This is a genomic window from Chryseobacterium luteum (genome assembly GCF_000737785.1).
Taxonomy (GTDB): domain Bacteria; phylum Bacteroidota; class Bacteroidia; order Flavobacteriales; family Weeksellaceae; genus Chryseobacterium; species Chryseobacterium luteum.
The window spans coordinates 1-57,671 of sequence record NZ_JPRO01000009.1; the positions used below are offsets into that span (position 1 = coordinate 1).

Genomic DNA, 57,671 nt, shown 5'->3' on the forward strand with positions numbered 1-57,671 from the left:
AGCTCAGCCAATAAATTAGCGTAGCTTTTTTGAGTATTAACGTCTAGAATTGGAATACTTTCGTATTGGTATACATCAAAAATTAAAGCGAATCCGGCAATACCATAAACTCTTCTTTTTTACGGACGGAAAGCGGAATGGCAGTCTTGTTTTTCATAACGATTGTATTTCCGCCTTCTGATTTGATGTAATAATCAAAATAAGAAAGGTTGATCCCCGCTACCGCACGAATCCTTTCGTGTGGTTTTTAGCATTATAAATCAAATATTCGAAAAACATCCAAAGATTAACAAAACCTCACCACAAAGTCTGTAAGCCCTTCCGAAGGACTGTATGTACTTCTCCAACCCCCTGGAGGGGGTTATGGAACGGGGTAAAGGGATATATGATGTAATAATGTGGTATCAAAACAATAGGATCAAAACAAAAAAACAGCATCTTTTAAAAGAAATTCCTGAATATTCCGTTTAATTCTTAAATTTGGCTCATGCGAAAGAATCTTTATCTCATCATTATATTATGTTCCCTTACCAGTTGTTATACGTACCAGGTAAAAAAGCAAGCGGATCCGGCGGCCGGCAATAAGCAAGAATCTAAAAAGAGTGCTGCTCCTGTTAATACTTCTGCGCAAATGAAAAGTACAACAGGTGAATCCAAAGGCCTGAACGTACAACCAACGCCTGTTCCTATCAATGTTCAGGAGACACTTGCCCCAAATAAAAAATTTAAAATTAATGTTGATGACAAGTCCTACAAAATAATAGTTGACAAGTGGGAAAGCGACAGCCTGGTTGCCCACCCGGTTAATAATCCTAAAAAAATTCTGAAATTCCATAAGAACCAGATCAATAGCGAGAAAATTGCGGAAAAACGCTTTTCACAGCCCATCGCTGATATTCTTACAGTTACAGCTTATGCTGCAATTGGTGTTGGAATCTATCTTCTTCTCCGCTAGTTTTTTAACCTTTTCTGGTAATTATAGAAAATATCAGAAGTTTTTATTTCGTAGTCTGCAAGTCTGTCATACTGGTCAACCGTAAATTCAATGTCTTTTTCTGAAGTCATAATCTTTTTTCCTTCTCAGAAAATTATTTGAATCGATACACTCAGGACTTTACAATTCCTCTGTTATAATATTTTCCAGCCATTGCCGGGCAAGAGTTTCTACATAATCCACAAATGTCGTTACGTGATTAATAGTATAAAATGTATATTCTGGCTGACCTTTTAAAACTTCAACATTTTCAAAACTATGATCAGGAGCAAAAAGTAAAACCTGTTTTGTGTCTGGGTCATAAAAGGTTTCATTTCCGTTCGCTTCCTCAGCGAAACAAATCAGGTCTTTTGTGTCCGTTTGTTTTACATTTTCATCTTTACAAACCTGGTCATATAAGTCAATCCAGTCACCCAAGCCTTTTGTGAGTAAGGATTGAGTGAAAATAAAATTCTGATTATCGGTCAGCATTTCAGCTTCCGTATCAAAATGGTGATAGGTTTCGGTTATCCCGCCCATTTCGTTTAAGAGCAGCTGATGTTCAGCTATGACATCAATTTCTGTTTGAATTTTTTCAGTCTTACACAACCAACCGCACTTTAAGCCATTCCTGTCAGTCCAGGTATACAGATAATAGTTTGATTTTTTATTTTTAGAGGTTGTTATATCAACACTCAAAATTGAAGTTGACTGTAGCAGTAGTTTATATAAAGCAGGGAATGTACTGATCAGTTCCGGACTAAAAGTTTTACTAATGATATGCCTGATTTCCACGCTATCATTTTGTCCTACAAACCAACTTACCTCCTGCTTAAAATTTTCAAAATCATTTTTTTCCATTGTTTCCTGATTTAAATTTAATGGGTTTCTGCTACAGGCAGTACACAATGAGGGCCTGACGTTGATTGAACAGATTTCACATAGCCTTCACCTGCATTTTGTCAAATAAATTTTGGTTTTTAACCGCTTAAATATACACTTTTATAAATTTATTTAAGATAGCCCATCAGCTGTTTGTATTGGAAAAAAGCTCTTGTTCGCGACCGTTGCAGATCTATTGATCAATCTTGAAGATATAAATATTGAAACTTATGTTGTACATTTAAAATATACAAATAATCAGTAGCGGATGGACAAAGACCTCAATATAAAATTCTATGATGAACTATCAGAGGATTACCATTTAATTTTCGACAGCTGGGAAGACGCCATTAAAAGACAGGCGCTAATTTTAAAAGGTATGATCACAGAATATGCTAAACCGGATGCATTAACTGTCCTTGACTGTGCCTGCGGCATCGGTACACAGGCAATCGGTCTTGCCTCTCTCGGCTATCAGGTGTGCGGCACAGACCTCAGCCCAAAAGCTATTGAGCGGGCAAAGGTGGAATCACGGAAAAGAGGCCTGTCTGTGTCTTTTAATGTTGCTGATTTCAGAACATTGGATCAGGATGTTCCCAGTGTATTTGATGTCGTGATAGCCTGTGACAATGCACTGCCTCATTTACTGGAAGAAAGTGATATGCTGCTGGCAGCCGAAAATATTTTAAAGAAAATGGATTCAGGAAGTCTTTTTATCGCCAGTATCAGGGATTATGATAAAGTCCTTGAAGAAAAACCGGAAAGTACGCAGCCGACAGTAAAAAACTCAGGAGGCCGAAGAACCATTTCGTTTCAGGTTTGGGACTGGATAAAAGAAGATATTTATGTCGTTAATCATTTTACAGTAAAAGGTAAGGACGAACAGTTTGATACTAATATGCGCAAAACGATGTATCGGGCATACCGCAGGCAAGATTTAGGCAGGATATTTGAAACTGCCGGATTTACAGAAATAAGATGGCTAATGCCTGAACAGTCCGGCTACTATCAGCCCATACTAACAGGCAAAAAGAGTTAGTTTATCCTGATTTTTTTACTTATCCGGGTTATTGAAAACAAATGTTCAATTAAATGTTCAATTAAAAGCTAACTTGGCATAAATTTTTATATTCCGTTTAACAGTACACCAACAACTTAGAAATAAAAATTAATATGCTGAATAAAAATTATCGCAGAGATCTTCTCAAAAAAATTAATCTTATTAAAAAAATTACTTTAGGAATCATGGGTTCCTGTATTATACTCATGATCATAGGGGTATGCATTTTATTTTATTATGCCCAAACCATGAATACGATGAACTTTACTATTTATTTAACTTCATTCGTGTTAGTTTTATTGATAGTTGCATTCTTCTTCACCATATTCTTTTTCAGAAGCTATGATAAAGTCATTAACGAGATGAATGGCGCAGATCTGGAAACATTGGAAAAACTTAGTGAATCGCGGTCATGGATAGAGCAATACCTTCCGTCCTTTATTATTTATTCCGGTAAAATCATAGTTTTTAAATTTTATCATCAGCCGGATTTATACTTTACCGACCTGACTGAAATTTCGATCCGGAACAATTATTTTACAAGAGGTAAACAAAACAAAATGGTGATATTCAAGAAATCAAAAGGGGGAAGCTATTTCTTCAGTATTGACAGTAATTATCTTCAGCAAAAACATCTTCTTGAAAAAGCGTTGGAATATAATCCCAAAATAATTATAAAAAACAGTTAGGACAATAACAACATTAAAATCAAATACTTAAAATATTCAGGCCTACTCTATTTTAAAACGGAACATTATATAAAAAACTGAGCAGCATTAAAAAAAACAGTGATGTTGTATTCAGCGGCAGGATCTTAGGGGCAAATCTTAACCATATCACTCCGGGTTACGAATTCAGTAACTTTTCTATTGAAACTGAATTCTATGCCATAGAACCTGTCACCCAATAAATGCAGTACAGTGAAATTGCCTTACTAATTTGAAAAGCCGGAATTACCTTACATTCCGGCTCATTTTCATTACTTTGACAGCATTCTGTCTTTAAACCCAATAATAATTCGCAATTATTTTACTTTATAAAAGGTAGAATTTCATTATATGGTTTTCCAACAATAATTCCATATAAGGAGATCAAAAATAAAACAACTAGAATGATTAAAAAAACGGGCTTATACCTGAATATCATCCCCTTCTTCCGGGTATACCTGTAGTTAATATATGTGCCTATTAAAAAAAGGCCAGTAAATAAGAGTATTAAATAATTTACCTGCATAAAATAAAGTTAAATTTAGTGATTCCGTATCGAATTTCATTCTGAAAAATCCGTTACATGCTGTTGACTTCCCTTCTGTATTATTTTACTTTGTCTATCCGTATTTCAACAGGATAAACCGATGATTGCTCAACCTCAAATGAAACCTCTACCTTGTCATTCGTTGTAAGCGGTTTGCCTTCATTATCATAAAATATGGTTTTATCAGATCCCCGTCCCGCATTTTCAGGAACAAAAACGCTGTTATGCCCGTTTTCTGCCCACGCCATTTTTACGGGAGTAATTGTTTCACCATCATCACCGGGTGCTTTATTTACATAGACTGTTTGAGGCCTGCCAATGTAAACCGTCATTCCTGCCGAATAATTCAAATAGCCTGTAATAGAAAAACGTTTTCCCTCATTCGCCTTTTCGTCATCCAAAATTTTTTGTACTGCTGCCTTTGACGATTCTATCGGCGTTCCTTTTTCACGGTTTCTACTACTTTCAAAAAATGAGCAGGAGGTGGCTGTGGATGCTATTCCTGCAACTGCTGCTGCGATAAACAATGTTTTACATGTCATAGTGAATTTATTTTTTGTTAATGTTTTGTTTTTTGGTGTTGTATCATGCTTACGGCCTCGCATTATTCTCTTCGTAGTCTATATGATAAATAATGCCTTTTTTTTGATGATATAAGAATAAGATTTTTTTTGAAATATAGTATAGTTATTTTCTATTTTTCTTTCTTTTTAATCTTTTGTTTAATTTTTTATTGTGATTTGATGATTTTAAGGAATTATCACATCCTTACAGAATAGACTTTGCTCATTAGGAGGCTGTTTAAATTTTAAAAATCTTCTTAAATGGCTAGAGGAATTGTTTCTTTAGTAATCATTTGACAGGATTATTTTTCCATCTTTCTGAGGTCAGTGAGAACCACATATCCGGCTGTTTCTTTACCTTTTGAATCAACATAATAAACGTAGACCCAGTTCCCAGCCTCTATCCTATCCATATTAAGAGTGACCTTATTTCCCTTAACTACGTATGAATTAAGTTTTGAAGCAGCATCCGGCTTTTTATGAAAGTAAGATCTGGGGACGGAAACTCTATAATCTCCCGCCGTAGCATTGGTAATTTTACTATACACTCCATTGAAATCTTCCGGTACATTATCCACCGCACAGTTTTCAAATGATGCACGTATCTTATCCTGTTCCAGAACAAGGGTTACCTTACATTCCGGGTCGTTTTCATCACTTTTTAAAGTACACTGGTTTCCAATTAATGTACCTTCACCATAATATAACCCTGTTCGGGCACTTGCGGTATTCCACCAGGCAAATATTTCTGCATCTATATGATTGCCCTTTTTCACAATAGATATATAACAGTAAGAACCGTTTTTGTTTTTGAGCTCATAGGTCCCATTTTGTGCAATTGCAATAGTACCGGCAAAAAACGTGAACCCCAAAATAGCTATGAGATTTAGCTTGTGAAGGAAATGCTTAGCTTTAAAATTCATAATTAATCTGATCAATCCGGTTTAAAATATTTTATTTCATTCAAGCACGTAATGCTGATCTTATTTTTTCAGTATATGCCGATGATGTTTCTAAATCCTGCTCAAAAACCACACTTCCATCTGTTTTCTGTGTAATGGTCAAAATATGGAATGTTTTTCTGAACATCGAAAATAAAGGCCGGTCTTTTATGGACAGAAATCGGTCGGTGATGGTAAAATCGTATTCTGACCGGGGAAATTCTTTTTTATGAATGCGTACATATCCGTCTGTTACAACACATTTATTTCTAAGGTAAGTGGCAATAAGCATAAGTGGCAAAACAACAAAACCCAAAAGGCTCCAGGCACCTATCCTTACAATGGAAGTTTTACCTAAAATAAGACCATAAACCAAATTATAAAACGAGCCGACAATGATAAACGGTGCAATTACCGAATAGAAAATCAACGTTGACTTTGATAAGTTGAATGTCTGTTTCATTGGTGGATATTTTCTTGTACCAATCTACTTAATTTTCACATCCTGTCAAAGGATATAAGACAATCATAATCTGTTTTTTTTACACTTTTCTTAAAAACTACATTTCCATTAATCTTTATTTGCTGTTTTGAAAAATTGTATCTAACTAATTATTTATTTAATTTTATCAAAAAAAGTTTAGAATAATGCAATGTGTTAAGCAAAAAGCGAGTTATAGTTATGCATAATTTTAAAAAGGCAATGATATGATTAAAAAATTTCACATCACGATACTGTTTTTTATGTTCATTCAATTATCGTTTGGGCAGAAAACATCAACCTTTCAGGACAGCATTGCTACTTATTTCGATGAAATAAAAACTGAGGCAAACAAGCATCAGCAACTATGGGAAAAAAATTTATACGAACCAATACTCTTAGTCAATCCTAATTCGAGGCAAATATTCGCCAACTTTCCCGACAGCGTTGGTATTCTCAAGCAAAACGGCAAAATTTATTCAGGAATTTTACCTGGCAAAATTAACATTGCGAACACAGCCGTCAACTGGAACGGCAGACGTTGGGCTATGATTATGTTTCCATTGCCGACCAATAAACAGGACAGAATAAATTTACTTGCCCACGAGTTATTTCACGTAAGCCAACCATCATTAGGTTTCAAACTATTCAACACCGAAAACAATCACCTGGACCAAAAGGATGGTAGAATTTATTTGCGTTTAGAACTGGAAGCATTAAAAAAGGCTCTTCAAACAAACAATAAAACTGAACAAAAAACGCATCTAACTAATGCCCTTGCTTTCAGGAAATATAGATATTCGCTTTATCCCGGAGCAGACACTTCCGAAAACTTATTAGAACTAAATGAAGGAATTGCTGAATACACAGGTTCAATAATAAGCGGAAGGAATAGAAAGCAATCTTCCGGACACTTTGTGCAAAGCATCAATTCTTTTTTGAGCAATCCTACATTTGTCCGTTCATTTGCCTACCAAACCATTCCTATCTACGGTTACCTGCTCGATAGTGCAAAAAAAGGATGGAACAGAGAAATAACGATTAAAACAAACCTGGCTGACTATTTTATAAAAGCATTTGATATAACACTACCTAATGATTTAAAGAAAAGTACTGACTTAATTGTAAATCAATACAACGGAAAAGCAATTATTTCAGAAGAAAAAACCAGAGAAGAAAAAACAAAAAAACTGATTGCTGGATACAAAAGTAAGTTTATTACCCAACCTCATTTTGAACTTGTATTTGAGCAGATGAATGTATCATTTGACCCAAGGAATATTGTGCCTATTGAAGACAAGGGAACAGTTTACCCCAATATTAGAGTTACCGATAAATGGGGAATACTTACGGTTGAGAACGGAGCATTAATGAGTTCTAAATGGGACAAAATTTCAGTAACCACTCCTTTGAAAATGGAGAATAAAAATATAAACGGAGAGGGATGGACACTGGAACTTAATGACGGCTACTCCGTGGCAAAAGACGAAACAACAGGAAACTACAAACTGACAAAGAAATAAAACGCACAACAGCGCCTTCCAAAAAATGGAAGGTTCAGTGCCGAATTCAACAGCAGTTCCTTAACTTTTGTGATTCCATTGAACTTAGCTACGAAAAATGCTCACCTTCAGCAATACCCAAACCGCAAACTATTTTTTTACTAACCTTATTAAATGAATATGAAATACATTATTATACTTCCGCTTTTATTACTTTTTGCCAATGCTTTTTCCCAGGAGAAACAAATTAAAAAAGAAAAATGGCACTGGAATAACAACAAAATAAATCAAGACACAATTGCGGGTTATTGTCAGGTGTTAAAAGTTGATAATGTCCTCTACATATCAGGTGCTGTAGCAACGGATATTACTTCTGAAGGAATTACATCAGTTTATAACGATTTAAAAGCTTCTTTAGCAAGTTTTGGAGCCACATTTGAAAATGTTGTGAAAGAAAATCTATATACGACCAATATTGATGAAATGAAAAAATTCAATTATGTGAGGAAGAAATTTTATAATAATGATTTTCCCGCAGCTACCTGGGTCCAAATACAAAGACTGTATATGCCAACAGCTAAGTTAGAGATTGAATTGGTAGCACATCTGCCAAAATAATGTACTAAATTACCTTTGTTAATTCAACTACAGAAGTATTAAAAACATTTTCAGCCTAATGAATTCAAACAGTATAGAAACGACCTCAACTATTCCCGGCCACTGTGTTTATTTTATTGATTGTATAAGTGTTTTCAAGTCCTTTTTCTTAGTATTTACGATGATCAGCTGACTTTTATCAGCCAATAAAATTTTGTACGTGAAATCCTGATCAGAATTAAACTTCCAATTCACCAGTTCTTTGAATTGTCTCCTGATCAGTTTGAGTTTTTCAATATTATTTTTCGATACGATGATTATTTTCGTCAATGGTGTTTTTTGCATTTTTTCAATATTTTTTTCCGTAATCGGAGTTTCATATTCTGCACTGGAACGGTAACTGAACAGCTGATTGATGGTATTGAAATCATTCTCGTTTTCGGAAATCACATACCGGTAGGTCATTATATTGTCAAGCTCATTGATCCAGTTCGGAAAGTTGGTTTCGTACAGCTTTATGTAACTGTCTATAAAATTTTTATCCATTGGTTTCTTTTCAGCAATATACTCTTTAACCAAAGGGTAGATTTTTCTTGCCATCAGATTGATATACTCATGGTAATACCAGTCATTATGATCTAATTTACCGGCTAATTTTTCATAGACATACCCATTTCCCAGTGTCGTAGCAAGAAGTTCATTCAAAAGCTGATAAGCATAATTACTGGATTTTGATTTATTTTCTTTGAAAGCCTGATCAATCTCCATTTTCATTTCAAGAGATTGTTCGTTATAAATGATATGAAAGATTTCATGCATCATCACGCTAAACAAATTTTTATAATCCTTTAAGTTGGTCTGTATGGCACTTACAAAATTATTGCAGAATGCCTGTGCGGTAAAATAATCCGAATCCGGCAGCGGATAGAATGCAATCTGAAATGGGACAGACTGATCCCAGCTTGAATTATAAAAAGATAAACCTGTTTGAAAATACTCTTCTATCTGGTGGTCATTGGCATACTCTGTAATGTCTATGACATGTTTTTCAAATTTTTCCCTGTTTGGATTATAGATTAATTCATTATAAATGGGAGTAAAATCTGAAATAAATGCTGCTAAATCATTCAATGTTTTGTTGGGAACTATCCCAATGGAGCGAAGCTTAAAATCATTCAGATTATCAGTCTCGATGAGATTTTTCTTTAAAATATCCCTCGCCTGCATGGGAACTTTTGATCCGTAGGGGAACTCCTCAAACTGATAGCTGTAATCAATGGCCAGCTTATCAAACTTTGCAATCTTATTTTTGTACTCTTCCGTATTATATTTTGACTTTTGAAATGAAGTTTTAAATACATTTTCCGGGTGATTTTCAGAGAGATTCTGAATAAAGACAAAAACAGCCAATTGTTCGGAATATTTAATTTTAAGGGTTGGCTTCTGCCCGGATACAAAAATTGTCAGGAGTAATAAAGGTAGTAAAAATAAAGATTTCATATTTTTTTTGTCTTTTAAATATCGATTAAGTTTTAATTCTCCTCAATCTTTTTTTCAAATTCCGTCTGATATATTGAATGTAACAGTTCCCGATACCGAAATCCCTTCTATCTTTAAAATTAATCATCAGTCAGGATATAATCACGTTCAGAGATCTTCATTCCTTTCTTTAATTTTGTCATCATATTCCTGAATGAGGATATTCGTAAAAGCTTGTTTGGATGGATGTTAAAATTGTGTGCTCTGCTTTCAGCTGTATGCTAAGAATCTGGTTACTTTTCAACGTTTTCTGGCACTAAAAGTATTAAAAAAAACGGGAATTCCAATATTATTTATGACAACTATCTATTTGAATATATCAAGGGTTTCAATTTCCCCGCAAATATTATTTATTATACCTTTAATCCTAATTGTAAAGACGCTTTGTAGGTTGGTACATTCAAGTATATAATCCCCTTTCTTATATAGATTCAGAAATAAACAATTCCAATTTTTTGTCCACATTAATTTATCAGGTCAAAATTTTTCAATACTTTTACGCAACGCTTTAGGGGTATTCTGAAAAGAATTGAGACAGTCCCTTTGAACCTGATACGGCTTACACCGGCGTAGGGAAAAGCAATATGCCATTATTCTGCTGATGGCTGTTGTTCCGGATTTATCCTAAAGCTTTTATTAATAAAATATCAGCATGGAAAATAATCTCTGGCAACATATACTTCGCGTAAGAAACACCTCTCCTCTCGTTCACAATATCACCAACTATGTGGTGATGAATAACACCGCTAATTCACTGTTGGCCATTGGTGCATCGCCCATAATGGCCCATGCCCAATCCGAAGTAGAAGATATGGTCAATATTTCGCATTCATTGGTCATCAACATCGGCACACTGGATGAATACTGGGAAGATGCCATGCTACTTGCTGCAAAGAAAGCCAATGAGCTGCAAAAGCCCTGGGTTCTGGATCCTGTGGGAGCAGGCGCAACCCCTTACCGTGATAAGGCCATAAGCAGTCTGCTGTCTTTAAATCCTACGGTGATCCGTGGTAATGCTTCTGAAATTATCGCCATTGCCAAAGCTAATAAGACCGTTACTAAAGGAGTTGACAGCACAGCGATGAGCAGTGAAGCCGTTGAGGCCGCAAAATCTCTTACAGAAATTCACAACTCGGTGATCTGTATTTCGGGTGAAACCGACATCGTCATCAGCAAAGATCAAATCATCTGTCTGAAAAATGGCCATCCTATGATGACAAAAGTTACCGGACTCGGCTGTACAGCCTCAGCTATTATTGGTGCGTTCCTCGGAGTGACCGAAAATAAGACTGAAGCAGTGGTTTCTGCCATGAGCCTTCTAAGCATTGCAGGAGAATTAGCCGCTGAGAAAAGTACCGGTCCCGGAAGCCTGCAGGTCAACATTATTGATAAGCTTTATAATATGACGCAAGACGAATTCTCTACCCATTTAAAACTGTCGGATCATGCCAGTTAATTCCTCATTTCCATACCCATTATATCTGGTTATTTCAGAAAAAGACTGTTTAGGGAAAGATTTTCTAAAGGTTGCGGAAAAATCAATTCTGGGAGGTGTAGATATTATTCAGCTGCGGGAAAAAGATGCTTCAACCGGAGAATTTCTTTATAAAGCTTTAAAATTAAAAGAGATAACCGACAAATATAATATTCCACTCATCATTAATGATCATTCTGAAGTCACTGTTGAAGCAGGATGCGCGGGAATTCACGTTGGAAACCATGATGCAGCTCCGTCTGTACTGAGAAGCCAACAGTATTTTAAAGATAAAATCATTGGGTATTCCATCGAATACCTCAACCAGCTGGAAAATGAAAACACAGAAGTATCAGATTATTTAGGCATCAGCCCTGTATTCAGTACGGATACTAAAAAAGATACAATCACTGAATGGGGATTGGATGGACTGTCCAGGATACGGTCTCTCACCACGAAACCACTGGTAGCCATCGGAAATGTCAATTTTTCAAATGCAGCGGCAATTATTAAGGCAGGAGCAGACACATTAGCTGTTGTATCTGCTATTTGTGGTGCGGAAAATCCCGAGAAAGCAGCATACGAACTCAAAAATGAAATACTGAAATGAAAAAATATACCTATCCGTCTGTAATGACTATTGCCGGTTTTGACGGCAGCGGCGGTGCCGGAATCCAGGCAGACATCAAGACATTTTCAGCACTGGGTTGCTATGCAACATCTGTACTTACCGCGCTTCCGGTGCAAAACACAATGGGTGTGCGAAAAATATATCCCATCCAGATGGAAGCTGTCTCTGATCAAATAGAAGCTGTGATGGATGATATTTTCCCACAGGCAATCAAAATTGGGATGGTGCATACCCCACAGCTGGTTGAAACCATCGTTACCACATTAAGCAAATATTCAAAAATTCCCATTGTTTTTGATCCCGTGATGGTTGCTACAAGCGGCCACCAGTTAATTGAAGAGGAAACCATTAATACCATTACCGAGAAATTATTTCCCATTGCCGACATTATAACACCCAACATGGATGAAGCTTCCATACTGGCCGGGATGGAAGTGAAAACCTTAGAAGATATGCGGGTGGCAGGAGAAAAAATATTAAAATCGGGATGTAAAAGTATACTGCTAAAAGGCGGGCATCAGGAATCGCCCACCGTCACTTCATTATTTTTTGACGAAAACGGCGAGCAGGCTTCTTTTGAAACTGAAAAATTTGCAACCAGCAATACCCACGGTTCCGGCTGTACGCTTTCCTCAGCCATCGCTGCTTACCTTGCGCGGGGTGAAGAATTATACGACGCAGTTGCATTGGCACAGCAATATGTATTTGAAGCCATCAAAAATGGAAAAGATGTCGTAACGGGAAAAGGAAACGGCCCGCTAAATCACTTTTTTAACCCACAAAAATTAATTAAAAATGAACTGGTCTGAATTCACCTGGAAACAAATTGAGGATAGATATCAGTCTATCATTAAAATGCCTTTTATTGCTGAATTGGCTGACGGAACCCTGCCTAAGGAAAAATTCCGGTTTTACATGGCTCAGGATTCTTTATATCTTGAACACTTCGGAAGAGCATTATCATTAATAGCTGCAAGAGCGCATGACATTAAGGATACACTGAACTACCTGAAGTATGCTGAAACTGCCATTATAGTTGAAAATGCACTTCATGAGTCCTATTTTAAAGATTTTGGCTTAACTGAGAAAGGGAATATGCAGCCTGCCTGTCATCATTACGTCCACTTTCTCAAGAGTACGGCGGCATTGGAAGCCTTAGAGATCGCAATGGCTGCAGTACTGCCCTGCTTCTGGATCTACAAAAAAGTGGGAGATCACATCTGTAATCATCTTCAGTCTCACAATAACCCATACCAAAAGTGGATTGATACTTACGGAGGAGATGACTTTGCAGAAGCTGTGCAACAGGCTATCAACATCTGCGACAGAGTAGCTTCCGAAACCACTGCTGCTATACGAGAGAGAATGACACAGGCATTCATAACCTCGTCCCGGATGGAATACTCTTTCTGGGAAGCGGCTTATCATTTAAAAAGCTGGGAGTAAAGCAATTGGTGACAATTTTTGATGAATATACAGACAAAGGGACATTTCCTTGCGTTATTTTAATCCATATCCCTAATTCAGATTATTAATAATATGTTATAAAAAGTGGATGACGGTTCTTATGCCTTAATAGTCATTTATAGAGTTCCTGGTAACTTCAGGCAAAAAAATGCTCCGGACTATAGCAGTTTACATTATCAACTTTCATAATCCGGGGCAGTTTTCATAGTAAGAACACATAAGTCCATAACTTAAGATAGCCCGTATCGAGTTTCCTTTAACTATTTTTGATTCTAAAACTGAGATGCAAAGTTAACTAGGGAAGCAAAAATCTCTCCTCATACATCTTATCAAAATAATTACTAAGCTTAACCATCCTTTCCCCGTCAAATGTATTAATATATTTAAGGAACATCACTTCAGTACTATGGCCTGTGGCCTCCATCAGTAAAGGCGTAGGTATCTTTCCATAAAAATTGGAGGCAAAACTCCGTCTGCCGATATGGCTTGATATGACTTCCCATTTTTCGGTTTTCAGCAGTTTCGTCCTGTGCCCCACACGCTTCCGTGCACTTACGGTTTCATTGAGGCCCGCAAGTCTGGCGATTTCCTTTATGCATGCATTGTATTGATGCACAGATACAAAATTGGGAAACTGATTGCTATTCTCTGTGATTATATTCTGAACAATCGGGTGCAGCGGTATCGTTATTTCCTTTTTTGTTTTCTGCTGCACAAAATTGAGGCATTTTTTGCTGTTTATATCTCTGAGTTTATCCGTTGTGAACTTCATGAAGTCTGACACCCTCTGCCCTGTATAGCAACTGATCATCAGCCAGTCCTTCGCATCCTGGAGGCGGCTGGGTACGTTGGTGTATTTTATCTTCAGGATTTCGGATTCGCTTAAAGTGATAATTTCCTTATTTTGACGCTCCCTGCGTACTTCAAGTTCCCTTACACTGGTGTGAATTCCCTTCCTTTCAGCAAAGTTTAATATCGTCTTTACAAAATGAATCGTTCTGTAAAGTGTATTTTCACTATAATCTTCTTCCTTTCCGAAAACCAGGAAATTTCTGATGAACTCCGAATTAATCTGTTTTATGTACAACCTTTCTACTGTGTGACCTTCGAATTTCTGGACCAGATTAAAAAATACTTTATACCTTTTGTAAGTGGACTCCGAAATCAGTTCTTTTTTTGTATGGATATACAGCTCCATAAAATAAAGCAAAGTCATTTCCGGACTGATGCTGTGATGTGACTGACAGATGTTTTTTACCGTCTGTACCAACAACCGTGAACTTATCGTTCTCTTTTTGCTGAGACACTCTCCGTAAAATTCTTTCAGTTCTATTTTCAGCTTATTAATTCTGTTGTTCAGTTCCTTGTGTTTTTTAATATAAATATTTTTAGGGCGCTGTTTCTCTATATCCCACTCTGATTCTGAAATTCGCAACGGCGTAGGGACAAGAAAGCTGTTATTATTTAATTCATCGGTAAACTCTAGATTGATTTTTCTTGTATTTCCACTGTTTGATAGAAAAAACTTGAACGTCATATATGATAATTTAAAGAATTAATTATCAGCGAATTTAGAAAAAAAAAACTAGTCCTACTTAGACCACTATTGAATTTAAACTACTGATTTCCAGTATATAGTTGACGTTTTTTTAACAATAATGCTTTATTAATTATAACTATACTTTTCATAATTAAAAAAAAAGAAAAAAAATTCAATTGCAATCTTTTAATTAACAATGGATTAAAATTTTTGTTGTAATCGATAATTAATTATCTTTGTTATAATAAACGTAGTCTAAGTAGGACTATGTTTTAACGAAACTACCTCAATTATAGCTTTAAAACGTATTAAATACTGACAAAATCCAGACCATGAAAAGACTTGTCCATTTATTTTTTATTACCTTATTGTGCGCAGGTGGGTATGTGTCATATCATACGATTAATTCCCTAAGTACAACTGCAGATTACCATGTGCAGTTCGCAGGTATTGCAGCTGAATACGATACCGGAAATCCCCCCGCTGATACCGACAGCACAGGCCCGGATACGGCAAAGACTGAGACAAACGATGGCAGCACCTCCATAACTTCCCCGCTTCCTCCTGATAAGGAAGTGTATGTTGCCAAGATCGATAATTTCGTCCCGGTCCGTTTCATTATTGCACTGGCGTTCATATTTTACTACGCCAAATCCAAAAAAGGTACAAAAGATTAAATATATAGACAGTATCCTAGTTCAGCCCGGAACTCTTGCTTGTCAATTCTTATACTGAAATAGTCAGCATTCCGTGAGCTTGATTTTTTATCTGGATTTACACCAAGCAGATAAGGAAATTACAGAAGACTTTAACACTAATCATAAATTATTCAAAGTACAGATGAAAATTGATTTTAAAGATTTACACATTGGAAGCCTTATAGAAACCCGCGTTACAGAAAAAGGCATCGATATAGACAGGATCTGCAGTTTTATGAAGCGCGATGAAGAAGATATAAAAAAAATGTACGCTTCCAAAAACCTGGACAGCGATATCATATTAAGATGGAGTAAACTTTTGGAATATGATTTCTTTCGCTTTTTTTCCCAGCATCTTATTTTATATGCTCCACCGTCAAATAGTAATTATAACAGAATAACGTCCACCTCCGCACTGCCTGAATTTCGTAAAAACCTCTATACGACAGAAGTGATAGACTTTATTCTGGACCTTCTGGCCAACAAGGAGAAAACAAAACTGGAGATCATGAAAGAATACAGGATACCCAAATCTACCCTTCACCGGTGGATCGAAAAATACAAAAAATAATGAATATGGTAAATAAAGATCAATCCAAGCAATTGGAAAATACAGGCCCCGATTACAAAAAAATTTATTCCGACATCATAGAGAGAGACTTTCCTGATAAAAAGGAAATGTGCAAAAATATACTCAGCAAAACCGTACTCTCTCAATTGGACGTCATAGAGATCAATACATTGATATTTGGCAATGCTTCAAGGGAAATATCCATAAGCAATCAGAAGCACCGCTCTTATAATAAGCAGACCATACTGCAGATTTTGGAATATCAGCAGAAAAACTGCCTGAACAATACCCAGCTGGCCCAACATTTCAGGTTGAGCAGGAATTCTGTAACGCACTGGAAAAAGAAATTCAAAGTCTGAGTCTGAAGATAAAAACCACGTTAAAATATGATCATTACGAATAAACATAAGGTTATAATAAAAATGAGAATTTTTCAAATCCTTATTGCTCTGATTTTTTGTATAATCGCAGCAGGCTTCGTTTTCAAATCAGCCATCCCGTATGACCTCAGATGGCCTTTATTGGGAATATTGATCGGAATCAGTGTATTGATACTGAAAAAAATGGCAGGTTTAAAAATATTCTATTTTGAAAATAGCGGATTTGTTTTTACTATCAAATATTACCATCCCGCAAAAAAAGGCATTATATTTCCTTTGATTGAATATCCTGTTGACACAGTAAGGACATTTAAGATTGAGCGGTCATTCTTTACCAATACCATTATTATCGATGTGAGCTCCAAAGAAAAATCCCGTCAGATCAGGATAAAAGTTGCTGACATCAATGATGGAGATTATTATAAAATGGCGAACTCTCTTAAATAACAGGTCAGCATTTTTACATTGATGATAAAAATCAAGGACAACTTTTACCGGTGATTTCATTCAATCAATGGTCGATTTTTCGGTTTAAAAACCTGTACTTAAGCTTTGAGGAAGGATTTTCAATCATAACCCGATACAGCAAACCTCCGGTAATGCATCCCGCCAGGCAGATCAAAAGGCTCACGTTGCCCGAAACTTCCATTCCAAGTTGCCCAAGAGCATATTGAATCATATGGATAATTCCTTTATGTGAAAGATAAATGGCATAGGAAAGTCCCGCAATCTGCGCCGTAACATAGGATTTCGACCTGAAAAGAAATGAAGATCCGGAAATAGATGACATCAGAATAATCCCATAACTTACCGCGACAAAAGTAAATCCAAAAATGGACGCTTCCTCAGAAACCTGGTCATTACAGATCCAAAATGAAATCCCAAGCAGAACGATTCCAAGAATGAAAAGTGTATTCCCATGATGATGAACTATATTTTTAAACCGCAGTGAATACTGCATTAAATAACTCACTGTAACCCCCACAGCCAGACCATCCAGGCGTGTATGCGTGGGATAATACATGTTCATATACCATACTTTCCAGAAATCTTCGGTATCCAGAACAGGAACAATAACGTCTTTCCATATGATCAATCTGGCTGTAAGAGAAAATACAATAAGAAAAGCAGCAAAAAAGGCTGTATATCTGAAGACTCTTGCTTTCACAGCAGCCAAAAGCATTAAAGGAAGAAAAAGATAAAACTGCTCCTCGATACATAAAGACCATGCATGCGAAAATGTTCCCCGGTTAATGACATCAAGTCCGTAATTTTGGGTAAAAGTAATAAACTTCCACAAAGAAGACAAAGCTTCTCTTTCCCTGAAAAACGGAAATAAAAAATACAGGGCCAAAGTGAAAAAGTACGGCGGAATGATCCTGAAAAAACGCTTGGTAAAAAATGTTTTTAAACTGATGCTTCCATTTTTTTCAATTTCTTTAAACAGCTGTCCTGATATTAAAAATCCGCTCAACACAAAGAAAAGATCTACTCCCGTCCATCCGAATTTCCCTATGGCATCAATCCAGCCAGGATGTTCAAACGCGCGGTAATGATACATTAAAACCAATAAAATGGCTAAAGCTCGTAAATGATCCAATCCGTAAAGTCTTTCAGAAGAATAATGATCTGCAGGCATCTTTTTTTCTGCAAATCTTGTAAAAAAGATCAGTCTTTTTGTGCGGTCATGACGGATAACCATAATCAGAATGTTAACGGTACAATCTGTTGTCTGAACAGGAAACAAAGCTTTCCGTCACGAATTGGCTTCTTTTTATCAAAAAATGACAGGCTGTACTTCAGGATTTTATATTTTTGAAGACTATGAAATTCGGACCGGAAAACAATCTCAAGCAGAATATCTATTTTCAGCTGCTCTTTTGGACGGCTTTATTTTTATTTGGAACTGCAAGAAATTACGGTGAATATGATGGAGAAATATCTTCGCAGATGATCATTTATAACTTCTGTCACTGGATATTTCAGATCGCGGGCGCCAATTTCATTTATTTCATTCTTATCCGGAATTTTTTTGACCGGAAAAATTATCTCAGATTTTCGCTGTATCTTATTTTCAGCCTGTATATCATTTCGGTGGCCAACAGGATATTCCTTGTATACCTTGCAGAACCTTTTTTCATCAGCCTTCCTAAAGACAGCTTCTACAGTATTTTTACAGATATGGGTTATCTTTGGAATCACTATACTTTTACAATCATCAGTGGGGCTTTTATTTTTATCTCGGTGATGTTTGTCATCCGGTATAAAGAGGAAAAAGAAAACACGGCAAAACTGCAGAAAGAAAAAGCCGAGCTTGAATTAAAGTCCCTGAAATCCCAGCTTAACCCCCACTTTCTGTTCAATACTTTGAACAATATTTATTCCCTTTCACTCAGCAATTCCGGGAAAACCTCCGAATCCATCAGCCGGCTCTCGGATATTTTGGATTACATCCTATACAAAGGTCCTGAAAATGAGGTTTCCCTATCTGAAGAACTCGCTGTAATTGATCATTATATCGCACTGGAAAGCCTAAGATACCGTGAAGGAAGATTGAAGATCGACAGAACAGCCGTCTTACATTCCCCCGCTTCCATTCCCCCGCTGCTTTACCTTACACTGGTGGAAAATGCTTTTAAACACGGGGCCGGAAAGACTTCGGGCCGGACCGGGATAAAAATTGATGTTTCCACAGATGAATCATATTCAGTGTTCAGGATTGAAAATACATTTGAAGATGATGAAAATAGTGATCCCGGAGGAATTGGGCTGAAAAATATAGACAGACAGCTCCGGCTTCGGTACCAGGATGATTTTATATTCAAAGTTTCAAAAGAAAACAATATTTTTAAAGTCGAAATAAAAACACCGACAACCTTATGATCAACTGTATCATTGTAGATGACGAACCTCTGGCAGCAGCTCTGCTGGAAAAACATATTTCCAGGATCGGGCATTTAAAACTGGCCGGAAAAGCTGAAAATGCAATGAATGCCTATCAACTTCTGCAGACAAAATCTGTAGACCTTATGTTCCTGGATATCCGGATGCCTCATTTAACCGGAATTGATTTTCTGAGGTCACTTCCACAGAAACCGCCGACTATTTTTACAACAGCCTACCGGGATTTTGCCATAGAAGGTTTTGAGCTCGAAGCCGTGGATTATCTTCTGAAGCCCATTACTTTTGAACGGTTTTTCAAATCTGTGGAGCGGGTTCTAAGAAACAGGACTGATTCAAAAAATGGGAAGACTTTATCATCATCAAAACGGAAGGAATGAACCGCAAGGTCTTCATTCAGGAAATTGTTTATTTTGAAAGCCGGGGAAATGATGTCAAAATGGTTTTAGCCAGCAGTGAAAGCATTATATCAAAGAGTACAATAACAGACGTGGAAGCCCTTCTGTCAGGGAAAAATTTTGTAAGGATCCACCGTTCATTTATAATCAACGCTCAATTTGTCACCGCTTTTAACAGCAATGAAGTCCTGTTGGGTATTCATCATATTCCTGTAGGCAGAAGCTATAAAAATGAGTTTAATGCTTTTGTAACAAGGATTTCCAAAGGCTCTGTGAATTGATTCGTTATTATCAAGCAAAAAATAAACTTTATCTCTCATAACCTTTAAAACTTAATTGGTTTATCTTTGAGTAAACTGAAAAGCAAATAACAGGCTTTTTGAAATTTATTTAATTGATAAACCTTAAAACATGAACAACACATTCATTATTCGTTTATTTTCAATCATATTATGCTGTTCGATTGGGACGCTATTTTTCTCCCAATCAAAAGCCTATACACCCGTTTCAAAGGAACTCTACGACACCATAATGAAGAAAGACAGCATTCTCTTTGGAGCAGCCAATTCAGGAAATATCGATAAACTGAAGACTTTCTTTACTGAGGATCTGGAGTTCTTCCATGACGTTGGCGGTCTGGCAAACTATCAGGAAACTGTTGACAATTTCAGCAGAGTTGCTAAAAATTACTCCTATACCCGAAGAGTTTTAGTTCCTGAATCTGTCGAAGTATATCCTATTAAAGATTATGGAGCTGTACAAACCGGGATACATCAATTTTGCCGACTGGAAAACGGCTCTCTGATCAATTGCGGAACATTTAAGTTTGTTCACGTCTGGAAAAAGACTCCTGATGGATGGAAAATTTCAAGAGTGGTGAGCTACGGACATTAATTGTATAGTCTGGAAATTTTTAATTCAAAAGATTTAGTGTCTGTGAATTAACACCTTACATCAATAAAAAAACATATTAAATCAACTTAACATGTTTGGACATTCAACAGATATACTCTGCAAAACATCTGCAAATAGATATTTTGCAAACCATACGACATGCAACGTTATGCATAATATCAGCAGGGCCTCCATTACAGATATTAAAAAAAAGTATTACTTTTGCCTGAAGTAATAAAATTGTTTGAAAACTTTTTATTAGTAATTTTAAGACACAAATTTATAAAACATTAAAATCCCTCCACATGAGAAAAATAATTCTACTCATTACATGCATGTTCGGCATTTCAGTTTTCTCGCAGATCAAAGTGCTAAAAAATGAAAGCTTGGTGGAAATTGGCAAAGATAATTCCGTAGGTTTATATAAAAAAGAGGACAAATTTACCATCAACTACCAGGATCTTAATACAAGTAACCTGAATACCATCAGGTCTTTTTCATTCCAGAATCTGGACAGCGACGTATCCGGTCTGTATCAACTGATCATGGACGGCTTTATATCTCCTCCGGACGAAAATATACTTCTGGAGCTTCCTAATGATATCATTGAACTTCATTACGAGAAAAATTACGGCCAGCCCACTGTACAGTTTATCCAGTATATCAATAAAAACCGCAAGTATGTTGGTAAATCACAGTTTTTAACCAGAAAACAAGTAGATAAAATATTTGGAAAAATGAACGGAAAAGCCGCGATGTATGAAAAGCCGGCTACCATGCACCAGATCAATGGTGCAAAATCTTCCTCAAATCAGGCATCCACTGCTGCCCCAGCCTCAAACAGCAGCAGTAAAAACAAGAAACCCAGAAAATAATCATATTATTTTTCAATATTACTGAACTCATTCATCCGGATGAGTTTTTTATTTTTTACTTTTGCAGAAAGACTTACTTATTATGCCGCTTCAGATAATCAATTTAACCAAAAAATTTGGCGAACAGACCGCACTAGACAACATCAATATTTCTATTGATAAAAATGAGATCATTGGTCTTTTGGGTCCGAACGGAGCCGGAAAATCCACACTGATGAAATCTATTGTCGGGGCACTGAAAATTGATCAGGGCGAAATCATCTTTAACGGAATGAATATCTCCGAAAACGAGATCGAAAGCAAGAAAAAAATAGGTTTTCTTCCCGAAAACAATCCGCTGTATCTGGAAATGTATGTCAGAGAATACCTCCAGTTTGTGGCCAATATCCATCAGATTTCCTCAGCCAGGGTAGATGAGGTGATCGGGCTGGTAGGAATTACTCCTGAGAAATCAAAAAAAATCGGACAGCTGTCTAAAGGATACAAACAGAGAGTCGGGCTGGCACAGGCCATTATTCACCAGCCGGATCTGCTGATCCTGGATGAGCCTACCAATGGGCTGGATCCTAACCAGATCATTGAGATAAGAAATGTAGTGAAAGAGATCGGGCAACAGAAAACAGTACTTCTGTCTACCCACATTATGCAGGAAGTGGAAGCACTTTGCTCACGGGTCATCCTGATCCACAAAGGAAACATTCTTCAGGACTGCCCTATCGATGAATTTAAAGGCAGATTCAACAGCCTGGAAGAAGCTTTTGCAAGTTACACGGCTGTTTCTTAATTATTCATGGAAATACACATCACTCACGGACAGGGCATTATCAAAGCTCTGTACGATGGTTTTGCCAGCTGCTTAATCATCAGGCGACCTGTGGCCGTCAACTGGCCGGACTCGCGTGGAAGTGTGGGTGAATACTATGCCGTGTCTGAACTTTCTGAACAGGAAAAAATAAGGTTGACTGACGACCTTAACCGCTCGCTCACCGACGGAACAGAAGCTGAAATCATAGCGGGCATTGAGGATTTTCTCAAGCTTTTTGAAAATGGTACCTACCAAGTCAATCTGGGTACAATATCGTCCGCCAATTCCAGTTTTTATATGAGCAGAACTCCACCTGCTGATCAAAATACGGATCAACAAAAATTTTCCGGCTGGTTCTACCCTTTTGATGATTTTAATTATCTGTATACGCTGGAAAGTAAAAGTATTGATCCTGCAAGAACAGAATTCTACATCGATCTTATCAGAAAAGGAGCCCGCCCTAAGCCGATCATATTTTACAGTCTTTACCATCTGGATCCGATGTTGAGCTCTGCTTTTGTATTAGACGGGCATCACAAAATTGAAGCTTATACCAGGCTGAAAATGGATATCCCAGCCGTTTTTATTGTAAAAGACAATAATGACTACAGTTCTGCCTCGGAAATCATGCACGGAGCCCACTATCTGCTTCAGGATATTGAGTTTGAACATCTTTTTCAGAACAATGACGAAAATCTGCAGCATATCAATTTCCTTAATGATAAAGTGCTGACCAATGCCCTGGATAAAATACTGAGAGAATCGGAAAGAATTGACATCCCGGTTATTGAAGTTCTGATCAGACATCATCAATCCGGACTGCCGGAAGACAGGATATGGCTCAACAAACGTCTTGAGTCTTTAGCAGAAAATGTACACCTCAGCTTTTTTAATTTCAGAAAAGGGCTGAACGTCTATTTCCCCAAATACATTGAAGATTATAAATCCAATACCTGGTTTCTGAAAACTCTCAGAAATACAATGGAACTGAATACATGGATCAATGAGACGGTTTTAAGATAAGCATCAAATGGCTTCATTTTTGATTGGGTTACAATCTAACCAATACTCTATACGACCATGATTAAAAAGATTTTATTAGGAGCCTTTTGTACGGCTCAGTTTTCTTTAGCCTACGCGATCGAAAAACCGGCTTTAATGCTGAATACCGTTCATGTTTCTAACGATATACAGCCTTTCCAGAAGGTCCCGAAAACAGTGATCATCAAAACGAAAAAATTCAAAATCAGGATCGATAAACAGCCTAACGGAAAATATCTTTACCAGTCATGGGCTGCCAATGCCAGAATCACTTCAAAGCCAAGTATGATCATCAGTGATGGTGAGCTGATCCCGGACGGTTCGGGAGGCAATTATTACTTCAACTTTGTCAATGAAGGTCACACTTATCAGGTATGGAGAAATTACCTTACCGATTCTGCTTCCAAAGCTCCTTACACTTTAACGGTAAATGACGAAAATGATCATGAAATTGTACGTCAGGATGCCTATGTAGTGAAGCAATAATATATTTCTGTAATTTATCCGAAGCTCAGCTAAATCGTATGGTTAAATAACTGTTCGCAGAATTCCTATGCCTATACGAGATCATCAATTTAAAAATATCATATCCTGATTGAAATATCGTAGTTTTACTACAAATTTTTAACTTTATAGACTATTTGTTTTTCAGGGGATAAAATATTTCTATATTTAATGAAATAATGGTAATGAAAAAAAATAGTTCGAATTCAGAAAAAATCTCGGAGAACGATATTGTGGGCATTAACCGTGTTGTAAAGCTTGATATCGTTATAGACGGCCACATTATCAAACATTTTAAACATTTCCGGTTGCTGCAGAGTGCACAGAAGCACCACGATTTTGAGCTGACTCTGGCCCATGATTCTGTGGGGAAAACTCAGAATCATAATCTTTCGGAGACTCAAAAGTTTTTAGGACAGCGTTTAACGGTAACATTCAGGTATAAGGATTCGGAAAATGAAAGCCCGGAGAGAAGTTTTGTAGGGATTATTACGAAGGTAGCCTTCAGCCAGGATAAGATGAGTCTCGGGAATATTATTTTGAAGGGTAAAAGCCCTACCATCCTGATGGATTCTGCTCCCCATACCCAAAGTTTCGGAGGAGACCAGTCCGTGAATACAGGAATCATTGCCGAACGCGTCATCAAAGAGACTTTGGGTTCCGGCAAATTTGACTTTAAAGTAGACAGCCGCAATAAAAGTTATATTAATTACAGTGCCCAGTATAACGAAACCCATTACAATTATCTGGCACGAATTGCTGAAGCGTATGGAGAACAGTTCTATTATGACGGATATGTTCTGCGGTTCGGAAGCCTTCCCCCGGCAGAAAAGCCTATACAGCTTATTTACGGAAGCAACGTAACCAATATACAGGTTGAAATGAATGCAGTGCATACCAAACCTCAGTTTTTTGGATATGACAGCGTCAATCATGCTAAGATGTTGAGTGCCTCTGCAAGTGTTAAGCATTTGGGAGAATTAGCTTCAAAAGCTTACCAGATGAATGACAATATCTTTACGAGCCAGTCTCTGACCCCCGCCCCCATCAATGCCAATATTTCAATAGATGTGGACGAATCCCAGAAAAGCGCAGCCGGAAATGCAGCAGTACAGGTATTGACTGTTTCCGGTGATACTACCGTTCCTTTTCTATACCCGGGATGTACTGCGGATATTCAGATGAGAAAGCCTGATACGAACGAAACATCACACTTTACAAAATTAATGATCACGGAGGCTTGCCATGAAGTGGATGCAAGAGGTTATTATACAGGTTCGTTTGAAGCCATAGCTGAAGGAACCGGCTTTATGCCAAAGCATGATTTTAAAATGCCCAATGCGGAACCTCAGATCGCCACAGTTGTTTCCAACACCGACCCTCTGAATCAGGGACGCGTACAGGTGCAGTTTGACTGGCAGCAGAACAATACCACCCACTTCATCCGTATGATGAGTCCCGATGCCGGAGGTACGGATCAGATCTCTCAGAACAGAGGATTTGTGGCGGTTCCCGAAGTTGGCGACCAGGTTATGGTTGGTTTTGAATACCATCATCCCGATTTTCCTTTCGCTATGGGAGGAATGTTTCATGGCAAAGTAGGTTTAGGCGGAGGAATAGACAATCATATTAAATCCATCCAGACCCGGAGCGGAAATAAAGTGATCTTCAATGACACGGAAGGAAGCATCTTTATTGAGGATCCGAGCGGCAATTCTTATTTTATGGATGGCAAAGGCAATATTACCGTAAGCGCACCAAAAAACATGATCTTCAATGCCGGAGAAAACATGATGATCAATGTGGGCCAGAACATGAGCACCACAGTAGGGGCCGACCAAAGCAATATAGTCGGCATGAACAAAACAGAATCGGTTACCATGAATGACACGCAAAGCGTAGGAGCTATGAAAATAACATCCGTTATTGGTGATGCAAGTATGATGATCACCGGAAAGCTGACAGAAATTATAGACGGGGATGTACACAGTGAGACGAAGAAAGAAAGAAATGAGGTAAGTGAAGGGAAAATCGTAACGCAAAGTACCGGAACCAATGAACAGCATTCCGATAAAACAGTAAAGAATAACAGCTCAGAGAAAAGTAATAATTTTTAAATCATTACACGATGAGCAGAACAAGGATTGTAAAAGGGAATATCACCAAAGTTATCGGGGGAGATTATAAAAGATACTCGAAAGACGAGATTGAAAACACCGGAAGCAAGGTTATTCAGATAGGGAAAGAAGGCGGAGTGATTTATGGGGATCCGGAAAAATTTGTTTCACAGATTATTGAAAGTGAATATAAGCTGGAAAGCACTTATGTTCATGACCATATTAAAGGGGTGGCATCAGAAATGATTTCAAAATTTAATGGAGACAACACGGGAATTATATACAAGCTCTATAAAGATATTGCTGACGGTAAAATTACAAATCCGCCTATTATTGTAGCTAAAAACGGAAAATCTTCCAACGCTTTTTATGATGAGGAGAGTAAGAGTATTCTTATCTGGGACGTGCTTCTGCTGGATATTGAAAAAAATAATGATAGAAAAATAAAATTAATCGGGGCACTTGCCAAAGCATATGGGGAATATATCAACACTATTTTAAAAGAAAGTGCAATCCCAAAAGATGATTTGGAAACCTATGATTATGATCTTTTTAAGTTTGATGCACCGGGAGAATCTACTGTAACAATTGCGAAACTGGAATCTCCTTTATACAAAGGGAATCTGGATATCAGCTTTCCAGAACAAGAGACCGAAACCCCGCCTCCTTCCGACAAACAGTATTTTGGAGAAAGAGAGAAAGAAAGAGGAGGTCCGAATGCCGGAAATTCTGATGAATATTATAATGAAGAGGCTGCCCCGGACAGCAGCCCAGAAGGGGGACCGGGAGACCCGCCGTTCAATATCGGGTTGAAATTCAGTTTTAGTTTGGGAGGTGGATTCTCAGCAAGTTTATACGCCGGAATTTCCAAACAAATTAAAATGAATAATTTCGGCATTATGCCAAGCTTTAACGCTGCTTTAACCTACTATGGATATGGAACTCCGGGCACTTCTCCGATGAGCCGGAATTTAGTTACATTAAGTGGAACGCCTGCGATTACATTAGGCTATAAAACAGGAAACGAGCTGAACATGAATCTGTTTAACAGTTTCTCAGGATCTGGTGTTAATAACCCTTACGAATATGCCTTTACTTTAGGATCAACCGGGATTTTAAGCTCTGGAAAAGTGACTCATAATTATGACAAAAACGGAATCAGAGTAAAAGATCAGTATAACTCACGGGATAGGACCAACCGGCATCAGATTTTAGGAGGAGCTTCTATAAAAATAGGTAATTTTATGATTTCTTCTTATAATGATATTTATAAGCCCCCTTTATTTTTTGGAATGGATTCCGACCAGTATTGGTCCGCAGGAGTAAATATGCAGGCTAAGATTACTGATAAGATCAATATGGCCTATGCTTTTGATTTATATTACGGAAAATCTAATAATGAGCAGCCTTATAATCATGATAAATTAATTGACGGACAGAATTATGACACCCAAACCCTGTTTGATGTATTACTAAACAGAGGGCAAGAAACATTTTCTTTTACAGATGCCAACGGAAACCTGAACAGGAAAACGCGGTTTGGATATGGCACTTTCTGGCCTTCCAATAATATGCACAATGCTATAGACTTCCCAAGTGAACCCAAAAAACCAAAAGAGCCTGTTGAAAGTAAATACAATGACCGTAAAAAGTATGATGAAGCCAGAATTAAATATGAAAAAGAGGTTGAGACCTATAATAGGGATATGGTAGATTATAAAATAAGTCTAAGGTTAAAGCCTAATTCTACTTTTCATCATCTATTTGTAACCTACAAGGAAGGGTCCAGAAAACCTGATTTTGAAAGACTGAAGAAATATCTGGAAGCAGATATACCCCAAAAGGAATCGCAGGAATTTTATAAGTTAGAGTATCAAAATGAGAATAAAAAAATTGAAAACGATAATAAATAAAATAGTTATTCTAATTCTTATTATATTTTGTTTTGAAAGCTGTAGCAGCCAAAATAGAAAACAACAGTATAAAGAGAAAAGAAACCTGGCTTTTAAAGAATATATGACCGCTCAAAAAATTCCATTTAAAGAATTAAATGACAGTATTTTCAGTGCTCATTATGGTGATTTTTTGAATTACGAGAAAAAAATAAAGCTGGAATCTAATCCTTATCTGAAAATAAATAAAGTGTATGTTCATTACAGAACTCCTGCCTCGGTAGAGTTTATCATCTATTCAGATAAAGAAACATTCTGTATCAGTACTTCGGATTTGGATATAGACGGCAAAGTATTAAGTTTCCCGGAAAATGGGATAATAAAAGTATTACAACCAATTACAGTCGAAGATTTTGGAGATTTTGAGGTAACCGGTAATATTATTAAAACAAGAAAAAGACATACAACACCTTTTAACCAATGGTATGATTATGTAAGCGGCACCATAAAAAATGACACCATCTATTTTACAGAGAAATTCATAGGAAAAGAAAAAACATTTGAGAAAAAAACATTTGCTAAAACAAAAAAAACCGATTTTAAAGAAGTATACCAACCTGGTTTAAAAACAAGAAAATACACCAATGGAGCCGGCCTTATTTCCTATGAAGTTACAGGCGAGTTTAATGTAGAAAAATAATTCATTGTTATAAAATCAGTCTTATATTGAATCCTAATCAGATTTTTATTTATTTCCGAAATTTATTTTGACAGCAAGCCTCATTTGAAGAAAGAAAAAAACAGTAAATAATTATTAAAACAAAAAATGAACAAAGTCACCAATCAAATAAAATATTTTTCAAAACTATCTGCGGTATTTCTCGGCAGTTTACTGAAGATTTATGGAATAGGAATTCTTTCCACAGTGATTACGTTTGTGCTGGGAATTTATATTTTATCTAATAGCTTCGGAAGTTCTTTGGGACATAGTGGCGCTTACATGTTCATCGTTGCTGCGGTAACTGTGAAGCCCGTTTCATCCGTCATTTTCTTTTTGCTGATGATTGCCGCTCCGTTTCTGATTGGTGTTTTTTCCACGAAATATGCTATGGCCAATGTTATCAGCAGACTGGTGCAGGATCATTCGGAAACTCTTTTGGTTCCCGCAATTGATAAGATCATGAACAAATTCAAAAGCGGACAGCCCACTGTTATCAGGAACAGCGCAGATTATGCAATGGTTAAAATCAAGCTGTTGAATGAATTTAAAAACAGCTCGGAGAATAAAATATTAAAACGTATTTTAACTTATGCCTTAAAAAAACTGAGCTTTGATGAATTGGATTTGAAGAATGAAAATGCCAGTTTTTATGATATCGTTAAAACCAAACTAATTGAAAAACTTCACGAGCTGGCGGAGCCTTCTGCCATGATTTTTTATATCTACATAGGTTTGCAGTGGTTGAGTTTGGGATTAATGTACTTTTTAAAAATATAAAGATTTTATAAACGCTCCTCTGAAATTTAACAAAAAAAATTCTGCAAGTAATTTAATCTTCGGAATAATAAATATGAAAGATTCTGCCACAAAAGAATATATAAAATTAAAAACAGAAGACCTTCTTGATCTGGAAGCTCTCTGTGCTGAGTATGGCATGACGGCAGAAGAACTGGTGGACTTCCATAACAGGCATTGCAGCATCTCAGAATTACTAAGTGCTTCACTGCCTAAGTACGTGGAATACATTTATATTCCTTCGGATAAATTTAAGGCCAGAGACAACAGGCTTCTGAAAAGCACTGTACTGGAAATACCGGCAGGATCCAGCGACAAAGTATACGGTGTGATCATCAGATTTCTGCCAAAAAATCTACAGATCCATTATAAAACAAACATAAGGAGAACTCCTGCGTGCATTGAACTGAGCAAAGAAAAAACCTACGTAAACAATCAGGGAATTGATAAAATAATAGAACAGCTGTTTGAAAAAGCAGAGCAGGTTTTATATCCGCTGCAAATAGATGCCGGCAGCAATGGCTCCATGCAAAGAATCCTGAATAAGGAAGACATCTCCCAGCGCTGGAAGACCGAATGCTTTCCAAAACTGAAAGAATACTACCAGTCGGAAACTACGGACCGCATATTAGAACAATTAGATCAGGCATATGCTGATATTGATTTAAAGAAAGACCTGTTCAACAGAAATATATTTTACAAGCTTTTTTTTCTACCTGTTTATAAAGGGTACCCGAAATTTTTCAGCAAGGATTTTTTGCAGATTTACTTTTCAGGCCTGTCCAGGGATGCCCGGTATGAGATAGAATATTCATTAAACAAAGAATATACAAGAGGAAATAAAATAGTATTAAGAATAACAGGAACCGAAGAAGAAGATGCATTCAACAGGAACAAACCTAAAGGTAAGGTCGATCTCCTGTATAAGTTTGAGCGGGAAACCAGAGAAATATTTTCAATCAGCGGCACACTCTCAACTTTTGATAAGGGCAAAGAATATGAGATTGATTTTCAGGTTTATGAACAGATAAAAAATCAGTCAGTTTTAAAACACCAAAAGAACACGAAATGAGCGAAAAACATTTAGTCTGCCAAGGTGCTGCCTGTAGGTGTAACTTCGGCACAGCTCCGGATAAGCTTCAGGTAAAGACACAAAGTAAGCGCTACATCAATGATAATTCCGGCAGTAAAAAACTGATGGCTACCCATATGGATATTGGCAAAACTTTCGAGAAAAACACTTTCGGAAGCTGCTCCAAAATGAATAATAATCCATGCCAGGTTACTGTGACGCAATGGAGCGGTTTCTATGACAAAATAACGCTACAGGACAATAACGGCAAAGCCTTACTGGAAGACAGCAAAGCAACCTGCCCCATTGGAAGTCCTGACTGCATTACCATCATCAATCACGGGCAGACAGCTGAAGCTACCGCACAAAATGTGAACAATGCAGATGAAGAAGTTCTGGCCGAACTCCTACCCTTTGTAAATATAAAACGCGGAACAAAAAAATATATTCCCATCAATAAATAAAGTCCTATGGATAACAAGACACCCTTACACATATACGTTGAATCCAAAACCGGACAGAAATTTCACAAAGATATTGGCTGGCTGGAATTGAAAAAAGCGGAAAGTTTCAACGTTTACATCAAAGAATATAAAGACCGGAAGGATGTTTTGGACCAACAGCTAAAAAAAGATCTGGACAAAGCTAATAATGATTATACAACAAAAAGTAATGCCGTAGAAAAAGAGGCACAGCAAAGCTATGCCTTCCTCTCTCAAAATCATGAAGATTACAAAGCCGGTAAAGTAAAAGAAGAGACTTACGATGCCAACGTGAAAAAACGTGAAGAAGGAATGGCAGCCCGGAAGAAGAAATATACTGAACTCGGCAATGCCCACAACAAAAATATTGAAGGCATCAACAAGCAGTATAAAACTGATCTTAAAGCTATTCAGGACGATTACAAATCGGTCCGCTGGGTACATCAGCTTGTAGGTGACAGACGGCCGGAACTTACCGCAGAAAGCTTTAATGAAGCCATGAAAATGGGTACATCCGCCTTTAATTTTTCCTTTAGCGAATTTTTGGAAGGCGGCGGCGCAGTATATCTTGAACCTTTTTGGGAAGGTACAAAACCTCAGGGAAAATATCCACACGGTATCCTTATTAACGCGAAAGGTCAGCATCCCGATGTTATTACCGCAGAATGGACCGATGCAGACAACCATAAAGTATCAAAAACTTTAAAATTCGGCTCCTCCGTCTATCTGAATATTTACACCGACGCTTTATACGGAAACAATATAAAAGTACAGCTGAAAGATAAAGATAAAGTGATCAGAATTATCACTTTAGGAATGACCGACGCGGATGATAAGCTTTTTGCTGCGGAATATCTCAATAACAATACAGAGGAAAGAACGGAAGAGGATATCTCTAAACAGGAAGAATTTTTTGAGCGGCCTGTTTCTGTACACCAGGAAAAAACAGTTCCTTCTAAAGCTAAAACAGGATATCTTGTTGAAGATGATGGCAATAAACATGACGGTAATGCCACAGGAAAGCCCAATGTACAAAAATCTAAATTTGCGGTATTTATAGATCCTTTATGGCAGACCATGGGCGGAGATTATCTGGAAATTTATCCTGTAGTACACCATAATCGTATTCCCGGTGGAAAAAAAATTCTCCAGGACTGTATTTTAAAAATTGACAGTAATGCGGCAGACGAAATAAAGGTAAATGAGTCCAATTCAAATCAGGTAGTTGTTCTCAGCCAGGTAGAAACCAATCTGCAACACTTTAATCCTTGTGGTTATGATACCATCACTGCCCTTTTAGAGACTACGGAATATCCGATATTTAGAAGAAAAATATCGGAGATTGACAGTGAATTGCTGTTGGAAATCATCTCCAGCGATAAAACAAAGAATCTATTCATTTATCTGCCGGATCTTGATACCAAAGAATGTACTTACAACAATACTATAGAATACCATACAGGTAAAGTAATTTCTCTTAAAGATCCCGAAACACATTATAGGAATCTGAAAAAAAACACTGAAGATATTTCTTTTGATGTAAGTTATCCCAGGCCTACTACACCTCAGCTGATTGATTATGCCTGGTTACCCAATGCCAAGCCCATACGGTATGGACTACAGTTTATTACCTGCCGTTTTCAGCATCCGCTTGTCATAAATGTATATCCTGAATTGGAATACAATTTCAACGCTCATATTGGTGTGGATGAAGATAAATATTTATATGTCATCCAGTCTAAAAATTATAAGAAGAAAAAGTATAAAGCCCAAAAAGGAAGTGATACAAAAGCTGCAAAAAAAGCTTATAACAAACAACAGAAACAGAAATTTACAGATGATGTAAACAACGAAATTACTTCGGAAAATTTTTTGAAAGAATATGAGTTTTCTATAGAGTTTGAAGCAAAATTTGCAGATGAAAAAAGTTTCAGCATCGAAGGGAGCAATACAAAATTAGAAGAAATTCTAGAAAAAGCTGTTTATATTTATAATATCATAGATTCATATGTTGGCGGATCTAAGATGAAAGAAGCTGAAAACAGCCCTGAAAAGAAAAAACAGTTTGATAAAGATAAGGGGACCAGGGAGAAAAAAAGAAAAAGGGATAAATCCACATTACCTCTTCGTTTTGAAGTATCACCACCTAAATTTACAGGAGGAGTCGCATGGAAATTTGCTCAAAGTATAAAACAACCCAATTTGATAGGAGTTGAATACGAGTTCAAACTTGGAGCTCTTCCATTAGTATCTGTAACTGGAAGATTGGATTTGCTTTTTGCCGCTCAGTTTATTCCATACATTAATGGGGTCGTAAAAATACTGGACGGTGCTGTTGCTACTATAAGCCAGGCTGGTGAAATAATGGAATTTTTTGGAGTAGGTAATATGGAGGCCGATTATTATTTTGATTTTGTCACCACAGCAAACCTGAATATAGATTTTGTAAAAGGTGCCAAATACCATACAATAGATGGTTTTTCCGGATCAGAAATAAGCGTATATTCTGAGGTAGAATTAGGGCTCGAAGCTGGTGGCTATCTTAAAGTAGAATTATTTGATCTGGTAGGAGAAGCCTCTATACACGCAGAGACCAAAGCGAAATTTAAATATACATGGACACCGGAACGCCCAAAATATCTTAAATTTGAGTTTGAAGGTATTGAAGCATTGATTTATGCAAAAATTAAAGTCGAAACCAATGGGGGCGATGATACAGAAGAAAACGGGGATGAAATACCTGATATTTCTGTAGAGAAAAAAAATGAGCAGACCAAAAAATTTGACGATGTAGAAATTTTTAAGCCTTTTGAAATTGATATTAAATTGTTTGACTAAACCATTATTATGATGAAAAAGATCGCATTATTATCCTATTTATTTATATGTATTTTTACTATTTCTTGTGGGCAAAACACCACTAAAAATGACCGAGCAAAGACTATGGAAAACTATCAATACAAAACTACTAAACGAACTATTTATGGAATGGATCTTACAGTACCGGGTCCCTATGAAATCTATATCAATGATATTGTAGCACGGAAAGATTACGGAACAGGCATGCACAACACCTTTATAGAAATTAATCCTTATGTGCTGAAAAGTGGAACATACCAATTCACCCTGAAGCTTCTCCCAATGCCGAGTGAAGCTGCCAAAGGCGGAATACAGCCCAGTACCATAGATTTTTTAAAGGTTGCTGTAAGCAGCTACGAAAAAACAGGTACCAAAGAACAGCCCCAGAGTTATGAAAAGATAAAGTTATATCCGATTACAAAAATAAACAAACCTGTTCCTTTTTATGAAGTAAAAGGTGAATTTACAGTTGACTTGCCATATGAACTTGAAGGATGGAGCAATGGACAAGATCTTTCTAAAATGGATAAAGATGAATTGGAAAAAAAAGTTCTTGCTTTTTATGAAAAAATTAAGAACAGTTTAAACAAGGGAAATGTAGAATTGTTTAATCAGTTTAATTCTCAGAGAACAGCGGAAACCTATATTTTTAATTATACACCACCTCAGGAAATAACAAAGATAGAAGATGAAAATATTAATGATCTAAAGAATTGTAAGGACCGAATGGCTCCTATTGAAGATTATAGTTTGAAAATCTATGGTAATGGTAAGTTAGTAAAGTTAGAAAGAAACTTACGTACAGAACTTTATGGGGTCGAAAAAAACATTGCAGGTATGAATGCTTTAATAAGAAAAGGTAAAGTAAAAGGTTATAAAGAATTTCCTACTCTTATTTACCTTCCGGAAGGCAGCAACGACTTCGTAATCATCCGTAAATAAGATCCTTATTTCTCATAAAATATGGAGTCAATATATTAAAAAAGAACAGGACCGAAAAAGAAAGAAGAAATAAACAGGAAAAATAGATTTAAGTTTTTATGCCAGATTTTAAGGAAAACTGTTATTCACAGCCTGATCCGGTCAGCCCAAACCATCCTGAAATTTCAATTTCACATGACCGTCTTATGAGCCAGACTGCCTCAGCTGCGAACGGAAATTGCTTGTTTCATAGCTTTCCTTTGCTGCATTATAGCCGATATCAAACATCTCTTCCAAACGGTCTTTTCTGCGTTCGAAAGTTCCGTATGAAGAAAGCTTTTGTGAAGAAATAAACCAGTCGCAGTAATCGAATTTCCCCTTCTCTATTCTGTAGGAAAGAAGATCATAAGAGCGGGAAACAATAGCTTTAATTGATTTCAAATCTTTGATATCTATGTTGTGGGGAGGAGAAACAAAAACGCCGATCAGCTTATCACATTCATCTCTGATGATATCTGCCGGAAAATTGTTCAGTACCCCGCCGTCGCAGTACATTTCCTCGCCAATGATGTAAGGCGTTGTAACCCCCGGAATAGAGCATGATGCAATGATGGCATCTACCACTTCAAAGTTTTCGTCAAATATTTTCTGGGTTCCGGAAACAAGCTCGGTTGCTACAATTTTCACTTCCTTCTTCAGGTCCCCCAATTTCATATTGTGAAAAATAGGCTTAAGATAATTCCTGAAAATAACAGAAGAAACCAGTCCCGGCTGGTTGAAAGTAAAATGTTTCCAGTTAAAAAAATAAACTGAATTGAAGAATCCCAGGATCTCATCCGGGGTTTTCCCCACTGCGTAAAGACATCCCACAATAGATCCGGCACTGCAGCATGCCAGAACATCAATGTCCATATTCTTTTCGTTCAGGAACTTTAAGACCCCTGCATGTGCGATTCCTTTTGTTCCGCCTCCTGATAAAACCAGGCCTGTTTTTTCAAAACTCCCCATTACTCAAAATTATAAAAACAATTTCTTTTTTCAGCATTAATTTTTATACTAATACCATTCGTACAGTATTAATTTTTTTTAAGTATAATTTGGTAACAACCTGAATAACTTTTGTCCAGTCTTATAATTTTTCATCTAAACAAAAAAACCACAGAAAAAATCTGTGGTTTACTTTATACTTAGAATTTATACTCTGATTTTTCGATATATTCTTCAAAAATCATTGAAAACTCAGCTGATTATATTTGTCAAACTGTTTGGTTACAGTTGATCCTAGATGTGGATTACTTCACCATAAGCTGCTGCTGCTGCTTCCATGATAGCTTCGGAAACTGTTGGGTGAGGGTGGATCGATTTAATGATCTCATGACCTGTAGTTTCCAGTTTTCTCGCAACTACTGCTTCTGCAACCATATCTGTAACGCCTTCCCCGATCATATGGCATCCTAACCACTCACCGTATTTGGCATCAAAAATAACTTTGATGAAACCGTCCGTATTTCCGTTTGCAGTGGCTTTACCACTTGCAGAAAGAGGGAATTTCCCTACTTTGATCTCATAGCCTTTTTCCTTAGCCTGCTTTTCTGTAAGACCTACAGATGCTACTTCAGGGTGGCAGTATGTACATCCCGGGATATTGCCGTAGTCGATTTTCTCAACATGCATTCCTTTGATTTTTTCAACACAGGTAATTCCTTCAGCAGAAGCAACGTGTGCCAGGGCTTGAGTAGGAATGATATCACCGATTGCATAGTAACCCGGAACTGAAGTTTCATACCATTCGTTCACTAAAACCCTTCCCTTATCAGTCTGGATTCCCACTTCTTCCAATCCTATATTTTCAATATTCGCAGCGATACCCACGGCAGAAAGTAAAATATCAGCTTCAAGGGTAATGTTTCCGTTAGCTGTTTTTACAGTAGCTTTTACGCCTTCTCCACTTGTATCAACGCTTTCTACTGATGCATTGGTCATGATCTCGATACCTGTCTTTTTAAGAGATTTTTCCAAATGTTTGGAAATTTCCTCATCCTCTACAGGAACAATATTAGGCATAAATTCTACAACAGTTACCTTAGTTCCCATTGTATTATAGAAATCGGCAAATTCTACCCCGATAGCACCTGAACCTACAACGATCATAGATTTCGGCTGCTCAGGAAGAGACAATGCCTGTCTGTATCCGATTACTTTTTTACCGTCCTGAGGAAGGTTCGGAAGTTCTCTTGAACGCGCTCCTGTTGCAATTATGATGTTCTCTCCTGCATATTCAGTCACTTTACCGTCTTTATCTGTAACAGAAACTTTTTTACCTTTCTGAACCTTAGCTGTACCAAGAATCACATCGATCTTGTTCTTCTTCATAAGGAATTCAATTCCTTTGCTCATTTTGCCGGCCACGCCACGGCTTCTCTGGATCACGTTTGGAAATTCAAAGCTGGCTTCCACTTTATTCAGACCATAGTCTTCAGCATGGTTGATATAATGAAAAACCTGGGCAGACTTCAGTAAAGCTTTCGTAGGAATACATCCCCAGTTCAGGCAGATACCCCCTAAGTTTTCTTTCTCGATAATTGCAGTTTTGAAACCTAATTGTGCTGCTCTGATCGCAGTAACATAACCGCCAGGACCGCTTCCGATGACAATGATATCGTAGTTCATTATTTTAAAAATTTTATGCGAATTTAAGGAAAAATATTGGATGAAGCACGTTTCTGCAAATTCATCTCTAAGGTATTCCTAAGACGGTTCCTATTACTTTAAACAAAAAAGAGAATACAAAAAGCATTCTCTTTAGTTAAAACTCCGCAAACGGATTTTATTGAATTAAACTATTTCCATTGTATTAAAAAATAGCGTTACATTTTTTTAAGCAGCCTTTTCTGGCTTCGGTATTTTTCATTTAAAGCCTTCAGCTGATCTCTCTTCATTTTTTTTGTGGCAAGCGGATGATTCAAAATCAGTTTTTTTTCCTCATTGTACCTTTTGTCCAGCTCATGCGATTTAGTATTGATCAATTCGCTCTTTGAAGGATGTGGCGGAGCAGGAGGATGTTTCTGGGCATTAACATTCATCGATAAGCCTAACAGCAATACTGTGGATATTAAAAACTTTCTCATGATATTTACTTTTTTAAATGATTTTAAACAATCAGTGATGATCAGTTAAATTCATTAGGTTAAAGTAAATATTACATATATCATACCATAGATATTACCTAAGCTGAAATCTTATCCTGCCTTCCTGTAAAATAAGGCTATTCAACATCAATATTCATCTTCAGAGGCAGGTTTTTAGAAGAATTTCCGACCATAATCCGGTAAGTTCCTTTTTCTACGGTCCACTTCATATTTTCGTCTAAAAAGCGGAGTTCTTTCACTGGAATTTCAATGGTGACCTGCCTGGATTCTCCGGGTTTCAAATAGATTTTCCTGAAACCTTTCAATTCAATAACAGGTCTTGAAACCGATGCCAGTAAATCTTTTACATACAACTGAACCACTTCACTTCCCGGTTTTGATCCGGTGTTTTTAACAACAACCTTTGCTGTAATCGTTTCATTTTCCAAATATTTTGTTTTGTTCAGCTTCAGATCAGAGATCTCAAAACTGGTATAGCTCAACCCAAATCCAAAAGGATAAAGAGGCTCCCCACTCAAATCATAATAGTCATTTCCTCTTCCTGTCGGATGGTGATTGTACGTAAGAGGCAGCTGCCCTTCTTCGGCCGGGAACGTAACCGGAAGCTTTCCTGATGGATTTTCTGACCCGAAAAGAATCTTTGCTACGGCATTTCCACCTTCTTCCCCGGGATACCAGACATCCAGAATAGCTCCTACCCGGTCTTTCCAGTGGGTTGTTTTTATCGCAGATCCGCCTACCAGGACTACAGTAACAGGCTTATTTAATTTTGAAACTTCGTGAATGAACTGTTCCTGATTTCCCGGGAGACTCAGTGAAGAACGGTCCTGAAACTCTCCTTCATGAATTCCTGCGGCAATGATTATATAATCTGCCTTCTGTGCAGCTTTTAAAGCATCATCAAAGTCTTTCTGATAATGGTCGATACCATAATTCCAGATCATCTCAATATTCGCCTCTCCCCTGCTTTCACGGAATTCTACCGTAATATCATATTTTTGGTCCTTCACAAAATCTACTGCTGTTGTTTTGGTTGAATAGCCCAGCTTCTCCCATTGGTCAATAAGCAGTTTTCCGTTCAGATACAGTCTAAAACCATCATTTCCGCGCAGTCCCAATTCGTATTTCCCGTTATCCGGAGCCTTTAACTTTCCCGTCCAGCGGATGCTGTAATTGTCAGGCTGCAGTTTTTCAGGATCAGGAGAATAAAGCGTCCATTTGAAATTAATCTGCTCGTCCTGCCTTTCAAAAACCGGACGGTCCGATAAACTTGTGTTGGAAAAATAATCCCCTGCCAATCCTTTTTTAGTTCCGAAAGATAAAAATTCAGCAGGAACCGTCTTGAAATCCTTCAGATTCCAGTTAATTCCTTTCTCATAAAAAATTTCAATATTTTTATTTTCAGTGATTTTTTTAATTCCCTCCAGGATACTTACTTTATGATTCCCCGGCCCGGAATACCCGCCTAATCTTGCATCAGCAGCATCTGTCCCTATAACGGCTATTTTCCTGACCTCCGGAGAGACCGGTAATGTCCGGTTATTATTCTGCAGCAGAACAAAAGACTCCACGGCCGCTTTTTCAGCCAGTCCTTTATGGTCAATCTTTTTTAATTCTTTTATTTCCTGATCAGACACATAGGGATTTTCAAAAAGTCCCAGCTCAAATTTCGCTCTAAGAACTCTCGCCACGGCATCATCGATCCGGCTTTGTGGAATTCTTCCATCCAGAAACGGAGGAATGAATAGCTGATAATGTTTGTATTCTGTCTGGAATATCACATCCAGGCCCGCATTAATGGCCTGCGCCGAGGCATCAGCATAATCTTTTGCAGTAAAATGCAGCACATTTGCCCCTCCTACTGCACTGGCATCGCTGATGACAAAGCCCCGGAAGTTCCATTCCTGTTTCAGCTTTTCTGTGAGCAGCCAGTGGTTGGCCGTTGAAGGTCTTCCGTCAAGCAGGTTATAAGAAGTCATCACGGATCTGCTTTTTCCTGCTGTAAACGCTTTATGAAAAGGAATGAGGTGTGTTTCTTCCAGGTATCTTCTGCTCCAGTGAATGGGATATGAATCTCTTCCGCCTTCTCCTACGTTGGCCAGAAAATGTTTCGGAGTGGTAATGATTCCCATATCTTCGAATGATCTCACAAACCCGGTTCCCATTACAGATGTTAAAAAAGGATCTTCGCCATAGGTTTCTTCTGTGCGTCCCCACCTGACATCACTGGCCAGGTTGACGACAGGCGTGAGGATCTGCCGGATCCCTCTCAGCCTGGATTCTTTGGCTATTGCAGAGGATACTTCTCTCATCAGGTCCGGATTAAAGGAGGCTGATAAACCGATAGCCTGCGGAAAAGCGGTTGCACCTTCGCGCATTAGCCCGTGTAAGGCTTCATCAAATGGAATAACCGGAATTCCCAATCTGGATTCTTCCATGAAATATTTTTGGATGGCATTGATCTTTTTTGCCAGTTTTTCAGCGTCCTCTCCGGCATTATATTTCAGCATCTGTCCGGCTGCACCGCCACCCTGGTTTCCGGCACTTACCTGAAATCCGAAAATTCCGTGTTTGTACTGGTCTTTGGGAATGTTGTCAAGGTCTCCCGGAATCATAAAACACTGCCAGAACTTTTCTTCCGGAGTCATTCTTTTCAGCAGGTCCTGAACCCTGGCTTCAACAGGCTGTTCTGGATCCTTATACACAGGTTTTCCTTTCTGCGCATGCATACAGGCAGAGCTTAATGACAATGTAATAACCGTCAGTTTAATAAAATTCAGCTTCATTAGTTCGTCATTTGAATTACTGTGGCAAACTTCAGTTTTGTTCTTTCTTCAGGAAGTTGTATTTCCATTGTATTTCCGACCTGTTTCCACTGTATTTTTGAGGCAAGTCCGAGAACTTTCAGTGTTTTGGGTCTAAAGTTTTCAGGAAGTAGAAAAGTGAGGAAAGACGGGGTTTCATAATCTGTTTTATCGTCAATATGAAATACGTTTAGGGTTTTACCATCTTTAGCCTGGGTATAATAAAAATCCCCATAGTGATAGGGCACTGCACTTCTGGTGGCAAATACAGCCGACTGATTTTTCTCCATCCAGCCGGAGATTTCGTTTAATCTCTGATAAACTACGGCATCATAGTCGCCATTGGGCCCCGGAGCTATATTCATCAGGTAATTTCCACCTCTTGAAATAATCTTTATGAGGGTTTCTATGATCTTTTGTGAGGATTTATAGTGATCATTGGGAACATAGGAAAAAGAGTCTCCCATGGTGATACAGCTTTCCCAGGGAACAGAAAGTGCATGTTCGGGAACGGCCTGTTCAGGGGTGACATAATTCTCCCACTTTCCGGGCACGGTACGGTCTACGACAATGATTCCCGGCTGATTTTTTCTGGCCATGGTGCCTATTTTGTCCATATCGATATCCTGCTCTACTTTAATGGTCCTCTGCCATTCTACAGAGGGATCAATGGTGCGGAAAGGGCGTACCCAGCCTCCATCCAGCCACAGAATATCTATTTTTCCGTAATTGGAAGTGATCTCATTCAGTTGGTTGAAGGTCAGTTTTTTGAAATTTTCCCAACGTTCCGGATATTTTTTCGGATCATAGTTTACGTTTCTGTCTTTTGGCGGGAAATACGGCCACCAGTAGTTTTCAGAATGCCAGTCGGGTTTTGAAAAGTATGCCCCGATCCTGAAACCATTTTTTCTGAAGGTGTTAAAGATTTCTTTGGTAACGTCTGCTTTGGGATTTTTTGAAAAAGGTGTTTTCGCGGAGGTAATTTTATAGTCGGATTCTTTGGTATCAAACATGGCAAAGCCGTCATGGTGCTTTGTTGTGAAAACCACATACTTCATCCCTGCTTTTTTTACGGCTTCTGCCCATTTCTGAGGATTAAAATCTACCGGGTTGAAGGTTGTCTGAAGATTCTCGTAATTCTTTACATATTCACTGTAAGATTTTCCGTGTTCAGGCTTTCTCTGTGTCCAGGATTCATCTTCGGGACAAAGGCTCCAGCTTTCTACAATTCCCCATTGGCTGTAAGTTCCCCAATGCATGAACAGTCCGAATTTGAGATCCTGCCACTGTTCAAGGTTCTGAACAACAAGCGGATCATCCGGTTTTTGATAACCTGCAGAGACATTATGCGCCTGTGAAAAGAAGGCAGAAGATATCAGAAAAGTTGACAGGAAAAGGGTTTTCGGTTTCTGTTTAAGGAGCATAAAGGATTAGTTTTTGCTAATTTAATCATCCTTTTTTTAATCGGCAAACCTTAATTTCCAGGGAGATCAGTCACATCGTATATTTCTTTGTTTTTACTTCAATTCCGGAGCCTTCCGCCAGCATTACAGAAACAGGTTTCTGACCGTTCAGGAATGCAAATTCTTTTCCATAAAGGGCATTAAATTCAATATCAAACTGGTACTCTTTAATATGATAGTAGTCCCATTTGGGGTGGCAGACTTCATATTCCGAGGTTCTATTTTCTCTTTTGGTAAACCCGAAATAATGTTCTGTAATAAATTCAAATTCTGAACCGTTTTCCATTGGCTGCGCATCGTTTCCGGCTGTAATCTGTAGAGAATGCCAGCTTTTGTCTTTCCAGGAGTATTTAACCGTCAGTTCGTCACCATTCACCCGGATTTCGTTGTTCATGGGCATTGTTTTATAATTTTCTCTATAAAATAAGTTGGCCACAAAGCTGAGCGCATATTTGGGAACGATCTCTTTGATGAAAACCACCCCTCTTTTCCAGAGATCTTTCTCTTTCTTTTTAACGTAAAACCTAAGATTTACCTCTTCAAAATTCCGGTGAAAAGGAATTGAAAAACCCAGCAGCCTGGTATTTAAAAACATAAATCCTACAAGGCTTACATAGCATTTTCCGTGGTAGAAATCGATCTCGGTGCCTTCGGGGAGGTATTTCATTAAGATTTCAGGGTTTATTTCGTAGTTTATTATTGCTAATTTTCGCCATTCGGCTTTCAGGAAGTTCATTTTTGTGTTTTTTGAGGTTGGAGATTGGGATCGGATTTCCCAGTTATGTGGTAATGGAATATGGGTTGATTGATTCTGCAGTTTTCTTAATTAATTCGTTTCTGTCAAGTAAGAAGCTTCTCATATAGTTTTTAAGGAAAATATGATTAAAAAATCTTCCTGCTATTCCAAACGGAGACTCAAATTCAAAGATATCGATCATGAGCCAGATCAAAAACTTTATATAAATCTGCTTTGACAGGGGTTTCTAAATAAATTGTAGCCATTTTTTAAGTTTCAATTTTAAAAGGTCTGCTTTTTGTCCAGTTCCAGCAATACATTATCAATTCTTTCTGCAAGTTCGGGCAGTTTAATTGTGGGTACAGCAGGAAAAAGGTGATGCTCCATATGATAAAACATGCTGAATGTAAGTTTATTTTTCCATGATCCCCGCTGTGTTCTTGCGATACCAGGATTTTCATTGGTATCGTGATGAACAGTCCATACCGCAAAGAATGCCATTAAAAATTCTCCGGAAAACATGATCAGCATATGATAGATAAGGAAATGAATCTGGAAATAGAACACTGTAAAAGCAAAAGCAGCAATCGAAATGATTTCTATAAGCATATTCCTTTTATACTGTCGGTTGGCTTTTTTAAACGTGATCCAATGAATCAGGAACATATGTTTCGGGCCATACAGAATAGCTTCATACCATTTCATGGAGGCAGATTTTCCTTCGTAATCGTCTTCTGAAAGACAGAATTTGTGATGCCTGATATGGTTGAATTTCACGGCATGAATAGATGCCATCATCAAAATACTGTTCAGATAAAGGGACAGCCAGGTAAGAAATTTTCCGGTTCCCAAAGCATTGTGAAAACCATTATGCACCTGTCTGAGCGCCGTAAGAAAAAAGAATCCTGAAAATGGAAGTGCCAGCCAGTAATATTCATAATATGCCAGCAGCACTGAAATAAAAAACCATGGGAGGCTGATATTGTTTTCAATCAGCATTTCTTTAGCAGAAAGGGTTCTGAGGTCTTTCCATTCTACTTTTCTGATGAGTTCAAGTGGGTTCATTTTTCAGTTTTTAAAGAGTGAGCCAAATAATAAATGCCAAAGCTGTTATTCCGAAGAGGATCCATGAGATAGCAGGAAGATAGTTCAATTTCAGGAGTCTGCATCGTCTCAAATGTTCCAGAAACATAATCAATACCACAATTCCAAAATAAATGATATAAAAAAGAGGTGTGAGATTGGTCAGTAAAACCGGAATTAAGAGCAGTGTCCCGATCATGGAAACCGTCATCATATTTCCGAGATAATCCCAGATTTTATCTTTTAAATAAGCTCTCAGAAATACGGTCTGCCAAAGGAGCAGTCCAATGCAGAGAGCTAATTCTCTCATGAAATTATAATTCAGATTAAATCCCAGTTTTCCGGAAAATACACTCAGGATATACGCTGAAAAGATGACTACAAAGCTTATATAGGCTACCCTGTATTTAAGATTAAAATCCGGAATGCAGGCCTGTTCAGTGTGATTTGCTGACGGAATGATCTGTTTACGGTTATAAGAAACCAATGAATACAGTTTTCTGAAAAACCAGTACAGAGGTTTTATCCTTGCAATTGTCTCCAGCAAAGGAAAGGAATTTCCAATGATGAGAAGAAGGCTGTCCAATCCGTACACCACTTCGTTTCTGTTGTGATCTATCAATGCAATCTCGTTCTTCGCGCGGCTGAAATCTATGATGGATTTATTATCTGCAGATATTTCTGTAAAAGCTTCTCTTCCGTTCTCATCAAGCATTCCGCATTTTGTAAAACCTTTAGAATAGATATTGCACATAGGACATTCATTGTCGTAAATCAGGGTATGATTTTGTAAGGTTTTCATCTGTAATTATTTTAAAAACTGATATATTCTGAATCATGAAAAACATATATAATAGCCATTATCAGGCTGTAAAAAAGAGATAGCATCAAAATAGATCCGAAAAAATCAGTAACATCATGATTATGCTTAAAAAGGAAAATCATCAGCAAAGAAATCCAAACAGGTATTATAAAAATTCCGTAAATGATATATCCTACTGTTTTTTTATTTTTCTGAAATACTCTTATTATGAAACTTATCAACTGTGGAATTCCTACTATAAAATAGAAAAAAAGAATTCCTTCTGAAACAGCTGCTAGAACTCCTGCGGCCAGGAACAATAACTGAATATAAAAGTCATATTTCGTAAATGTTTTCATGATCATTCATTTTAAAAGGTCAGGAAATCCCCTCGGGTTCTTTTGTTTGAGGATCTGAAGGTGATATACATCCAGATCTTAAAGATGAGTGTTTTCATTTTCGATGAGTTTTTCTTTGTTCATAGCATGTTTACGGCCTTTCAGGAACAGGAGGAGGTTAAGAAGCATCATCAGTCCCAGATAGATGGAAAAGCCTCCGATCTTTTTGCTTAAAGCGACAACCAACCTTTCTACGGTTTCAATCTGAAAAAATTCAATGATGCATAAAGCAAAACCGATATTCAGGAGATAAAAACCGATTTTGAAGAGAGAATTTGTTGCCATTGCAATATCTTCTTTCTGGTGAAAAATATCGATCATGAATGTTTTTGAGTTTTTGAACAGAAACTGTGATACCAATACGGTAAGAGTGATTACAATTGGCAGATAGATCATGTACGCTGAGAAATTGTACGTCGTGGTTAAAACTGTTGCGATCATAGCTGTATTATTTTAGGGTTAATTTGTTTCTTAAAAAGTAAAGGCTAAAAATGTTCATATAATGTAATACACAAAGGATCAGAGCAATATATCCGATACGGGCGGCAGTAACAGCCATCATTTCTTCTGTCGAGCTGACGCGGTCCCAAAATGCAAGGTTAACGGCAATATATCCCAGGTTCAGAAGGTAGTAGCATCCGAGAAGTATCCTGTTGATGGTAAGACACATCTCGCTGTCATGAATAAGATACTCGAGATAAGACTTCCCGGCCCGGAAGCATCTCCTTCCCACATCTATGGTGATGTAAGAGCTCACCGTAAGGAATATGATGTATGAGATTATATTAAACATCTTATAATTATTATATTTTCAGTAATTTTTGAAAATTAAATTCAAATAAAAAAGGATTCAATCCTTTTCTACTTTAGCAGGTTGGTAATTTTGCCTACCAGCCAGTGATCATCACTTTTGATCGCCAGATCCATAATGTTATTGATTTTTCCTGTTACAGAACTGAAATCATCCATAAGCTTTATAAATTCTTTTGCTTCCTGAGAATCGTTGTCTTCTATGTTCTTCAGTTCTTCCAGGAAAGAAATTACAGGTTCTATTTCCCTCTTTCTTCTTTCTTTCGTGATTTGCTTAAACAGATACCAAATGTCTTTTTCCGCTACGAAATACTCTTTCCTGTCTCCTTTTACAAATTCTTTTTTTACAATGCCCCAGTCTATCAAGGCACGGAGATTCATATTGGCATTTCCTCTTGAAATTTCAAGCTGCTCCATCACCTCATCTGTAGAAAGCGGTTTCCCATTGGCCAGAAGCAGGGCATGAACCTGTGCCATCGTACGGTTGATCCCCCAATTGGTGGCGAAGGTTCCCCATGTCTGGATGTACTTTTCTTTTGCTTCCGAAAGCTTCATTTGTTCTTGCATTTTTTATTTCTGTAACAAATGTAATTATATTTTTTGAATTTTCAATAATATTTGAAAGTTAAATTTTATTTTTAAAGATATTGATAAACTATGTCCTGTCCCGGGTTAAAATTAGCACTTCATGACTGGCTGTTATTCCATAAAAGAGAGGTACTGTAAAGAAAAATAACTCTGCACTTTATTTGATTTCAATTATACTTTATAAAACGCTCTCCTCATTACTCTTTTCTTATGGTTCAATTCTCGTCCTGATTCCTTCATTCCAATACCTCGCTTCCGGCATATAATAAAGATATACATTGCTCGCTTTTCCTGTGTATTCTCCTGCAAATTCAACTTTCAGATCAAGGTTGATCACCTTTGTTTCTTCAGCATCGAAATGCTCCCAGTACAGCACCAGATAATTATCAAAAATTTCATAATAAGAAACCTGTTTTTTATCAATGAGATCTTTCAGGAGAGCATTCTGTAATGTAAGTCCTGCCGGAATCCCGATCTTGGCAGTGACCATTGGCAGTGGTCCGTTGATCTTACTTTTTACTGTGACCGTCATTCTGTTGGTCTCTCCCACTTTCGCAATTGCAGATTTCAGCTTGGTTTCCAGTGTCACAGGAATGTCTTTGCTTTCAGGAGCCTGTAAAGTATAATAATGATAATCCAGTTTATACGGCAGGCCTTTTTGGTTATTTCCTGCATATTCAACATCTATTTCGTTCTCTCCGACTTTGTAAGCTGAACTCAGGCTTACATCGGGAGCAACTTCCGCCTTATTTATTTTAATTCCAGGTTTTTCTGTTCCGTACAGTTTTTCATTTTTAGCAAAAAAAACCGACAAAGCTTCCAAAGCCATTGTTGTAGCCTGCGTGGAACCAAAACCGTAATATCCATTATAATTGATGAGCTTATCTGCTGCTTCCGCGATTTTTAACTGATTGAATTTTTCATCTTTCTGAAGTGCCATTATGTAAAGCGACAGCGTTTCTGAGTTGGCTGAAGCACCTCCTGAGCCTGTAAAAGTGACCGCCGTTTTTTCATTTTTGCTTTCATACTGTTGATTCAGTATCGTCATGAGTTTCTGATATTCAATGGTTTTTCCGAGATAGGCAGATGTATTAGCCATCAGCGCTAACTGGTAAGAATCTTTTGAGGCTAATGCTTTATTTAATGCATTTTTATAAGGTTCTTCCAATTCATTTTTTAACCCTATTTTCGACAAAGCATAAATCACATACATATTTCTCGACCAGGCATAATCGGAAAAAGGGCTTTGCATTTCATAACTTTGTCTCACTTCAAAAGTTCCGTTCTGATTTTTCCTGGATAAAATAAAAGAAGCCAGATTCCGGATCAGCTTAGGATCAATATCCACATATTTTTTAAGATCTCTGAATTCCAGCAATGCAAAAGCTGAAACTGAAACATCAGATTCCGAAGAATTGAAATATCCGAAACCGCCATCCCTGTTTTTGTAGCTCAGCATTCTCTGGTAACCTTTTTTCATATTTCTTATGACAAAACTTTCTGTTTGAGGTGTGATTTTTTTAATAGATTTTAAATAATCCAGTATAAAAATATTGGGATACACCGTAGATGAAAGTTGTTCGAAACATCCATGAGGTTCACGTTTTAATCTTTCCATATCATCAAACAGCTGCAGAGCCGTGTTCTGATAGACATAATAGGATGATGAAAAACTCCCGTTGATGTATTCAGGAATAATGGTTTTTATATTTTCAGAGGTATTACCGATCACAGAATAATAATATGGAAAACCTTTTTCTTCAACATTAAACGGAAAAATAGCCACCTCTCTGAAATCTCCTGACTGTATTGAAAACTGAATATTGGAACTTACTACATCATCGGTCTGTAAGGTAACAAACAACCGACCCGACTCTAATGGTTTGAGGGTAATAATGCTGTCGGATTTTATTAATTTAACCCTGTTCGGAACAATCACATCCATAACCATTTTCCGGGTTTCCGTTGAGTTGTTTTTAATAACTACCGGAATTATCATCTGGTCCGTTCTGGTAAGATACTGAGGAACTTTAGCATCAATTGAGATGAGGCTTTGAGCAGCATATACGGTTTCGTCTCTTCCTATCTGTCCGTTCCCGGAGATCCCTTCGGTCATAATTCTGAAAGCGGTATTGGCATCCGAATTATAAAATTCAACTTTTGCTTTTCCTTTTTTATCGGTTTCTAACACGGGATTCCAGTAAATCGTTTCTCTATAGTCAAAGCGGTACGATGTATTGGTACTCTGATACACAGGATACTGAAAATTTCTGCTGTAAGAATAGGTAACGAGGCTATCTCCCGGCACCGCCATCACAGCATAATATGATTTTGGCGTGATATCAATTTTCAACTGTGAGCGTAAGTTTCTGACAGAATTAATAAGGATAACCCCATTTACCCCCCGGCTTCCGTAAATAGATGTGGCAGCGGCATCTTTCAGAACTGTTATGCTGTTGATATCGCCAGGATTAATTGCTGTTTTAAAATTTTCTACCGGTATTCCATCAACCACATACAATGGAGCTTTGTTCGACACAGAGGCAGTTCCTCTTACCAGAACGCTACTTCCCGGCTGTCCATTAGTAGTGCTCACCATAACTCCGGCCACTTTCCCGGCTAATAAAGCAGTAACATCCGGATTCTGAAGTTCTTCATCCCTTGCAATGGTTGTTTGTGCCGCTAAATTATTTTTTAGCGTGCTAATTCCATAGCTGCCGGTTACAACCACTTCTTCAATGTTGGATGACATTGAACTGTCTTTCTTTATACTGCTTCTGGATGCCCTTCTTGTACTTCTTTCCGAAACAGATTTTGTTTTTCCCTGCTCTACATCTGTTCTTTCCAGATCTTTTCTGAGCTCTATCTTTCCGGTTTCTTTTACAGCCTCTTTAACGATTTCCTCTACATTGACATTATTCAGAGATTTTCCTGCAAGTGGATTTACCGGCAGTCTATAGGATAAAATCCTGATCTTTACCTGCTGTTTGGGTTGAAAAGATTTAGCAACAAGTTTATAGGAATTCCCCTTTCTTAGATCTGAAAAATAAAAATTTCCTTCTTCAGAAGTAGTCTGTTTAAGGGTTTTGTATCCTTCTATCAGAAAAACTTCTGCTTTGACGGGTTTCCCTGTTTCATCTTCAACAATCCCATAAACAGGATTCTTTTTTTCCGGAAGGTATTTATATTTTTGATTTTTGATGATTTCAGGAGCCAGCTCAAAATATCGGTAGCCATTGGTAAGCATGAGAAGATCAAGACTTTTAATTGCTTTTTCTTCTTTTTTATCAAAATAGAACTGCGGTCTTTCTACCTTTCCTTTCAGTTCGGAATCCATAAGGAGCCAGGAAAGAATATTATTCTGTTTATCATCTGCATAAGTCCAAAGCTTGTCATCAACAACACTCATAGCCAGGCTGGCAGGAACAGGAATCCCGTTTTCGTCTGTAGTTTCAATGTCCAGCACCACTTTTTCTCTTGGAAGATACTGCTGTTTTAAAGGCTTAATTTTCACATTCATCTGTCTGTTTTCATTGGCAAAAACAATACGTTCTGCAAGAGGGATCTCTCCTTCAAAAACAGTAAACCTGCAGATACCGGCCGGCAGTTCTTTTTCAGAAATTTCAAACTGATTTACACCTTTCTGTACCGGAAATGACTGATTATAGATTTCTTTTTCTCGAAAGCTCCCTTTCAATGCAACTGTTCTTTGCCCGCTAGAAGTGATCCTGACATAGATCTTCCGGTTTTCTTTATGTATATTCAAAACTACACCTTCATCTTTAGCTTCCGGAAACTGATAGGTTTGGGAAATATTTTCGGGTTTCACCACTTTTGCATAATATGCCTCTCCTTTTTTAGGGGTAAAAAGGAAACTTCCCATTCCGAAATTGTAGGCTGAAGCTTCTGTTATTTTCTGGCTGTTCTGATTAAAAATTTCCAAAACGGCATCGACAGGCTTCTCGTATTCGTCTAAAATTTTAAACGCAATATTCTGCTCAATTCCATTAATAAAAGTGCCTCCTTCCGGCATCAGTTTCACATCAAGATAATTCAGCACGATTGGTATATTCCTTGAAATAGATTCAGTAAATCCATCGAAATTCACTTTAATATTCAGTAAGGCATCAGAAGATTTCAAAATTCCGGGAAGATTGAATTTCAGCTGCTTTTTACCTTCTTTATCCGTAATCAGTTTTCCTTCTGAAACGATTTCTCCGTTATGCATCACCGTATAATCCGCTTCATAAAAAGGAATAACCTGGTTACTCAAACTTCGCATTGAAAAATCTGCCAAGACCTCATCGCCAGGGCCATATCCTTTTTTAGGAAATTCAAGCTTCATCAGAATTCTCGGGGAAACAACTTTCTGCAATGTGATTTCTTTTTCAAAAGCATTTTTCCCTTCTTCATTCTGCATCCAGTTAGTAAACGCCCTGATTTTATAAATTCCGCCTTTCATGTCGTCACTGAAATAGAAGTATCCTTCTGCATAACCTCTTTCAATTTCATATTTGACTTTTTTAATGACACTTCCGCTTGGATCAACCAGCTCAAAGTTGACGACTCTGCTCTGATCCGCAGGAAGATTATTTTCAGCCTTCACTACATAAATTTTAAAGTACATTTCCTCACCCGGCTTATAAAAAACATGACTGGTCTGTATATAGGTTTTTTCTTTTTCGAAATCTTTAAACTGATTCTGTGCTTTCAAACCGACATTTGAAAACAGTAAAGCAAAGAATAAAATATAGGTTATAATCTTGAAATCCATACATTAAAATTGAAATGAAACCATGCATCCAAAAGTCCTGAAAGAAGGGAGATTAAAGAAATCAAGCCCTTTCCCACCATCCAGATCGTAAAAGTTCTGGTTAGGATCTGCTCCCTGATTGGCCTGCCAGAGAAGGATATTGTTGATATAAAAAGTAATGCCCAAGCCTCTTTTAAAACGCCCAATATCAAATTTACCTGTCAATGAAATAGTATTGATCCTTACATAATCCGCCTTCTGTACATAATCTTCTGCCACTCCCAGATAGCCGTATCTCGTCCATCTGTTCTCTGAAACAGTCTGTGCCGGGTTGTAAAAATCAACAGGAATCTGATTGGGACTTCCACCAGAATTCACTCCCTGAAAGACATAGTTTTTAATATTTCTTCCATCACCGGAATTTTGAGAACGTCCGTAGTAATCGAGGACTGCTTTGGTTCCGTTCCAAAGCTGACCTCCTTTTTTCCATTCCCAATTGATATCCAGGGAAAACATTTTATAGCTGATATTATGATTGAATTTAACAACGAAATCAGGTGTAGGATCAGCAATGATCTTTAATCCGTCTGCTTTTTTGGGGTAGCCAAATTCATCAATGATCAGATCTCCGGTTGCATTTCTTTCAAAGTAACTTCCGACCACTGCACCCAAAATCTGTCCCTCGGATAAAGTTTTATATACATCACTGAAGCCTGCGACTGCAAGATTATTATATCCGGCATTTACCCTGTCTACAACATCTTTGTATTTAAAGAAGGAAATTTTATTGCCGGCCTTGAAATCTGTTCCCAAATAAATATTATCATAGGCAAAATTAGCTTCATAACCGCTGTAGGTATGATCTGCCATATTTTTCAACTGCAGCCGGTTATTATCAAAAACCGGGAAAATATCGTCTGTCACTTTACGATTAAAATATTCGGCTTCCAGGCTTATTTTGTAGCCTGCTTTCAATCTGAATCCCGCCTTCGCTTCTTTATTGTTAATATTTGAAAGATTCCTGAATGTCTGAGCTTCTAAAACCGGAAAGTACTGATAGGCATCCTGAGCATTCAGCAAAGTTGTAGCATAAGAAGAATAGGATTTTGTGATCTCCGGTTCTGAACTTATTTCCGTATAGGCTCCCAAAATTTTGAAATCTATATTGTTCCAGTCAAAAATATTCTGAAATATCAGATAGGCACTGACCTTTGGAAGCCAATACGTATTTTTTGCGGATGTATTCGATATATAGAAAGCATTTCCCATATTAAACCCTGCACTGATGTCACTGTAATAACTGGTATAATCATACTTATAATTTAAGATATAATCCTGTGACGTCCTTTGGTACGAATATGCTGTCTTCATCAGGCTATTGTAAACATCAGATTGTCTGTCATTCAGAATAAAATTCAGGCTCAGGGTGCTTCTCCCTTTGCTTTCACCGAAATAATAAGAACCTGAAACATTGGAACTGTACAGTTTATTTTCCTGGCTCCGCTCGTTGTAAAGACCATTTGTAAAGCCGTAAGCAGATGGTTTGCGATCATCACTGTTCAGGAAACTGTCGCTTTCGTAGGATTGATTGATCATCAATTTAAAGTCGGACCAGTTTCTTTCCAGTCCAAAACTGAACTGTCGCCTGCGGTCACGGTAATTGTATTTATTTTCCTGATCCAATAAAAAGTATGGATTATCTGCAGACTTGCTGTAACTTCTCTGTAAACCGTCTGTCAGAAGTATTTTCTGTGCATTTGAAAATGAAATTGGAGTAAGCAGTGCATTTTGGTAAGCTCTGTTGAAAAGTCCGGTTCTGTTGGAGTTTACAGCTTTATTTTCATCATAATTCAGTCCCAGATTCACCGAAAATTTAAGAATTTTGGAACTCAGCTTTGTTTTAAGTGTATTTGAAATATTGTACTGATTTGCAAAATACATCTGATCTTTCTGCTGCCCAAGATCTACGGACAGCCTAAATTTTTCATCATAATATCCGTTGTTCAGGGAAGCATTCAGCCTCAGCTGGTTATTATAGCTGAAAACAGTTTTGAAAATATCATTGTTATAGGCTTTCGCCGGAGAAATTCCACTGCCAACAGGAATTAGCCTTCCATTACCGTCGTATTCATAAGGATGATGATCAAATCCCAATGAAGAAATATCCGGTCCGAAACTGAACATTTCACCTGTTTCAGGACCCTGCCACTCCAGCTGTCCATTTTGGGAACGCCCCTGGACATAATGGTTCTGGGTGTCAGGAATAGAATTTCTTGTTTTGACGTCAAAAGATGTGGTAAAACTTCCGCTGAAATCAAGAAATTTATCCGGCTGTTCCCTTAAGTAGTACGTATTTTCAGTAATCTTTTTTATCTTTCGTACCGAAGAGAAATTATAAATTGAATTTCCTATTACATATTCTTTGGAATTTTCAAGACTAAATTCATCTTTCAGTTCTTTAATCACCAGGCTGTCGTAGGCACCGCTTCTGGGTGTCCAGACACTTTTATTCTCAATCCGGCTTTCTAAAATACTCTTTAGCTCAGTCAGTCTGTAGGCTACAAGCGTGCTTTTTCCATCATTCCAGAGCAGGGTATCATTTTCTTTGGCAGCGATAATAGCAAAACCTTTTTCATCAGTAAGTTCATATATTCCGGTGTTTTTATTATAAACCTTAAGAAAATTCTGGGGTTTATTTTTTTTATTTAAAAATATTCCAGAATAATAAAGCTGTGAGTTTTGCGAAAACAAAAAATTGGCTGCAAGAGGCAATAGCACCAAGTAAATTTTCTTCATCATTATTTATATTTCTAAAAATAGAGAAAAAAAAGAAATTTCCGGGGAAATTTCTTTTTCAACTGGTTAATTTTTGATCACCTTAAAGGTTTCCCACTGCTCTCCGGATCTCAATCTCAGCAGATAAATACTCTGGGGATAAGCAGTAATGTCTATTGTGTTTTTACCTTCTCCCAGCTTCTCTTTCCTCATAATGATTTTTCCCGCCAGATCATAAACGAAAAGCTCGTCTATGGCATATCCGGACTTTATATTGATGATTCCTTTGGTAGGATTTGGGAAAATCACAGTTTTGGATTCCCGCTGGTTATTAACTTCTGTTTCAAGCTTTTTGTTCAGGTGGTCATTTGAAATTCCGTCGTTGCATTCCGGAAGTGTTGCCCGCTGAAGAATCAGCCTTAATAACAGCGCATTCAGCTTTTCTACTTCATAAGAATCAATGGTAGGTTTTATATGATCATTCCCTATCCCACTGTCGTTGGTAAGGAAAGTATAGGTTCCATTCGTCAGCAAAGCAAAGGTTCTCATCAGATATTCCGTCTGCTTATCCGTATCACTGGCCGCTAAAGGAATCACAGTAATTCCTTTTTTGGACGCCAGTTTTATTGTCTGATAAAGCTTATTGATATTCTCATCCGAACGGTGCGGAGGTGCATCAAGAATCAAAAACATAATTTTGGTTGAATTTTCGGTACTCCATTTCAGTTCATCAATGGAAACCTGCATGGCTTCTACCACTGCTTCCGGAGTGTCTCCACCTCCACCGGCATTTTGTTTTTTAATAAAACTTACGAGTTCTTCGGCTTTATCGGAAAAGTCAAATTTGCGGGTCAAGTACTCATCCCCCTGATCTCTGTAAAAAACAGATCCGTATCGTACGGTTGTATTTTTAAGATTGCTCTCCACCTTTTTTAAAACATCTAGAAGTTCAGACTGCAGATACGAAATTTCATCACCCATAGAACCTGTTGCATCCACTACAAATGCCAGATCAAGATTCTGTGTTGTAATGCAGGCTTTATCCATCATAATCAGGTTTTGCCCATTCTTAAAATCCCTGATATTTGTACTGATGATCTGCCCGGAACCGTCAGCTAAATAATATTTTCCGGAAACAGGATGACTGCCTTTCATGGGCTCAATCCACAATTCTGCATTTCCCAGATTATTGGAAACAGCTTCCCAGATGATCTCTTTTTTATCGTTCAGCAGTTTTACTTTTTCGCCGATCACGGGCTTTCTGCTTTTATTGACAAGCTGTACTGAAACCCTTCTGTCAGGGAAGAAGTTCCAGATATTTTTATATTCGTCAAGAGTAGGAACTGCGATATCTTTCCAATAATCCCATTTTGAAAAATCATTGACTTCCCCGGCGGTTAAGAGCCCTGCTTTCGGAAGATCTTTTTCTTCTTCTTTTATACTTTCTTCTGTTTTTTTTGAGGCTTCTTCTTTAAGTTTTTCAAGATCGGATTTTGACAGGCCCCGGGTAGTCACAAGAATTACCCCATTGCTGGCTTTGCTGCCATATAAAGCCGTAGCATTCAATCCCTTTAAGACTTTTATTTCTTTAATATTACTGGGATCCAATAAACTCAGTACTTCCGATTCTCCCCCAAATAAAACTCCATCCACCACAAATAATGCTTTATTGACGCTCATACTTTTTGCCCCTCTAATCAATATTTCCGAATGTTTCCCTTTTCCTGATGAAACTGACAGCCCGGCTGCTCTGCCACTTAAAGAAGCTAATGCAGAAGGTATTCCGGCACTTACATCCTTGGAAGCAACCATGGTACTTGACGAAGTTGCTGCACTAGTTCTTTTTATTCCCATAGCACCAACCACTACTACTTCTTCTATATTCGTTTCTCTTAAAGTATCTTTCCACTGCCCACCTCTTCTTGGCGGAACAGGAACATCAGCAGCATTTTTCTTTTTGAGATAATATTCGTCTGTTGAGTAAGTGCTTTTTCCTGAAGCATAGATTTCATCATTCTTATTAACAGCTACGGTTTTACCCGTATTGTCAGGAATTTTTACAGCTTCATCTTTTGCCAAAGCAGACGGATTCTGTGATGGTTTTGAAGCTTCAATTTCTTTCTCGATATTGGATTTTACAGTACTGTCCACTGTATGGATCGTATTTTTTTCAGGGTGGCTTTCAGCTCTGTTTTCTACAATTAGAGGTTTTGAATTTTCAGCAGTTTTATCTTTACTGATAAAATAAAAGGCTCCCAATCCAATAATTAAACTTGCCGCAATTCCATAAGGAAACCAAACCGGAAGTATTCTCTTTTCCTCTTCTTTTTTATCTAATTTTTCTTCCACTTTTGCCCAAACTTTATCGAAACCCGGAAAAACAGCCGGCTCTTCCGAAAGTTTAGAAGCAGCATTGAATCTTTTATCTATATCGTGATTATTTTCCATTTTCCTAAAGTTTAAATGTTCTGATTGACCAAAAGTTCCTGTAATTTTTTCCTCGCAAAATTGAGCTGGGATTTCGATGTTCCTTCGCTTATGGAAAGCATCGTGGCAATTTCTTTATGCGGATAGCCTTCAATCGCAAACAGATTGAATATGGCCCTGCAGCCTTCGGGAAGAAAGTTCAGCAGGCTCAGAATATCTTTCTCAAATGAAATGCTTTCTGACAAAGTCCCGGAAGATTCTGCAAAACTGTCATCCATAGAGACGAACTGCGCTTTGGCGGCTCTCAGTTTCTGAAGACATTCGTTGACTGCAATTTTTTTGGCCCATCCTTCAAAAGTGTCAAGATTCCGGAGCTGGGTGATATTTGTGAATATTTTGTAAAAAGCATCGGCCAATACTTCTTCAATATCTTCATCATTTTTCAGATAGCGTCTGCAGACCGAGTGCAGCCTGCCCGCCATTTTCTCGTAGACCTTCCGCTGTGCACTGCGGCTGTTACGCTGGCATTCTATTAGTAATTCTCTTTCCATAGTCAGGCTTTATACTGTTATAGATGCATAAACTTTGGGATAGGTTGGAAACATTTTTATTTTTTTACAAAAAAGCAAATAAGCTGATTATGAATAAGCTGTTCCGTTTTTGCTTTATTCAATTTTTTTTCACCTTCAAATTTAACTTTTCCCTTTGTAACGGATCTTTAATATGAACGACTATTCGTATAAATAATCTTTTTTTAGTAATGAAAAATACCAAAATTGCCTCATTACTTTTTGTTTTATCTGCAGGAAGTATGATGTTTGCCCAAGATGACCTGATCAACAAATTAAAAAACAATCAGTCTCAAAATGCTAATTTCAAGTTCACAACGTTGAAAGATGTCGGTGCAACTTCAGTTAAAAATCAAGGTTCTTCGGGAACATGCTGGAGTTATTCGGGGAATTCTTTCCTTGAGTCTGAAATGCAGAGAATGGGCAAAAAGCCTGTTGATCTGGCAGAAATCTTCACTGCAAGAAATTCTTACCACGATAAAGC

The 57,671-nt window shown here is 37.5% G+C and carries 53 protein-coding genes and 1 riboswitch (1 of these 54 running past the window's edge); of the genes, 30 read left to right on the forward strand and 23 right to left on the reverse strand.

Annotated elements, in window-relative coordinates; translation table 11 throughout:
• Window positions 1-487: 487 nt before the first annotated feature.
• Window positions 488-955, forward strand: a complete 468-nt coding sequence (locus IX38_RS11330; RefSeq protein WP_034705003.1) for a hypothetical protein — start codon at window positions 488-490, stop codon at window positions 953-955.
• Between the two features lie 159 nt (window positions 956-1,114).
• Here IX38_RS11330 and IX38_RS11335 read toward each other — a convergent pair whose 3' ends face one another.
• On the reverse strand, window positions 1,115-1,834 hold the full coding sequence (locus tag IX38_RS11335) for a hypothetical protein (RefSeq protein WP_034705006.1): 720 nt from the start codon (window positions 1,832-1,834) through the stop codon (window positions 1,115-1,117).
• A 289-nt stretch (window positions 1,835-2,123) separates the two neighbouring features.
• Here IX38_RS11335 and IX38_RS11340 point away from each other — a divergent pair, with 289 nt between their 5' ends.
• The gene (locus IX38_RS11340; protein ID WP_034705009.1) at window positions 2,124-2,894 is read left to right on the forward strand and encodes a class I SAM-dependent methyltransferase; all 771 of its coding nucleotides are present in this window, start codon (window positions 2,124-2,126) and stop codon (window positions 2,892-2,894) included.
• A gap of 134 nt (window positions 2,895-3,028) precedes the next feature.
• On the forward strand, window positions 3,029-3,604 hold the full coding sequence (locus IX38_RS11345) for a hypothetical protein (RefSeq protein WP_034705012.1): 576 nt from the start codon (window positions 3,029-3,031) through the stop codon (window positions 3,602-3,604).
• Between the two features lie 624 nt (window positions 3,605-4,228).
• Here the strand turns inward: IX38_RS11345 and IX38_RS11350 are convergent.
• The 3 genes from IX38_RS11350 to IX38_RS11360 form a co-directional block, all read right to left on the reverse strand.
• Complete coding sequence (locus IX38_RS11350; RefSeq protein WP_131368664.1) at window positions 4,229-4,711, reverse strand: hypothetical protein; 483 nt, start codon at window positions 4,709-4,711, stop codon at window positions 4,229-4,231.
• A 323-nt stretch (window positions 4,712-5,034) separates the two neighbouring features.
• A complete protein-coding gene (locus IX38_RS11355) occupies window positions 5,035-5,655 on the reverse strand; it encodes a hypothetical protein (protein ID WP_034705017.1) in 621 nt (206 codons plus the stop codon).
• 40 nt (window positions 5,656-5,695) lie between these two features.
• Complete coding sequence (locus tag IX38_RS11360; RefSeq protein WP_034705020.1) at window positions 5,696-6,136, reverse strand: hypothetical protein; 441 nt, start codon at window positions 6,134-6,136, stop codon at window positions 5,696-5,698.
• A 245-nt stretch (window positions 6,137-6,381) separates the two neighbouring features.
• Between IX38_RS11360 and IX38_RS11365 the strand changes: the two genes are divergently transcribed.
• Complete coding sequence (locus IX38_RS11365; protein WP_185097680.1) at window positions 6,382-7,677, forward strand: hypothetical protein; 1,296 nt, start codon at window positions 6,382-6,384, stop codon at window positions 7,675-7,677.
• A gap of 159 nt (window positions 7,678-7,836) precedes the next feature.
• Window positions 7,837-8,274, forward strand: a complete 438-nt coding sequence (locus IX38_RS11370; RefSeq protein WP_034705149.1) for a RidA family protein — start codon at window positions 7,837-7,839, stop codon at window positions 8,272-8,274.
• A gap of 108 nt (window positions 8,275-8,382) precedes the next feature.
• On the opposite strand, the gene IX38_RS11375 is transcribed toward IX38_RS11370, so the two are convergent.
• The gene (locus IX38_RS11375) at window positions 8,383-9,753 is read right to left on the reverse strand and encodes a hypothetical protein (RefSeq protein ID WP_034705022.1); all 1,371 of its coding nucleotides are present in this window, start codon (window positions 9,751-9,753) and stop codon (window positions 8,383-8,385) included.
• A gap of 539 nt (window positions 9,754-10,292) precedes the next feature.
• Window positions 10,293-10,385: riboswitch (TPP riboswitch) on the forward strand.
• A 59-nt stretch (window positions 10,386-10,444) separates the two neighbouring features.
• Between IX38_RS11375 and thiM the strand changes: the two genes are divergently transcribed.
• The 4 genes from thiM to tenA are packed head-to-tail and all read left to right on the forward strand — an operon-like array spanning window position 10,445 to window position 13,343.
• A complete protein-coding gene (gene thiM, locus IX38_RS11380) occupies window positions 10,445-11,248 on the forward strand; it encodes a hydroxyethylthiazole kinase (protein ID WP_185097681.1) in 804 nt (267 codons plus the stop codon).
• On the forward strand, window positions 11,238-11,876 hold the full coding sequence (gene thiE / locus IX38_RS11385; RefSeq protein WP_034705026.1) for a thiamine phosphate synthase: 639 nt from the start codon (window positions 11,238-11,240) through the stop codon (window positions 11,874-11,876). Before thiM ends, thiE begins: the two co-directional genes overlap by 11 nt.
• Window positions 11,873-12,706, forward strand: a complete 834-nt coding sequence (thiD, locus tag IX38_RS11390) for a bifunctional hydroxymethylpyrimidine kinase/phosphomethylpyrimidine kinase (protein WP_034705028.1) — start codon at window positions 11,873-11,875, stop codon at window positions 12,704-12,706. Before thiE ends, thiD begins: the two co-directional genes overlap by 4 nt.
• Window positions 12,693-13,343: a thiaminase II gene (gene tenA, locus IX38_RS11395; RefSeq protein WP_034705029.1), complete on the forward strand. Its 651-nt coding sequence runs from the start codon at window positions 12,693-12,695 to the stop codon at window positions 13,341-13,343. The genes thiD and tenA overlap by 14 nt, the downstream gene beginning before the upstream one ends.
• A 316-nt stretch (window positions 13,344-13,659) precedes the next feature.
• Here the strand turns inward: tenA and IX38_RS11400 are convergent, their stop codons facing one another.
• Window positions 13,660-14,901, reverse strand: coding sequence for a phage integrase SAM-like domain-containing protein (locus IX38_RS11400; RefSeq protein WP_034705030.1), 1,242 nt, complete (start codon window positions 14,899-14,901; stop codon window positions 13,660-13,662).
• Window positions 14,902-15,236: 335 nt separating this feature from the next.
• Here IX38_RS11400 and IX38_RS11405 point away from each other — a divergent pair, with 335 nt between their 5' ends.
• From IX38_RS11405 to IX38_RS11420, 4 genes are all read left to right on the forward strand, one after another.
• Window positions 15,237-15,581, forward strand: a complete 345-nt coding sequence (locus IX38_RS11405) for a hypothetical protein (protein ID WP_034705031.1) — start codon at window positions 15,237-15,239, stop codon at window positions 15,579-15,581.
• Between the two features lie 163 nt (window positions 15,582-15,744).
• Window positions 15,745-16,173 (forward strand): transposase, encoded by a 429-nt coding sequence (locus IX38_RS11410; RefSeq protein ID WP_084680256.1) that lies wholly within the window; start codon window positions 15,745-15,747, stop codon window positions 16,171-16,173.
• A gap of 5 nt (window positions 16,174-16,178) precedes the next feature.
• Window positions 16,179-16,532: a helix-turn-helix domain-containing protein gene (locus IX38_RS11415; RefSeq protein ID WP_117585895.1), complete on the forward strand. Its 354-nt coding sequence runs from the start codon at window positions 16,179-16,181 to the stop codon at window positions 16,530-16,532.
• A gap of 63 nt (window positions 16,533-16,595) precedes the next feature.
• A complete protein-coding gene (locus IX38_RS11420; RefSeq protein WP_131368666.1) occupies window positions 16,596-17,000 on the forward strand; it encodes a hypothetical protein in 405 nt (134 codons plus the stop codon).
• 64 nt (window positions 17,001-17,064) lie between these two features.
• On the opposite strand, the gene IX38_RS11425 is transcribed toward IX38_RS11420, so the two are convergent.
• Entirely contained in the window at window positions 17,065-18,255 is a 1,191-nt protein-coding gene (locus IX38_RS11425; RefSeq protein WP_228377938.1) for an acyltransferase family protein, read from the reverse strand.
• 122 nt (window positions 18,256-18,377) lie between these two features.
• On the opposite strand from IX38_RS11425, the gene IX38_RS11430 reads away from it, so the two are divergent.
• The 16 genes from IX38_RS11430 to IX38_RS11500 all read left to right on the forward strand — a co-directional run bounded on the left by IX38_RS11430 (window position 18,378) and on the right by IX38_RS11500 (window position 34,851).
• The gene (locus tag IX38_RS11430; protein ID WP_034705036.1) at window positions 18,378-19,436 is read left to right on the forward strand and encodes a sensor histidine kinase; all 1,059 of its coding nucleotides are present in this window, start codon (window positions 18,378-18,380) and stop codon (window positions 19,434-19,436) included.
• Window positions 19,433-19,834: a LytR/AlgR family response regulator transcription factor gene (locus IX38_RS23195; protein ID WP_228377939.1), complete on the forward strand. Its 402-nt coding sequence runs from the start codon at window positions 19,433-19,435 to the stop codon at window positions 19,832-19,834. Before IX38_RS11430 ends, IX38_RS23195 begins: the two co-directional genes overlap by 4 nt.
• Window positions 19,831-20,133, forward strand: coding sequence for a LytR/AlgR family response regulator transcription factor (locus IX38_RS23200; RefSeq protein WP_228377940.1), 303 nt, complete (start codon window positions 19,831-19,833; stop codon window positions 20,131-20,133). The genes IX38_RS23195 and IX38_RS23200 overlap by 4 nt, the downstream gene beginning before the upstream one ends.
• A gap of 130 nt (window positions 20,134-20,263) precedes the next feature.
• Complete coding sequence (locus IX38_RS11440) at window positions 20,264-20,746, forward strand: nuclear transport factor 2 family protein (protein ID WP_034705038.1); 483 nt, start codon at window positions 20,264-20,266, stop codon at window positions 20,744-20,746.
• Between the two features lie 305 nt (window positions 20,747-21,051).
• Complete coding sequence (locus IX38_RS11445; RefSeq protein WP_034705040.1) at window positions 21,052-21,621, forward strand: hypothetical protein; 570 nt, start codon at window positions 21,052-21,054, stop codon at window positions 21,619-21,621.
• Between the two features lie 82 nt (window positions 21,622-21,703).
• Window positions 21,704-22,405, forward strand: coding sequence for an ABC transporter ATP-binding protein (locus tag IX38_RS11450; RefSeq protein WP_034705042.1), 702 nt, complete (start codon window positions 21,704-21,706; stop codon window positions 22,403-22,405).
• 6 nt (window positions 22,406-22,411) lie between these two features.
• Window positions 22,412-23,449, forward strand: coding sequence for a hypothetical protein (locus tag IX38_RS11455; RefSeq protein ID WP_034705044.1), 1,038 nt, complete (start codon window positions 22,412-22,414; stop codon window positions 23,447-23,449).
• Window positions 23,450-23,506: 57 nt separating this feature from the next.
• On the forward strand, window positions 23,507-23,953 hold the full coding sequence (locus tag IX38_RS21940; RefSeq protein ID WP_051884657.1) for a hypothetical protein: 447 nt from the start codon (window positions 23,507-23,509) through the stop codon (window positions 23,951-23,953).
• A 203-nt stretch (window positions 23,954-24,156) separates the two neighbouring features.
• Entirely contained in the window at window positions 24,157-26,088 is a 1,932-nt protein-coding gene (locus IX38_RS11465; protein ID WP_034705161.1) for a type VI secretion system Vgr family protein, read from the forward strand.
• An 11-nt stretch (window positions 26,089-26,099) separates the two neighbouring features.
• Entirely contained in the window at window positions 26,100-28,001 is a 1,902-nt protein-coding gene (locus tag IX38_RS11470; protein ID WP_034705045.1) for a polymorphic toxin type 23 domain-containing protein, read from the forward strand.
• 103 nt (window positions 28,002-28,104) lie between these two features.
• Window positions 28,105-28,680, forward strand: a complete 576-nt coding sequence (locus IX38_RS11475; protein WP_131368667.1) for a hypothetical protein — start codon at window positions 28,105-28,107, stop codon at window positions 28,678-28,680.
• Window positions 28,681-28,806: 126 nt separating this feature from the next.
• Window positions 28,807-29,478, forward strand: coding sequence for a hypothetical protein (locus tag IX38_RS11480; RefSeq protein ID WP_034705049.1), 672 nt, complete (start codon window positions 28,807-28,809; stop codon window positions 29,476-29,478).
• Window positions 29,479-29,551: 73 nt separating this feature from the next.
• The gene (locus tag IX38_RS11485) at window positions 29,552-30,568 is read left to right on the forward strand and encodes a hypothetical protein (protein ID WP_034705050.1); all 1,017 of its coding nucleotides are present in this window, start codon (window positions 29,552-29,554) and stop codon (window positions 30,566-30,568) included.
• On the forward strand, window positions 30,565-31,032 hold the full coding sequence (locus IX38_RS11490; RefSeq protein ID WP_034705051.1) for a DUF4280 domain-containing protein: 468 nt from the start codon (window positions 30,565-30,567) through the stop codon (window positions 31,030-31,032). The genes IX38_RS11485 and IX38_RS11490 overlap by 4 nt, the downstream gene beginning before the upstream one ends.
• Window positions 31,033-31,038: 6 nt before the next feature.
• Entirely contained in the window at window positions 31,039-33,888 is a 2,850-nt protein-coding gene (locus IX38_RS11495; protein WP_034705055.1) for a hypothetical protein, read from the forward strand.
• Between the two features lie 9 nt (window positions 33,889-33,897).
• Window positions 33,898-34,851 (forward strand): hypothetical protein, encoded by a 954-nt coding sequence (locus IX38_RS11500; protein WP_131368668.1) that lies wholly within the window; start codon window positions 33,898-33,900, stop codon window positions 34,849-34,851.
• Window positions 34,852-35,034: 183 nt separating this feature from the next.
• Here the strand turns inward: IX38_RS11500 and IX38_RS11505 are convergent, their stop codons facing one another.
• From IX38_RS11505 to IX38_RS11585, 16 genes are all read right to left on the reverse strand, one after another.
• A complete protein-coding gene (locus IX38_RS11505; protein ID WP_034705057.1) occupies window positions 35,035-35,838 on the reverse strand; it encodes a patatin-like phospholipase family protein in 804 nt (267 codons plus the stop codon).
• Window positions 35,839-36,111: 273 nt separating this feature from the next.
• Complete coding sequence (lpdA, locus tag IX38_RS11510; RefSeq protein WP_034705060.1) at window positions 36,112-37,500, reverse strand: dihydrolipoyl dehydrogenase; 1,389 nt, start codon at window positions 37,498-37,500, stop codon at window positions 36,112-36,114.
• A gap of 197 nt (window positions 37,501-37,697) precedes the next feature.
• On the reverse strand, window positions 37,698-37,958 hold the full coding sequence (locus tag IX38_RS11515; protein ID WP_034705062.1) for a hypothetical protein: 261 nt from the start codon (window positions 37,956-37,958) through the stop codon (window positions 37,698-37,700).
• Window positions 37,959-38,095: 137 nt separating this feature from the next.
• Window positions 38,096-40,765, reverse strand: a complete 2,670-nt coding sequence (locus IX38_RS11520; protein ID WP_034705065.1) for a beta-glucosidase — start codon at window positions 40,763-40,765, stop codon at window positions 38,096-38,098.
• Window positions 40,765-42,207 (reverse strand): alpha-L-fucosidase, encoded by a 1,443-nt coding sequence (locus IX38_RS11525; RefSeq protein ID WP_034705066.1) that lies wholly within the window; start codon window positions 42,205-42,207, stop codon window positions 40,765-40,767. Before IX38_RS11525 ends, IX38_RS11520 begins: the two co-directional genes overlap by 1 nt.
• 70 nt (window positions 42,208-42,277) lie before the next feature.
• Window positions 42,278-42,982, reverse strand: coding sequence for a YqjF family protein (locus IX38_RS11530; protein WP_034705067.1), 705 nt, complete (start codon window positions 42,980-42,982; stop codon window positions 42,278-42,280).
• A gap of 282 nt (window positions 42,983-43,264) precedes the next feature.
• Window positions 43,265-44,047 (reverse strand): fatty acid desaturase, encoded by a 783-nt coding sequence (locus IX38_RS11535; protein ID WP_034705069.1) that lies wholly within the window; start codon window positions 44,045-44,047, stop codon window positions 43,265-43,267.
• A 10-nt stretch (window positions 44,048-44,057) separates the two neighbouring features.
• Window positions 44,058-44,867, reverse strand: coding sequence for a DCC1-like thiol-disulfide oxidoreductase family protein (locus IX38_RS11540; protein WP_034705073.1), 810 nt, complete (start codon window positions 44,865-44,867; stop codon window positions 44,058-44,060).
• A gap of 11 nt (window positions 44,868-44,878) precedes the next feature.
• Window positions 44,879-45,226 (reverse strand): hypothetical protein, encoded by a 348-nt coding sequence (locus tag IX38_RS11545; RefSeq protein WP_131368669.1) that lies wholly within the window; start codon window positions 45,224-45,226, stop codon window positions 44,879-44,881.
• Between the two features lie 78 nt (window positions 45,227-45,304).
• Window positions 45,305-45,706, reverse strand: a complete 402-nt coding sequence (locus IX38_RS11550; RefSeq protein ID WP_051884661.1) for a hypothetical protein — start codon at window positions 45,704-45,706, stop codon at window positions 45,305-45,307.
• Between the two features lie 7 nt (window positions 45,707-45,713).
• Window positions 45,714-46,058: a hypothetical protein gene (locus IX38_RS11555; RefSeq protein WP_034705080.1), complete on the reverse strand. Its 345-nt coding sequence runs from the start codon at window positions 46,056-46,058 to the stop codon at window positions 45,714-45,716.
• Between the two features lie 68 nt (window positions 46,059-46,126).
• Entirely contained in the window at window positions 46,127-46,642 is a 516-nt protein-coding gene (locus IX38_RS11560) for a GbsR/MarR family transcriptional regulator (RefSeq protein ID WP_228377941.1), read from the reverse strand.
• Between the two features lie 229 nt (window positions 46,643-46,871).
• The gene (locus IX38_RS11565) at window positions 46,872-51,437 is read right to left on the reverse strand and encodes a TonB-dependent receptor plug domain-containing protein (RefSeq protein WP_034705083.1); all 4,566 of its coding nucleotides are present in this window, start codon (window positions 51,435-51,437) and stop codon (window positions 46,872-46,874) included.
• Window positions 51,438-51,440: 3 nt separating this feature from the next.
• Window positions 51,441-54,215: a hypothetical protein gene (locus IX38_RS11570; protein ID WP_034705084.1), complete on the reverse strand. Its 2,775-nt coding sequence runs from the start codon at window positions 54,213-54,215 to the stop codon at window positions 51,441-51,443.
• A 63-nt stretch (window positions 54,216-54,278) separates the two neighbouring features.
• Entirely contained in the window at window positions 54,279-56,639 is a 2,361-nt protein-coding gene (locus tag IX38_RS21945; RefSeq protein WP_051884663.1) for a TonB-dependent receptor plug domain-containing protein, read from the reverse strand.
• A gap of 11 nt (window positions 56,640-56,650) precedes the next feature.
• The gene (locus tag IX38_RS11585; protein ID WP_034705087.1) at window positions 56,651-57,169 is read right to left on the reverse strand and encodes an RNA polymerase sigma factor; all 519 of its coding nucleotides are present in this window, start codon (window positions 57,167-57,169) and stop codon (window positions 56,651-56,653) included.
• Window positions 57,170-57,378: 209 nt separating this feature from the next.
• Between IX38_RS11585 and IX38_RS11590 the strand changes: the two genes are divergently transcribed.
• Window positions 57,379-57,671, forward strand: the 5' end (the start) of a protein-coding gene (locus IX38_RS11590; RefSeq protein ID WP_034705089.1) for a C1 family peptidase. Its footprint extends 910 nt past the window's final position; the window shows 293 of its 1,203 coding nt (coding positions 1-293); it begins with the start codon at window positions 57,379-57,381; the stop codon falls past the right edge of the window.

Bases quoted from the DNA above. Each gene is read 5' to 3' on its own strand.
- IX38_RS11555 (WP_034705080.1), bottom strand. From the start codon at position 46,058: ATGTTTAATATAATCTCATACATCATATTCCTTACGGTGAGCTCTTAC.
- IX38_RS11330 (WP_034705003.1), top strand. From the start codon at position 488: ATGCGAAAGAATCTTTATCTCATCATTATATTATGTTCCCTTACCAGT.
- IX38_RS11400 (WP_034705030.1), bottom strand. From the start codon at position 14,901: ATGACGTTCAAGTTTTTTCTATCAAACAGTGGAAATACAAGAAAAATC.
- IX38_RS11440 (WP_034705038.1), top strand. From the start codon at position 20,264: ATGAACAACACATTCATTATTCGTTTATTTTCAATCATATTATGCTGT.
- IX38_RS11335 (WP_034705006.1), bottom strand. From the start codon at position 1,834: ATGGAAAAAAATGATTTTGAAAATTTTAAGCAGGAGGTAAGTTGGTTT.
- IX38_RS21945 (WP_051884663.1), bottom strand. From the start codon at position 56,639: ATGGAAAATAATCACGATATAGATAAAAGATTCAATGCTGCTTCTAAA.
- IX38_RS11475 (WP_131368667.1), top strand. From the start codon at position 28,105: ATGACCGCTCAAAAAATTCCATTTAAAGAATTAAATGACAGTATTTTC.
- IX38_RS11465 (WP_034705161.1), top strand. From the start codon at position 24,157: ATGAAAAAAAATAGTTCGAATTCAGAAAAAATCTCGGAGAACGATATT.
- IX38_RS11585 (WP_034705087.1), bottom strand. From the start codon at position 57,169: ATGGAAAGAGAATTACTAATAGAATGCCAGCGTAACAGCCGCAGTGCA.
- IX38_RS11540 (WP_034705073.1), bottom strand. From the start codon at position 44,867: ATGAAAACCTTACAAAATCATACCCTGATTTACGACAATGAATGTCCT.
- IX38_RS11550 (WP_051884661.1), bottom strand. From the start codon at position 45,706: ATGATCGCAACAGTTTTAACCACGACGTACAATTTCTCAGCGTACATG.
- IX38_RS11445 (WP_034705040.1), top strand. From the start codon at position 21,052: ATGAGAAAAATAATTCTACTCATTACATGCATGTTCGGCATTTCAGTT.
- tenA (WP_034705029.1), top strand. From the start codon at position 12,693: ATGAACTGGTCTGAATTCACCTGGAAACAAATTGAGGATAGATATCAG.
- lpdA (WP_034705060.1), bottom strand. From the start codon at position 37,500: ATGAACTACGATATCATTGTCATCGGAAGCGGTCCTGGCGGTTATGTT.
- IX38_RS11505 (WP_034705057.1), bottom strand. From the start codon at position 35,838: ATGGGGAGTTTTGAAAAAACAGGCCTGGTTTTATCAGGAGGCGGAACA.
- IX38_RS11355 (WP_034705017.1), bottom strand. From the start codon at position 5,655: ATGAATTTTAAAGCTAAGCATTTCCTTCACAAGCTAAATCTCATAGCT.
- IX38_RS11410 (WP_084680256.1), top strand. From the start codon at position 15,745: ATGAAAATTGATTTTAAAGATTTACACATTGGAAGCCTTATAGAAACC.
- IX38_RS11560 (WP_228377941.1), bottom strand. From the start codon at position 46,642: ATGCAAGAACAAATGAAGCTTTCGGAAGCAAAAGAAAAGTACATCCAG.
- IX38_RS11545 (WP_131368669.1), bottom strand. From the start codon at position 45,226: ATGAAAACATTTACGAAATATGACTTTTATATTCAGTTATTGTTCCTG.
- IX38_RS11530 (WP_034705067.1), bottom strand. From the start codon at position 42,982: ATGAACTTCCTGAAAGCCGAATGGCGAAAATTAGCAATAATAAACTAC.
- IX38_RS11495 (WP_034705055.1), top strand. From the start codon at position 31,039: ATGGATAACAAGACACCCTTACACATATACGTTGAATCCAAAACCGGA.
- IX38_RS11485 (WP_034705050.1), top strand. From the start codon at position 29,552: ATGAAAGATTCTGCCACAAAAGAATATATAAAATTAAAAACAGAAGAC.
- IX38_RS11500 (WP_131368668.1), top strand. From the start codon at position 33,898: ATGATGAAAAAGATCGCATTATTATCCTATTTATTTATATGTATTTTT.
- IX38_RS11520 (WP_034705065.1), bottom strand. From the start codon at position 40,765: ATGAAGCTGAATTTTATTAAACTGACGGTTATTACATTGTCATTAAGC.
- IX38_RS11525 (WP_034705066.1), bottom strand. From the start codon at position 42,207: ATGCTCCTTAAACAGAAACCGAAAACCCTTTTCCTGTCAACTTTTCTG.
- IX38_RS11365 (WP_185097680.1), top strand. From the start codon at position 6,382: ATGATTAAAAAATTTCACATCACGATACTGTTTTTTATGTTCATTCAA.
- IX38_RS11455 (WP_034705044.1), top strand. From the start codon at position 22,412: ATGGAAATACACATCACTCACGGACAGGGCATTATCAAAGCTCTGTAC.
- IX38_RS11490 (WP_034705051.1), top strand. From the start codon at position 30,565: ATGAGCGAAAAACATTTAGTCTGCCAAGGTGCTGCCTGTAGGTGTAAC.
- IX38_RS11340 (WP_034705009.1), top strand. From the start codon at position 2,124: ATGGACAAAGACCTCAATATAAAATTCTATGATGAACTATCAGAGGAT.
- IX38_RS11350 (WP_131368664.1), bottom strand. From the start codon at position 4,711: ATGACATGTAAAACATTGTTTATCGCAGCAGCAGTTGCAGGAATAGCA.
- thiM (WP_185097681.1), top strand. From the start codon at position 10,445: ATGGAAAATAATCTCTGGCAACATATACTTCGCGTAAGAAACACCTCT.
- IX38_RS11370 (WP_034705149.1), top strand. From the start codon at position 7,837: ATGAAATACATTATTATACTTCCGCTTTTATTACTTTTTGCCAATGCT.
- thiE (WP_034705026.1), top strand. From the start codon at position 11,238: ATGCCAGTTAATTCCTCATTTCCATACCCATTATATCTGGTTATTTCA.
- IX38_RS11405 (WP_034705031.1), top strand. From the start codon at position 15,237: ATGAAAAGACTTGTCCATTTATTTTTTATTACCTTATTGTGCGCAGGT.
- thiD (WP_034705028.1), top strand. From the start codon at position 11,873: ATGAAAAAATATACCTATCCGTCTGTAATGACTATTGCCGGTTTTGAC.
- IX38_RS23200 (WP_228377940.1), top strand. From the start codon at position 19,831: ATGAACCGCAAGGTCTTCATTCAGGAAATTGTTTATTTTGAAAGCCGG.
- IX38_RS11360 (WP_034705020.1), bottom strand. From the start codon at position 6,136: ATGAAACAGACATTCAACTTATCAAAGTCAACGTTGATTTTCTATTCG.
- IX38_RS23195 (WP_228377939.1), top strand. From the start codon at position 19,433: ATGATCAACTGTATCATTGTAGATGACGAACCTCTGGCAGCAGCTCTG.
- IX38_RS11345 (WP_034705012.1), top strand. From the start codon at position 3,029: ATGCTGAATAAAAATTATCGCAGAGATCTTCTCAAAAAAATTAATCTT.
- IX38_RS11535 (WP_034705069.1), bottom strand. From the start codon at position 44,047: ATGAACCCACTTGAACTCATCAGAAAAGTAGAATGGAAAGACCTCAGA.
- IX38_RS11470 (WP_034705045.1), top strand. From the start codon at position 26,100: ATGAGCAGAACAAGGATTGTAAAAGGGAATATCACCAAAGTTATCGGG.
- IX38_RS11450 (WP_034705042.1), top strand. From the start codon at position 21,704: ATGCCGCTTCAGATAATCAATTTAACCAAAAAATTTGGCGAACAGACC.
- IX38_RS11565 (WP_034705083.1), bottom strand. From the start codon at position 51,437: ATGGATTTCAAGATTATAACCTATATTTTATTCTTTGCTTTACTGTTT.
- IX38_RS11425 (WP_228377938.1), bottom strand. From the start codon at position 18,255: ATGGTTATCCGTCATGACCGCACAAAAAGACTGATCTTTTTTACAAGA.
- IX38_RS21940 (WP_051884657.1), top strand. From the start codon at position 23,507: ATGATTAAAAAGATTTTATTAGGAGCCTTTTGTACGGCTCAGTTTTCT.
- IX38_RS11480 (WP_034705049.1), top strand. From the start codon at position 28,807: ATGAACAAAGTCACCAATCAAATAAAATATTTTTCAAAACTATCTGCG.
- IX38_RS11430 (WP_034705036.1), top strand. From the start codon at position 18,378: ATGAAATTCGGACCGGAAAACAATCTCAAGCAGAATATCTATTTTCAG.
- IX38_RS11415 (WP_117585895.1), top strand. From the start codon at position 16,179: ATGGTAAATAAAGATCAATCCAAGCAATTGGAAAATACAGGCCCCGAT.
- IX38_RS11515 (WP_034705062.1), bottom strand. From the start codon at position 37,958: ATGAGAAAGTTTTTAATATCCACAGTATTGCTGTTAGGCTTATCGATG.
- IX38_RS11570 (WP_034705084.1), bottom strand. From the start codon at position 54,215: ATGATGAAGAAAATTTACTTGGTGCTATTGCCTCTTGCAGCCAATTTT.
- IX38_RS11375 (WP_034705022.1), bottom strand. From the start codon at position 9,753: ATGAAATCTTTATTTTTACTACCTTTATTACTCCTGACAATTTTTGTA.
- IX38_RS11420 (WP_131368666.1), top strand. From the start codon at position 16,596: ATGAGAATTTTTCAAATCCTTATTGCTCTGATTTTTTGTATAATCGCA.